The sequence below is a fragment of the Pedobacter sp. WC2501 genome, assembly GCF_052682415.1.
Window position 1 is genome coordinate 6168274 of record NZ_JBQZFI010000001.1, and the last position, 57671, is coordinate 6225944.

The following is a 57671-nucleotide window of genomic DNA, read 5'->3' on the forward strand; positions in this document are numbered from 1 at the left end:
TTTAAATATTCCAGCTGTTCAAAATTTTGTTAAAGGCAAAGCCATAAATTACCTGAAAAACAAGACCAAAACAGAGGTAAGTTTAGAAAGCATTAAAATCGCATTGCCAAAAGATGTAGTTCTAAACAAATTTTACATCGAAGACCGTAAAGGTGATACTTTATTATATGCCGAAAAACTAGCTGTAGATATCAGTTTATTTAAGCTGTTAAAGAACACAGTCGAGATCAATAATATTGAACTAAAAAATGTACGCGCGAATGTGAAGCGCATCACTCCTGACACCACCTTTAACTTTTCTTTCCTGGTGGATGCTTTTGCAAGCGATCAGAAAAAACCAGAAGAGAAAGTAAAAAAAGATACCACTTCTACCCTAAAATTCTCTGTTGATAAAGTTTCTTTTGAAGATATTGGCATTAACTACCGTGATGATGTTGCAGGTAACGATGTGAAATTATATTTAGGCGCATTTAAAACAAAAATTAAAGATTTCGATCTGGCCAACCAGCATTATGTAATTAAAGAGTTAAGCCTAGTGAATACTTCGCTCCGTTATTTACAGCAAAAACCTCTTGTCAAATTGGTTCAGCATATTACCAACAGCGTAGATAGTGCAGAGAAAGAACAGGGTAAATTGCCATTAATCGAGGTACAGAACTTCGTTTTTAACAATGTAAAGGTAAACTACGACGACCAGATTTCGACAACCAAAGCCATTGCCACTGTAAACGACCTGGGCCTGGCAAACCTGAAAGTAGATTTAACCAATAGTAAATATTCAGTTGATGATGCACATTTAAACAAATCGAATATCCTTTTTGCATTTAAACCAGCGCCAAACAACGATTTAAAGAAAGTTAAAGATACTGTAACTCCCCAAAAATCTGCTTTAGGCCTCATTATCAAAAACATCAGTTTAGCTGATAACGATGTACAGTTTGATAATCTGGGTGCAAAACCTGCTCCAAAAGGCATGGACTTTAACCACCTGAAAATTAACCAGCTTAATCTGGGGGCTAGTGATGTAAGTTATAGCGCCGCAGGTATAAAAGCAAATGTTAAAAACGGATCACTAAAAGAGAAAAGCGGCTTTGTTCTGGATGAATTACGTGGCGACGCGATGTATAATGATAAACAGATCAAGCTGAGCAATTTCATCCTGAAAACACCAAATACTTCAATTGAGAATGCAACTGAGTTAAATTTCACCTCGATGGAGGATTTAACCAAACACCCTGAACGCGTAAAACTGAATATTGCCCTTAAAAACACCACCATTGGTTTAAAAGATGTCGGATACTTTAGTAATGCCGTACCGGCCAATTACCGTAACGAAAAAATAAAAATCAATGCCGATGTTAACGGCTATTTAAACAACCTGAATATCACAAAACTGCAGATCAGCGGCTTAAAAAATACCCAGATTGATATCAGTGGAAAAGCAAAAGGTTTGCCTGATATGAAAAAAACCTTTCTCGATTTAAACATTAAAAAACTTCATGTTACCAAAGGTGATATTTTGGTAGCTATACCTAAAAAATCTCTTCCTCCTTCAATTGAACTGCCTAATGTAATCGACGCGAAAGGTAATTTTAAAGGCTCAATGACTGATTTCAATACCAACCTGAACATCAACACCGATATGGGTGGTGCAGTGATAGTTGCAGGCATGAATGGCCCTAAAGGAAAAGAAAGTTACAAGGCAGATATCAGTTTAAACAACTTCAACGTAGGCAGGCTGTTAAAAATGCAGCCAAAACTGGGTCGTGTTTCGGTTAAGGCCAATGTTGCGGGTACAGGCCTTGATCCTAAAAAAATCAATGCGAAGTTTAATGCTAAGGTGTTAAGTGCTTATTATAATAAATATAACTACCGCAATTTAACCCTTGCCGGCAATTATAGCAACCAGAACATCAGCATTAAAAGTAGCATGCCCGATAGCAACGCCAACTTTAATTTAGATGCCAAAGTAAATATGGCAGGCAAATATCCTGCGGTAAAAGCTGATCTGAATTTAAAACAGGTAAACCTTCAGGCTTTAAACTTCAGTCCAACAGTTTTAAGTGCTGCAGGAGTGGTTAAAGTAGATCTGGCCACTGCCGATGCTGATTATTTGAACGGATCGGTTGATGTTACGGGTTTACAACTCGTAAAAGATAAACAAAGAATTAATGTTGATACGATTTCGATCCGTGCAAAATCTACCGCAACAGAAAACGAACTTACACTCAAATCTGAAATACTCTCAGCAAAAATTGACGGAAAATACCAACTGACCAAAGTGGGTAGTGCAATAATTAACGAAATCAATAAATATTATGCTTTTGGAACCGTTACAAAGGTTCCGGATCAGCGTTTGCGATTTTTTGTTCAGGTTTATGATTCTAAACTATTAAAGAATTTTGTGCCTGAATTAACGGTATTTAAACAATCCCAGTTTTACGGATTGATCGATACGCAAAAAGATAGCTTACAGATTAAAGGAAATTTCCCTCAGGTGGTATATGGCGATTTCAAAGTAGATACCACTGTTTTAAACATCAATAATGAGAATAATAAACTAGCCTATAGTTTAACGGTTAAAAGCCTTCAAAGCCCGTCTGTCGCACTATTTAATACGGAAGTAAGCGGTGAGGCTTTAAATAATAATTTAGGCGTTAATATTTTCCTTCGCGACAGGCAACTTAAAGACAAATATGTAATCGGCGGTACTTTCCAATCGATTAATAAGGATTTTAAATTCGCTTTAGATCCTCAAAAATTATTGCTTGATTATCAAAAATGGGTGGTTTCGCAAGATAATTACATTCAATTTGGCGCATCGGGCATATTGGTTAACCAGTTCCAGATCAGTAATAGCGGTCAGTCACTTTCCATTAATAGCAATCCGACGACGCCAAACGCTCCACTGTCAGTTGAATTTAAAGATTTCCAATTGGAAACCCTAACCAAATTTGCAGAAACCGATACCACTTTGGTTGGTGGCCGTTTAAACGGAACCGCAAATGTTAAAGATTTGGCCAGCACGCCAAAATTTGAAGCGAATTTAACCATCGATCAGTTGCGCTATCAGAAAGATCAGTTGGGTACTTTACGTTTAGCGGTAAACAACGACACCAAAAATGCCTTCGAAGTAAATATGGCCTTAACTGGCGTACATGAACTGAGGGTAAATGGATTTTATTATACTGCACCTCAAAGCGCCTTAGATCTGACCGTGAACATCGATAAAATCGAAATGAAAAATATTGAAAGTTTATCTGCAGGTCAGCTTAAAAATGGTACAGGTACCTTAACCGGCGCCCTTACTGTTAAAGGAGCCTTAACTGCACCGAAAATATTAGGCGATTTAACTTTCAATAATGCTGGGATCAGAGTGGCTTATGTAAACTCCTATTTCCGTTTGCCGAATGAGAAAATATCGTTTACCAATGAAGGCATCAGTTTTAACAACTTTACACTAATCGATTCTCTAAATCAAAAAGCAACCATCAACGGAAAAGTTTATACTACCGATTTTAAAAATTATCGATTCGGTTTAGATATCCGGATGAACAATTTCAGGGCAATCAATTCTACCGCAGCCGATAATGATATGATTTATGGGACAGTATTTTTAACAAGCAATATCAAAGTGCGTGGCGATTTGAATCAGCCGGATGTAAACATGAATATTAACGTGAATAAGGGTACAAAATTCTTCTTCGCTTTGCCGTCAAGTGATCCATCGATTATTGATCAAGAAGGCATAGTACAATTTATTGATGCCGATGCACCGCCGTTTAACGGGCAAAAAGCACTTAAAGTCGATAGCATCAGTAAATCTCCTGTTAAGGGATTAAACCTGGTGGCAACAGTTAAAGTAGATCCAGAAGCAGAATTGAATGTTGTTGTAGATCCATCTACCGGTGATAATTTAAAAGTTAGGGGTGATGCAGACTTAAATGTAACGATGGATCCAAGCGGTAAAATCAGCATGACTGGTCGTTATGAAATAGTTGATGGTTCATACAATTTAACGCTGGCTGTTGTAAAAAAAGAATTTAAGCTGGTTAAAGGCAGTACCATTGTCTGGACAGGCGAACCCACTTCTGCAACGGCAAACATTACTGCATTATACGAAGTTAATGCTGCCCCTATCGACCTGTTAAATCAACCAGATTTATACGAAGCAAGAACAAAATTGCCTTTCCAGGTTTATTTGATGATAAAAGGCGAATTATTAAAGCCAACCATTTCATTTAAGCTCGATCTGCCAGAAAATGAACGCGGTGCTTTAAATGGTCAGGTTTATACCAAATTAATTAATGTAAACCGCGATGAAAGCGAATTGAACAAACAGGTTCTTGCTTTACTTGCCTTAAACAGGTTTATTGCAAATAATCCTTTTCAAAGTCTGGCAGGCGGCGGAGGTGGTGTTTCTACCCTTGCACGTTCGAGCGTAAGCAGACTATTAACCGAACAATTGAATAATTTAACTTCCGATTTAATTCAGGGTGTTGATCTTAACTTCGGTGTAAATTCATCTGAAGATTATTCAACCGGTTCGATGCAACAAAAAACAGATCTGGAAGTTGGCCTATCTAAAAAACTGTTAAACGATAGATTAACCGTTAGCGTAGGAAGTTCTTTTGCTTTAGAAGGTCCACAGGCACCAGGGGAAAAATCGACCAATATTGCAGGAAATGTAAATGTTGAATATGCACTCTCTGCCGACGGCAGATACCGTTTAAGGGCTTACCGCAGAAATCAGAACGACATGATTGTACAGGGCCAAATTGTTGAAACAGGCCTGGGCTTTACCCTGGTAGTAGATTACAATAAGTTTAGAGAGATTTTTCAAAAGAAAAGAATAAGAAGAATAAGAAACATTGAACAGAAAGCACAAGATGAGAAAACTAACTAGACCGCTTTTATTTTTATTGGCCTGTTTAGTTTGGGCGGCTTGCAGCAGTACCAAATCCTTAAAACCAGGACAAATTTTGTATACGGGTGCTAAAGTAAAAATCAATCCAGACTCATTTGGGAAAATTGACAATGAAAAACAGGTTAAAACTGACCTGGAAGCCAAAACAAGACCACGCCCCAACAAATCGATCTTGGGTATAAAATTTAAACTTGGCATTTACAACCTTGCCGGCGAACCCAAAAAGCCAAAAGGTTTTAGAAACTGGTTACGCAAACAGGGGGAAGCTCCTGTGTTATTAAGCGAGGTAAAGCTAAAATACAACAATGATGTATTATCCAGTTATCTTATTAGTGAAGGATATCTACAGGCAACCGTTACCGGCGATACCGTTGTAAAAGGGAAAAAAGGTAAGGCCATTTATACTGCAGTTACGGGGCAACGATATAAAATCAACAAGATTAATTTCCCTCCTGATACCGGGGCACTCACAAAAATCATCAATGCCAACAAAGAGAAAACCTTGCTAAAAGTTGGCGATTATTACGATATCGATACTTACAAAAATGAACGGATCAGGATTGATAACGACTTAAAGGAAAGTGGTTATTTCTATTTCAGCCCCGATTATTTAATTATGCAGGTAGATAGTACCATAGGTAAAAACCTGGTTAATGTTTCGGTTAAAGTAAAAGACATTGCTCCTGATGCCGGATTAAAACCTTATACCATTAAAAATATTAATATCTACCCTAATTATTCGTTAAGGAGAGATAGTACATTAAGAAAACTGAAACCGCTTCAGTATAACGATTTCAATATATACGATGACCGGAATACCTTTAAACCAAGACTTTTTGACCGTTTAGTATTCTTTCAAAAAAATGAACTTTATAACCGTAAAGACCATAACCAATCATTAAACCGAATGGTAAATGTAGGTGCCTTTCAGGATGTAAGGGCCGAATTTTTACCTGTCGATAGTTTCAAAAACAATCAGCTAGATTTGAATATCTATTTGACCCCTTTAAAGAAAAATTCACTTACCTTTTCGGTTGTAGGAACCAGTAAATCGAACAATTTCGTTGGTTCGGAGGTAAAAGTAACACAAACCACCAGAAACTTGTTTAGAAATGCAGAACAATTGGATTTGAGTGTTAGTGGTGGTTTTGAAACCCAAACCAAAGGAACTTCTTTAGGCAAAAACTCCTTATCGTTAACTGCTGAAGGAAAACTTACCTTCCCCAGGTTTATTGTTCCTTTTTACAAACCGAATAGCACCAACGTTTTCATCCCGAAAACGATTACCTCGCTTTCTTATCAAATGCTTAACCGTGGTTCTGAATACACCTTACATGCGTTTAAAGGGCAATATGGCTACAACTTTAAAGAAAATCTGTATAAAGAGCATAATTTCAATCCCATATCAATCAGTTATGTTTCTACAAGTTTTCCTGATACAACCGTGGAAAAAAATATATACATACAGAACCCACTCTTAAGAACCACGTTAGAAAGTCAGTTTATTATTGGCAGTAACTATAATTTCACCTATACTAACCAAATGGAAGATAGCCGAAGAAATAACACCTATTTCTTTGGTGGTTTAGAAACCGGAGGTAATGTTTGGGGCCTGTTTACACCAAAGGATGAAAACGGCCAGCGATCTATCTTTAACAAACCGTTAACACAGTTTATCAGGGCAGAAGCTGATTTAAGAGACTATTATAAAATAAATAGAAACTTAATCTGGGCAAACCGGTTAAATTTAGGTTATGGTTATGCCTATGGAAATTCTACCTCATTGCCGTTTGTTAGGCAGTTTTTTGCCGGTGGCAGTAATGACATCAGGGCTTTTCCGGCCAGAACTTTAGGCCCTGGTACTTATAAAGTTCCAGATAATGCAATTTTTGCCGATCAGGGTGGTGATATTAAGTTGATGCTTAACTCAGAGCTGCGATTTAAAATAGTGAGTGTACTTTATGGTGCCTTGTTTGTAGATGCGGGAAATGTCTGGTTGAGGAAAGAAGATCTTGGAGAACCTGGCAAACCGGAAACGGCAAGACTTGGATCTGGCTTCAAGCTGAAAAACACTTTTAACGAGCTGGCCGTGGGTACTGGTGCAGGTTTACGTGTAGATGTCAGCATTTTTGTGATCCGCTTAGATGTAGCCTTCCCGATTCGTAAGCCGTATTTACCTGAAGGACAAAGATGGGTATTAGATGATATTGCCTTTGGAAACAAAGATTGGCGAAAACAGAATATAATTTATAACATTGGGATAGGATATCCGTTTTAATTCTTCAATGAAAGTATTCCATAAGATCAAAAATTTCTTTATTGCGCTTTACCATCTATTTATTGCAGCAGGAAAAGGCTTTGTAGAAGACAGGGTAACTAAATTAAGTGCTTCGCTTGCCTATTACACTATTTTTTCCCTTACACCGCTGATCATTATCCTCCTCTCTGCAGCCACCTTATTTTTGGGCGATAAAAAAAATGAAGAAACGCGGGGAAAATTTTTCGGACAGGTTACCGAATTGGTGGGGAAAGATGCGGCAGGCCAGATTCAGGGTTTTGTAGAACACGCCAATAAAACCGGGCAATCAACCTTTAGTTTAATTGTAGGTATTGTGGTACTGATTATTGGTTCGACAGCTATATTTATCGAAATACAGGATAGCATCAATATGATCTGGAAAGTAAAGGCCGTACCCAAAAAGGGTTGGATAAAAATGCTTACCAACAGATTATTATCATTTTCATTAATCGTTTCGATGGGCTTTTTATTGCTGGTATCCCTGGTGGTAAATAGCGTAGTAGTGGGTTTGGGTTCTAAATTAGCCAGTCTGCTTTCGCGGAGCAATATTAATGAAGTTATTCCGGTTGCAAATGACACCATGGCGCTGATTATTTATATTCTGAACAACGTAATCACACTGGCGGCAGTTACCGCCGTATTTGCTGTTATATTTAAAGTATTACCCGATGTGATCATTCGCTGGAAATCAGCCATAATTGGCGCATTATTTACGGCAGTTCTCTTTAGTTTAGGTAAATACCTGATCGGGATTTATATCGAAAAAGGTAATCCAGGTTCTGCTTTTGGAGCCGCGAGTTCCATCATTGTTATTTTATTATGGATTTATTACACATCTATCATTTTATATTTCGGGGCAGAATTTACCCAGGCTTATGCCGAAAAATATGATAATGGCATCTCCCCTAGTAAATATGCGGTATTTACAAAAATCACCATAATAGAGAAAAAGGTAGATGTATTGCCACCGCAACACCCGGAAGATACGGTAAATGCCCCTAAAGAATAATTACCATTTGAGATCATAGCCGTCATCCTGAACTTGTTTCAGGATCTTTTCAAAAAACAGCCATTGCTACCAGATGCTGTTTTTTTTTAAAAGCTAAATAACTGAACAACAAGTCAATACAAATATCCTTTTCGACCGAAGTAGAGAAATCTTTGAATTATCCCATAAAATATGGCTCGAAAATCTCTCCACTCCGCGTTGCTTCAGTTGAGATGATGACGTTTCTATTTTCTATTTAAACCTACTTTTAAAATTGGATTAGAAAACCCTACCAACGTGCATTTTGTTTTAAATTTTAATAATGTGTATATTTATATAATGACTACAATGACCATACAAGTTCCTGATGCCCTTGAGAAAGAGCATGATGAGACAACGCGCCTTATTGCAGCCAAACTATATGAAGCAGGTAAGCTTACCTTAAGACAAGCCGCTGAAATGTGCCAGATGAAAAAATGGGATTTTGCTGAAATCCTAATCAAGTACAATGTCTATTATCTAGACGAGAGTGCGACTGAAGATCTTGAAACATTCAGAAATGCTCTCAAAGGATAAAATTGTCATTACCGATGCTAGCTGTTTCATTATGCTGGACAAAATAGATAGTATAAATTTACTCCACTCCCTTTACAAGCAGGTAATAACAACTCCCGAGATAGCTGCTGAATTTGGCAAAAGACTACCTGATTGGGTTGATGTAAAAGCGGTATTAAATCGTGACTTGTTATATGACTATGCTGAAACTGTAGATATTGGAGAAGCGAGTGCAATGGCTCTTGCAACAGAAATCCGTGCAGATTTACTTATTATAGATGATGCGAAAGCCAGGAGATTTGCTAAAAAGCTTGAGCTCAATATTACAGGTACAATTGGTGTGATACTTAGCGCAAAACTTAATGGCATTATTCCCGCTGTTAAACCTTACATCATTAAAATACAGGAAACTAATTTCAGGATTTCTGACTGGTTGACTTCACAAATTCTTAAAGACGCCGGAGAATAGTCCTATTGCAATTTCAAGTGAATGGTCTCGAAGTATCGTCATTTCGACCGCAGTGGAGAACCCGAAGGCTCTGCGAAGCAAAATCTTTTAAATTAGATCAATACCTCAGTACAAAGATCTCTCCATTTCGTTGCACTACATCCATAGCTATCGGATCGAGATAACGATTTTTCTATGGAGCCTGTAACGAAGTCAAGCTTTAAAAGCTTGACTTCCTTTTTAGGTAATGTAAACATGGTTCGTGAAGACACCAATGCTATTAACTTAAGCTATTTATATGTTTGGTGAGCTCTGTTTTTCCTCTTTTTAAATGTTACCCTAATAAAGCTTCTGTCTGGTTTTATGGGTATTTTAGAAGATGCTATTAGTTTAATAAGAGATTGAATGATATGCTCTGGGTTTAGCGTATTTAGTATTTGGATAATTACTTTTCTAACAAACCTGAAAGCATTTTGCCAATTGTATTTATATTTTAGTTTTCTTTTTTTGTTCTTGTCGATCTCCTGCTGTGCCTGGATGCCTAATAAAGCTACCAGATTCATCATAAATATATGTGCTTCAAACTCCTGGAATATTCCATCAGGTTTTCGACAACCAAACTGCTCTAGTTTCATCTTTGGTTTTAGTTTTTTAAAGCCTTCTTCTACAGGCCATCTTAGGCCATAAAGCACTTTCATATTCTCTGTGCAGATATCATTCATATCAAATAAGGAAGAAACAAGTATTTCTATCTCTCCAGTTTTCAATTGGATTTTTGTAACCCTAACAACGATTTTTTCAGTATTTAACCCATGTTTTAAACAGGATTTTCTTTCATTTGGGCTTGGATCCCACTCTGTTATAAAATCGTTTTCAGTCTGTTGGGTTATCCGTTTTGCAAAACAGGACTGAGCGGTGCTTATGCGAATGCAGAAATTCTGTTTTACTGCGTAAAGGCTTTTGCAGATATGAAAATATCCAAACCCCCGGTCTAAAATAACTATGGATTTACGGCCTGGGAGTTCTTCAATGCATGCATCAAAAAGTGTTTTTTCTGTTTTCTCCATCTTTGATATCCTTTTAGAAAGAATTGCCCCACTAAAAACATCATAAAACATAAAAATCTGTGCTAAACAACTTTTTACACTACCACCTTTTTCTGAATAGATTCCAAAAAAGTCTTTTATCTGCCTGGAAGGTGGTAACCCAACAGTAGAGCCATCACCGGCAATCAATTGATATCCCCTCCAAAGTTGTGAAGGGTTCTGTTTGTGGTAATCTGCCAGTATTTTGTTCAGATCCTTAAAAAAGGAGATGGATATTTTATATCGAGCCTTAGAAAAAGCTGCACCTGTTACCGCTTTTGAGGATAAACTAGGCAAAATTGTAGAAAGATTATACTCTACAGATTCTTTAAAAAGATTTAATACGATAGATACAACAACAGGGAAGCTTAAACTCCGCTTACGGGTAAAAAAGATTGGTTCTTTAAGGTATTGGGAAAAACTGTTTTTATCCTGAATGAAATCAAATGTTTTTTTTAGGAGCCACTTTATGTTGCTCCAATTTTTGATTCGAAGAAATTATACTCATTTACTTTACTTGTTTAATAGTTAAATATCAACATAATAATTTGATTTTCAAATATTTAAAACACTAAGTTAATAACATTGGTGAAGACACAAACCAGGGATATTTCTAAGCTACCTCTTCAGTAATCACTTTAGGTTCTTCAGTTACTTCATCCTTCTCTACCCTTAGGTTACGGATAATGTGTTGTTGCCTGTCAGGTGTATTTTTACCCATGTAATATTCAAGCAAACTTTTAATCGTTTGATCTTTCAAAATAACAGGGTCTAACCTGATATCTTTCCCGATAAACAAACCAAATTCATCTGGTGAAATCTCTCCCAAACCTTTAAATCGCGTAATTTCGGGTTTATTGCCGAGTTTTTCGATGGCGTTTCTACGTTCTTCGTCACTATAGCAATAAATGGTTTCCTTTTTATTCCTCACCCTGAAAAGTGGCGTTTGTAGAATATAAACATGCCCAGCTTTTACCAGATCAGGGAAAAACTGAAGAAAGAAAGTCATCATTAACAAACGGATGTGCATACCATCTACATCGGCATCAGTCGCAATTACGATATTGTTATAATGTAATCCTTCTAAACCATCTTCGATATTTAAAGCATGCTGCAGCAGGTTAAATTCTTCATTTTCGTAAACTACTTTTTTGGTAAGTTCATAACAGTTAAGCGGCTTACCCTTTAAGCTAAATACAGCCTGGCAATCAACATCACGCGATTTTGTGATTGAACCAGATGCCGAATCTCCCTCAGTAATAAACAAGGTAGTTTCATATCGCTTCTCGTGCGTAGTATTAAAATGCACCTTGCAATCACGCAGTTTTTTATTGTGTAAGGATGCTTTTTTTGCCCTGTCGTTTGCCAGTTTCTTGATACCTGCAATATCTTTACGTTCCCGCTCCGACTGCATAATTCTTTTCAGCAAGGCATCGGCAACGTCGGGGTTTTTATGCAAATAATCATCAAGCTCTTTTTTAACAAAATCGTTAATAAAAGTAGCTACTGATGGACCTTCTGGCCCCATATTCTGCGAACCCAGTTTTGTTTTGGTCTGAGATTCGAAAACCGGCTCCTGTACACGTACAGAAATTGCCGCAATAATCGATGAACGAACATCCGCCGCATCAAACTCTTTTTTAAAAAACTCCCGAACGGTTTTCACCACCGCAGCTCTAAATGCCGCTTGGTGGGTTCCACCCTGCGTAGTGTGTTGTCCGTTTACAAATGAGTGGTAATCTTCGCCATATTGTTGACCGTGGGTCATGGCAATTTCGATATCCGGTCCAATCATGTGGATAATCGGATAACGAATTTCTTCTGGCTTATTAAATTTAGAGAGCAGGTCATACAGGCCTCTCTCTGAAAAATATTTATGGTTATTGAAATTTATAGTTAAACCGGTATTTAAGAACACGTAGTTCCAAACCATGCTCTCTACAAAATCAGGAATGTAATGGTAGTTTCTGAAAATGGTTTCATCCGGATAAAAAGTAATGGCCGTACCATTACGCTGAGTTGTATCAATAACAGGTTGTTCAGTTACAATTTCTCCTTTAGAAAATTCTACCTTTTTCGTTTTCCCATCACGATAAGATTGTACGGTAAAACTGGTAGAAAGTGCATTAACGGCTTTGGTACCTACACCATTTAAACCTACTGATTTTTGGAAGGCATTACTGTCGTATTTACCGCCGGTATTAATTTTGCTTACACAATCGATTACCTTACCCAATGGAATACCACGGCCGTAATCGCGCACATTTACCTTTTGCTCAGAAAGGGTAATTTCGATGGTTTTTCCGGTGCCCATTACAAACTCATCGATAGAATTATCTACAATTTCTTTAAGCAAAACATAAATACCGTCATCCTGGGCAGAACCATCGCCAAGTTTACCAATGTACATCCCCGGACGAAGCCTGATATGCTCTTTCCAGTCTAGTGATCGAATACTGTCGTCGTTATAAATTACTTCTGCCATATACTGTATTTAACTGCTCTTCAATGAAAAACCCTGCATTTTTGGTTTGCAAAGCGATGAAGAATTTGTAGAAATAATCCTGATGATTGAAATAAAAATATTTTCAAATAAGTTTCTTCAGAATTATTATACAATAATAGATTTATTCTGTGATGCTCGCAAAAGAAAATTTCAACAAAAAGATGGAAGAGGTATTAAGTAAGATGGTCGATGGCCAAACAGCAGACAGTACGATTGTTGACCGTTCATGGTTTGAAAAGCAATTATCAATAAACCATTAGGCTATCAACCATGAACCAAAAGGCCATGAGCCATAAACCCGCCTAACCTCTTCCATCCTCCAAACATTCAATTTTCCCTATCTTCATCCGATTATACCATTTTTTTAGAATGTATCAGCATGGCCAGTTCGGCAGCCACAATTTTCATCCTTCGAAAGAGAACAGCACATCTTGATAAAAAATCCATCTATCCTGTTCCTTTATATCCTATATTGCCTATTATTTTTATTGCAGCTTATACTTTCGTGGCCTTTAGCATTTATGCCGACGATCCGAATGCAGCACTTAATGGTTTATATATTTTTGTTAGCTTTCTGGTAGTTTATTTTGTGAGCAGATGGTTTAACAAGAAATAATTGTCCGCGAATCGTCATTCCCAACTTGATTGGGAACCACGGAGTGCTCATGAATGCCTTTGAAACAATGGAAAATCATGAATAATCCTAATGCTATAAGCTTTAAGATTCCCGCCTGCGCGGGAATGACGTCTAATCTTTGAATTTGCCAAAGCAGACCGAAGTACATTAAACCTGATTAGAATGAACATCACGATATAAAATCTAAATACAATGGAAAGCAAGACTGATCTAACCGATTAACACAGAAACCTGCTTTCAAAAAATAAAAATTTAATTATAAAAATTTTAATGAACAAAACACTCTCCTTAAAACAAGAAATTGCTTACGCCGCCGGTATGATTGGTTGGAGCACGATGACAAATATTATCATCGTAATGCTTCCCTTTTTCTATCTGCCCCCAAGCAACGCTGGCTTACCACCTTTGGTACCACAATTGGTTTTATTGGGTGCATTTAATATCCTTTCCATTATTGCTGCTTCAGGAAGATTGGTCGATGCCCTTTACGATCCTTTTATTGCCTCAAAAAGTGATGCCAGCACCAATAAAAATGGTCGCAGGATGCCTTTTATGAAATGGGCGATTATTCCGTCAATGATATTTTGCGCACTGGTATTCTACCCGCTCCAGAAAACAGAAAGCCTGCACAATGCCTGGTGGTTAACCATAACGCTCTGTTTGTTTTTTGTATCGGTTACCACTTATATAATCCCTTATAATGCCCTGCTGGCTGAAGTAACCAACACACCAAGACAAAAAGTTAAATTATCGAGTTATCAGCAGGTCGGTTTTGTAATCGGCATCATTTTATCGGCCTGCACCAACAACTTTGCCGATCTGGTTGAGGCTCATTTTCATGTAGCCAACCGCAGCGAGGCTATCCAGATCGCGATATGGGGTTTGTGTATTTTATCGGGACTGGTGATGTTATTGCCTATTTTTTTTATTAACGAAAAAGAATTCACGGTTGCAAAACCCACCCATGTGCCTTTATGGCCAGCTATTAAGAGTACCTTTAAAAACAGCAATTTTAAATACTACCTGATATCTGATTTCGCTTTTTATACGGCATTGAGCATTATTTCTAGTGGTTTATTATTTTTCTGTACCGTTTTATTAGGGCTGCCAGAATCAGAAGGTGGAAAATTTATGGGTGCCATGGTTTTGGCTTCTCTGCTATTTTACCCGCTGGTTAATTTTGGTTCTGCTAAAATTGGCAAAAAACCTTTTGTATTGCTTGCATTTGGCGTGTTGTGTTTAATCTTTGTAACCATTTTCTTTTTAGGCAAATTACCATTTGGTCCACATACACAGATTTACATCCTGGTACTATCGGCATCGTTTCCATTAGCGGCACTTGGCATTTTACCGACGGCTATTTTGGCCGACATTGCCCAAAGAGATACCTTAGAAACCGGAGAAAACCATGAGGGGATGTTCTTCGCAGTGAAATACCTTTTTGTAAAACTCGGTCAAACCTTAGGCATTGCCATTTTTGCCATGCTCACCATTTACGGCAAAGACCCTGGAAACGATTTCGGATTACGGTTAAATGGAATTGTAGGTTTCGGACTCTGTTTAATTGCGTTATTGTTTTTTAGCAGGTTTAAAGAGGAGAAATAATTTGGCATTGAGCGTTTTGAGTGGGAATCGGAACCATCTAATAACTTAAGTTTCTTAATAAAAATGGTTGCTCTAATTTCCAGTTTTTTTTTTATGGAAAGCAATTTCTGTGCTGCTTCGGTTCCTGTAGCCCCGCCCTTTGCTTAATCCCGATAAAAGAAACGTGTAAATTAAACCATTCTTATCGGGATAACGCTGGCGGTCGGGTTTATTTTACAACTGATAGTGGCAGTTTCATCCGCCTAAATCCATATCAACTCGAGATGCTACAATTGCTTTCCAAAAAACAAGAAGATAACTTAAAGTGCCATCATCCCAACTAAAGTGCAATGAAATGCAGGGATTTGTTGTTTTTGACCACACCGAGAAACTCTAAGGACATCCAAGCTTTGTATGTTCATAAGCTTAAAATACATGGGCAGAGCAATGTTGATGCTCATCGCTCCGCCCATGTATCTCATTTATAACCTAAATCCTAATACCCCGAACTTTGTTTTAAGGTACCGTTACTTCTATCAATCTGATCCTGAGGTAAAGGAAAATAATCATCCCTGGCTTCGATGGTGATACCTTTTAAGTAGTTAAAGTATCCCCCTTCAAAAGCAAAATAACTCTCGAGGGTTTGTTTGGCTATTCCCCAACGTACCAAATCAAAGAAACGGTGACCTTCTAATGCCAATTCCAATCTGCGTTCGAAACGTACCGCATTTCTGGCATAGGTATCATTTGGGAACGACACATACTCACTAACCTTATAAGCCGCAGCTGGCACCCCGTTTATATCTCTGGGCGTTATTTTGGCTGCCCTGGCCCTCACTATGTTTACCAAAGTTAAGGCCCTGGCTAAATCGCCTTTTTCTACCGCACATTCTGCCGCCATCAGATAAACATCGCCTAAACGGATCAGATTCACATTTAATCCGGTTACATTGGTGGTACCTGGTGCAGTTCCACTCGAAATCTGGGCAACATCAATGGTGTTCTTAACCGCGAGAAAAGGGCCGCCGTTGCTGGCATCGCGAATCCAGGTATCACCAGGCATTAAACCCCAATCGCGATATGGAACACCACGTCTACCTATTGTCGATTCAATTCGTGGATCTAAAGGTAAAGTCTTATCTACTGCATAATTTGTTTTATCTGTTCCGGTTAATCCATAATCAGATTTATATGGATTGGTACGATAGCTGCCATCCAATAGCGGTAAACCAAGGGCATTTACCTTAAAGGAGTTGGCCAAATCTATAGTTGGCTGGAAGAAACCGCAACAGTTAATCGGGGCATTACCGTACGGGAAGTTAAGCATATCGCCTACATTACCATTATCACCGCCTGTTCCGTCAGTTCCAACTGAATGTTGAACAGACATAATGGTTTCTGGTCCGTCTTCTTTGGTAATGTCGAAATTATCGGTATAAGGCATATCAACCAAGCTTGGTTTTGCCAAAATTACAGCATTCAACAAATCGTAGGCTTCAGGATATTTTTTTTGATATAAAAATACCTTTCCAAGATAAGCCTGAGCAGCATATTTATCTACCCTGCCTTTTTGATTTTTTGATTTGGTTGTGCTTAAATTGGCAACAGCAAACTGAAGATCATCTACAATATTTGGATAAATATCTTTATCATTCGGAACAAAAGCACCACTATTGGCCTCGGTAACATAAGGTACCATTTTAAATATACGAACCAAAAAGAAATAGTAATGTCCACGTAACAACCTGGCTTCGCCCTGAATTTCTTTTGCACGGGCATCATCAAATTTAATCGATCCCGAACCTGCCTGTAAGCTAGCAAGGACTTTAAGCGTACGGTTACAGCGTTGAATTCCTTCAAAACATCTAGTCCAAATATTCGATAAATTATCATTGGTACTGGTTGGCGAATGCTGTTCAATGGCATTCATGGGCGGCTGATCTCCTGTGCTACTCCCTTTATGGGCATTATCAGATGCAACCTCGCCAAATAACCATTGGCTTGGTGCTGCGCCATAATTACCCCATGTTCCGTCTAAATTACCATTAAGCATACCATAGGCCCCTATTAAAAGTCCTTCAACCCCCTCTTGGCTCATTAACTGTTCCTCGGTGAGTTCGCCCTGCGGTTGCAATGCTAAAAATTCCTTCTTGCAGGAAAAAGTACTGCAAATTAATAAGGAAAGAAGAATATATTTTATATGTTTCATTTTGATAATTTTAATTAAAAACCAACATTAATACCGATTAAAAACTGACGTGGTGAAGGGTAAACACCCTGATCTACTCCTGGAGCAGAGAAGCCATCTACAATTTGACTTATTTCCGGATCCAATCCTGTGTATTTAGTGATGGTAAATACATTGGTTGCACTAACATACACCCTAATCTTACTGATACCAGAATTTGGTCCAAAAGCTTTAGCTGTTGGGATGGAATAGCCAATTTGCAAATTTTTCAACCTAAGAAAACTTCCGTCTTGAATGTAATAACTTGAAGAAGCAAACTCCAGATCTGAAGCCCCGGCATAAGCAGAAGGAATCAGACTTGATGTATTGGTTGGACTCCAGGCATCCAGTAATCTAACACTTTTTGCTCCATCAAAGGAAGGGAAATCTGTAAAATAGCGCGTAGCTTCAAATATATCATTTCCTTGTACACCATATAAGAAAGCTGAAATATCAAAATTCTTGTAAGATGCGTTCAAATTTATCCCATAGGTGAAATCCGGATGTGGACTTCCGATAATTGTCCGATCTTTTGGATCAATAATACCATCACCATTAATATCCTGATAACGTAATCCACCAACCCTGGCGCCCGAATAAGAAGGGTTATTCTGAATATCGGCAGTACTCTGATAAATTCCTGCAGTTTGATATCCATAAAATGAACCCAGCGGCGCACCTTCTTGTAAAATACTGGTTTGCAGGCTCCTATAATTGCCATAAACCTGGTTAAAAATACCTGGTGCCAACCTTACAATTTTATTGTTATTTTTTGAAAAATTTGCACCAATATCAAATTTAAAAGGGCTATCATCGCTTCTTCCATAGTGATAAGCGACGTTAAATTCGATCCCTTTATTACTCATATCGCCAATATTTACAAAAGGCGAACTTCCCATTCCTACAATGCTTGCTGGTAGAGGTACAGGGTAAAGCATATCAGTCGTTTTCTTGTTATACCAATCTACTGATCCGTCAACAGCTCCACCTAATAAAGTAAAATCAAGGCCAATATTTAGGGAGTTTACAGCTTCCCATTTTATATCAGGGTTTTGATAGGCATTTTGTCGCACACCAGTTGTAAGACCATTACCGCCACCAAGGGCATAAGCTGAATTAACAATAGAACTTTGAAATCTGTTGATATATTGATACCCCGGTATCCGTTGGTTTCCGGTTTGTCCGTATCCAACACGAAGTTTCAAATCGCTAATCCATTTGATACTTTTCATAAACTCCTCTTCCGATAACCTCCATGCCGCACTTGCTGCCGGAAAATTACCATACTTATTAGCAGACCCGAAGTTAGATGAACCATCCCTACGGATAGTAAAACTGGCGAGATAACGATCATTAAAGGAATAATCAAGTTTTGCAAACACGGAGAATAGTGATCCTATTGCTCCGGTACTGGTATTGCTGATGTTTGAAGAACCTGTACTCAAATAATAATAATCCGGATTACCCAAAAGAAAGAAATCATTTCTTCCTGCAGTTAATTGTCTGGTTCTGGATCTGATTGCCTCCGTACCAATTAATGCATTTAAACTGTGTTTTTCAGCAAATTTTTTGTTATAATTTAAAGTGTTGGTCCAAGTCCATTCCGTATTATATCCTTGGATTTCGCTTAAATTATTTGAATTATTGCCTTCAGAGAATTCCAAATTTGGATAACGCATAGATAAGCTATTGTAGTTCTCGTAACGTATCCCAAAGTTGGTTTTTAATACCAATCCCGGAATAATATCACCTTCACCGAAGATATTTCCAAAAAAGAAGTTATTTTTATTAACATTATCCTTTGCCCTGAACAGAAATGCAAGTGGGTTCTCTGCATTTCCCAACTGACTACCGCGGCTACCGGCAAAGTTTCCGGCAATGTCGTAAACCGGAATAATTGTTGGGATTCGGTATGCCCATCCTAGAGCACTTCCCTGATCCTGATAACCACCGGCAGTATTCGGATTAACGCCAAATCCGACACCTTCAGAGTAACTATATTGTGCATTTTCTCCGAAACGAACCCTTTTATTAAAAGCAGATATCCCAGTATTGGATCTAAAACTGTAACGTTTAAAACCTGTATATTTAATCGTTCCTTTTTGATTTAAGTATCCAGCACTAACGGAATAGGTTGCATTGTCTGAACCACCCAGTGCACTAATATTATAATTCTGAACCGGTGCAGCTTCGGTAATCTCATCAAACCAATTGGTACCTTCCTTATTTGCTTTTGTAATTTGATAAAACAGATTTGGATCACGGCTATAGTTATACTTGGAAGGATCTGCATCTGCAGCGGTAACATCCTGACCAAGTTTTAAACCTGCCACCAAATATTCAGGCAATACCGGTACTGTGCCCGAACCATAGTTGTCTCCTGCTGCAATAGGCTTTCCGGCATTAGTATACCCATCAAATACATATTGTGCATATTGTTGGGGGTTCATCATTTTTGGAAAACTATCTTTTCTTGGCAACTGTGTGCCATAATAAGAATCAAGCGTAATTTTTGGAGCACCAGTCAAACCTTTTTTAGTGGTAATGATTACCACACCATTATTTGCTCTTGAACCGTAGATAGAGGCTGCAGAAGCATCTTTCAATACTTGCATACTTTCGATATCATTCTGATTAAGCCAGGATAGTTTTCCCTCAAACGGAACGCCATCAATTACGTAGAGCGGGTCGTTATTATTAATGGTACTAAAACCCCGGATTCTGATCTGTGGTGTTGAACCTGGAGCCCCGTCATTTACAATTTGTACTCCTGTTGCTTTTCCTTGCAATGCTTCCACAGCACTTGCGGCCGGCTGGGCCTTTAATAGTTCCATACTCACTACAGCCACAGACCCAGTTAAATCTTTCTTTCGCTGGGAAGAATAACCAGTTACTACAACCTCTGTAAGATTATTATTGTTGGCTTGTAATACAATTGAAATGTTGGTTTGGGTACCCACTGTTACTTCTTTACTGCCATAGCCAATAAAAGAAATAACCAACACATCGGTAGGTTTTACACTTAGCGAGAAGGCACCATTTGCATCAGTAGCAGTACCACCACTGCCATCCTTAATTTTAATTGTGGCGCCAACCACAGGCAATTTATCATCACTAGCAATAACTTTACCAGTAATTTTTGATTGGGCCATTGCACCAAGGGCAAATAGCATCCCCAAACACAAGAGAAGAAAACTCCTCTTGATACAAAATAGATTTTGTTTCATAGGTTTATAATGATTAGGTTAATAATGCATACTCATACTTCTGATACCTGATAAACAGACAACATCAGTTTATTATCTCTGTTCAGAAGGCATATTTAAGTAATTTGCTTTACAGGATTTACCACCGTTAAAAAAACGAAGGAATACAAGAAGAATGGATTTCTTCCGTTAGGGAGTAGCTTTTTTCTCATAAGAAGTTTGGTTAGATAAGTTTATTAGTTGTTTTTATTTATGGTTTACATACTGGTATTTTTAAAATAAAAATAAATTAGTGTAATATATACACTATTAATAAAAATAAATATACGTATAAAAAATAATTATAATACAAATTATATATTTATAAAATACAAACTAAACAGATTACCATATAAGCAAACATGCGTGATGCCGTGATGATTGAGATTTACATTATCAAAAACACATTCTTTATACATTTTTTGTATCTTTGCCGCTGAAGCAGGAATAAGGGCTTGCCATTCTGAATGGCATATTCTCTCCGCAAGTTAGTCCTTCAACAAATGATTGTTCTAGCTTCTTCGATAAATATTACATAGAAAAATACATGTTATTCAAAGAATTAAACCTCATTGAGCCCATTTTAAAGGCCCTTGAGACCGAAGGTTATACACAACCAACACCAATACAGGAGCAATCTATTCCAACAATCTTAAAAGGCAAAGATTTACTAGGCTGCGCACAAACAGGTACCGGAAAAACCGCTGCCTTTGCCATCCCGATGTTGCAGTTACTGCACGAAAAACACGTCAATACCAAAGCAACAAAAAACATAAAGGCTTTAATTTTAACACCTACACGCGAGCTTGCCATTCAGATTGAAGAAAGCTTTAAAGCTTATGGCCGTCACTTAAACTTACGCCATCTGGTAATTTTTGGCGGAGTGAACCAACACTCACAGGTAGAAGCCTTAAGAAAAGGCGTTGATATTTTAGTGGCAACACCTGGTCGCTTATTAGACTTAATGAACCAGGGTTTCATTAGCTTAAATACCATTGAACTTTTCGTACTGGATGAGGCCGACCGTATGCTGGATATGGGCTTTATTCACGACGTGAAAAAAGTAGTAGCTAAATTACCAGCTAAACGTCAGACTTTATTTTTCTCGGCAACCATGCCAGATGAAATCCAGAAGTTGGCGAATACCATTTTATCTAGTCCAACAAAAGTAGAGGTTACCCCTATTTCTTCTACTGCTGAAACGATTGTTCAGTCGGTGTATTTTGTTGATAAACCAGATAAGAAAAAATTATTGATCCATCTTTTAGAAGATAAAAACATCCAAACGGCGCTGGTTTTTACCCGTACCAAACATGGTGCAGACCGTATTGTTAAGGATTTAGCGCATGCCGGAATTAAGGCTGCTGCGATCCACGGTAATAAATCACAAAATGCCAGACAAAGGGCATTAACTGATTTTAAAGACCGTAAAATCCGTGTTTTAGTTGCTACAGACATTGCTGCCCGTGGTATTGATATTGATCAGCTATCACATGTGTTCAATTTCGAATTGCCGAATATTCCTGAATCTTACGTTCACAGAATTGGCCGTACCGGCCGTGCTGGTGCAAACGGTATCGCGATTTCTTTCTGTGATGCAGAAGAAAACGAATACTTATTGGATATTCAGAAACTGATTAAAATTACTTTGCCAGTAGTTGATGAGCACCCTTACCCGTTAAGCTGGGAAAGTATGCTGGCCAAAAACCAGGTTAAACGTAAACCACAAGCCCAATCTAAAGGTGGTGGCGGTGGCGCTAAAAAAAGTGGCGATGGCAATATGAGTGGCAAACCACGTAATGCCAGCAACAACAGGAGGTTTGGTGGAAACAGGAAAAGAGGAGAAAGATAGGCTTTTGAGGTGGAAGATTGATGGGTTAATTTACCTTTAACAACAAAATCCTCAACGATTATATAGCTGAATAAGCATATTATTTACAAAGTAATATCCACTCGATCGTCATTTCGAGCGCAGCCGAGAAATCTGCGAAGTAAATCTCTCCATTTCACTGCGTTTCAGTCGAGATGACGACCTTTCTATTGGGACCTGTCCAAAAAAACAAAAAACCCGGATTACAAAACGTAACCCGGGTTTTTATATTTCTAGCTTAGGCAAGCGCAAGGAAAACCTTCCACCTTATTACCTTCCGCCTTCTAACTCCCTAAACAACTACATTAATAATCTTCCCTTTAACGAAAATGATCTTTTTGGTTGGTTTTCCATCTAAGAATTTCAGGAATTGCTCATCAGCCAATAAAATGCTTTCTACCTCTGGCTGAGCTAAAGTTAAACTCAAATTCAGGTTCATTTTCATTTTACCGTTAATAGAAACCGGATAAGCAAACTCATCTTCTACCAGGTACTCAGGCTTAAATGTTGGGAAAGCAGTATAGGATAAAGTCCCAGCTTCGTTACCCAGTTGTACCCAAAGTTCTTCGCATATATGTGGTGCATAAGGCGAAAGGATAATCACCATATCTTCCAGAATCTGACGGTTTTTGCATTTAAGATCGGTTAACTCATTTACCGCAATCATAAAACTTGATACAGAAGTATTGAATGAGAAACGCTCAATATCATCCTGTACTTTTTTAATGATTTTATGTAGCGATTTCAGCTCCGCTTTTGTAGGTACATTATCGTTTACATGGAAAGTCCAGTCTTCGTTGTGGAACAAACGCCAGAATTTACGCAAGAACTTAAATACACCTTCAATACCATTGGTATTCCAGGGTTTACTCTGCTCCAACGGGCCTAAGAACATTTCGTACATGCGCAAAGTATCGGCTCCATAACGTTCAATCAAATCATCCGGATTAACCACATTGAATTTTGATTTCGACATTTTCTCTACTTCAACACCGCAGATATATTTCCCGCCCTCAAGAATAAATTCTGCATTGGCGTATTCTTCTCTCCAGGCCTTAAACTTAGCGATGTCTAAAGTATCGTTTTCAACAATATTCACATCAACGTGCAATGCAGATGTTTTATATTCTTTTCTTAATCCAGCCGAAACGTAGGTATTGGTAGGTTTTCCGTTCTCATCGTTAATACGATAAACAAAATTACTTCTCCCTTGGATCATCCCCTGATTAATCAGTTTTTTGAAAGGTTCCTCTTCTTTCGCATAACCCAAATCTTTCAAAAATTTATTCCAGAAACGACTGTATAATAAATGGCCCGTTGCATGTTCAGAACCACCGATGTATAAATCAACATCTTTCCAATACTCAATAGCTTCTTTTGAAGCAAAATCGTTATTGTTATTGGCATCCATATAACGGTACCAGTACCAACTGCTTCCTGCCCAACCCGGCATGGTACTCAATTCGTAATGCCCACCCTCTGTAGGCACCCAACCCTCGGCCCTGGCCAATGGTGGCTCACCTGTTTCAGTAGGCAAATATTTATCAATTTCAGGAAGCAATAATGGTAATTCTTCTTCTTTTACCAGATAAGGCAATCCATCTTTAAAACAAACCGGAATTGGTTCACCCCAATAACGCTGGCGACCGAAAATCGCATCGCGTTGACGGAAGTTTACTTTTGCCTTTCCTACTTTTTCTATTTCCAACCAGTTATTTAAAAATGAAACAGCTTCTTTATATTCCATTCCGTTAATAAAACCGGAGTTGATGTATTTTCCTTCTTTTGTAGGATCAGCCTGCACATCAATATCTTTTTGTCCGTCCAAAATCTGGATAATCGGTAAGTTAAAATGTTTAGCGAATAACCAATCTCGCTGATCGCCACTTGGAACCCCCATCACTGCTCCTGTTCCATAACCGGCCAATACATAATCAGCAATCCATAGTTGAACGCGTTCTCCACTTACAGGATTGATTACATACGTCCCTGTAAAAGCACCGGATACCGTTTTAGTATCCGCCATGCGGTCTAATTCTGATTTCTTTTTGGTTAAAGCGATATAATTTGCAATGTCCTCTTTTTGTTCAGGAGTAGTCAATTCGTCCACCCACTCATGCTCCGGCGCCAAAACAAGGTAAGAAACACCAAAAATAGTATCTACACGAGTAGTAAACACTTCAATTTGTTTGTCGCTTCCTTCTACCTGAAACTTAACCGATGCTCCAACACTTTTACCGATCCAGTTGCGTTGCATTTCTTTAATCGGTTCAGGCCAGTCGATGGTATCTAAACCTTGCAAAAGCCGGTCTGAATAGGCTGTAATCCGCATGCTCCACTGCATCATTTTCTTTTGCTCAACCGGGAAACCACCACGCTCAGAAAAACCATCTTTAACTTCATCATTCGCTAAAACGGTTCCTAAAGCCGGACACCAGTTTACGGTACTCTCGCGAAGATAAGTTAAGCGGTATTTTAACAATTCGATCTGTTTCTCTTCGTTGGTAAAAGTTGCCCAGTCGCTTGGCAAAAATTCTTTTGTATCTTCATCAGAAACGGCTTTTACATCAGCTGTACCAGATGCGTTGAATTTTTCGATCAAGGTGGTAATATCTTCTGCCCTATCGTTTTCGATATTGTACCAGGAGTTGAACAACTGCATAAAAATCCATTGTGTCCATTTGTAATATGAAGGCTCGCTAGTGCGCACCTCTCTACTCCAATCGAAAGAAAAACCAATCTGATCCAACTGACGGCGGTAAGTTGCAATGTTTGCTTCAGTAGTAATCGCCGGATGTTGTCCGGTTTGTATGGCGTATTGCTCTGCAGGTAATCCGAACGAATCATATCCCATGGGATGCAATACGTTAAAGCCTTTAAGGCGTTTGTATCTCGAAAAAATATCTGATGCAATGTAACCCAGCGGGTGACCAACGTGCAGACCTGCTCCAGATGGATAAGGAAACATATCTAACACATAATATTTTGGCTTTTCAGAATTGCTTTCGGCTTTAAATGTTTGATGATCTGCCCAGAATTTCTGCCACTTTTGTTCTATTTCTTTGAATTGGTAATCCATTGCAAGTTTTAAATTTTTAAAGGGGCGAAAATACGGAAATTAAGGGGCTTAAAAAAGGAGATTCATGATATTATTTTGCCAACAGAAATGCAGAATAAGAAGAAGTTAAGGGTAAAACCTAGGTACCTTTTGTACAGTCAGATGTCCTCATCTGATTGCTTTAGGCTAAAACAAATCCTATTCGTATAATATTACATAATAAACAATTTTAAACGCTATTACCCAACGCGACCGTCATGCTGAATTCACTTCAGCATCTTTCCAGCAAAATAAACCTGAAGTGAATTGATGATGGCGATCCTAACATTTAGGCTGAATAAATCTACCCTTGAAGTGAGATGTTACCATCTGACTTGCTATAAAAATGACTCTTATTGTATGCGACTCAGTGTCAGTTGGGAACAACAGCCAACTATCAATCCACAAAAAAAATGCGCCATTGATATAAAACCAATGGCGCAGCAAATAATCGGGAATTAAGATCTTATCTTGATAAAGAATATACTTTAGTCACGTTTGTTTTATCAATTTTAGCAGTAAACTCTAATTTGTTTGCAGTAATACTGTTTATTTTACAATAATTAAGCCCATCATTAATACTCATACTAAACTGATCCGAATAAATGATCACATATTCACCGATTGCCCTGTCTCCAGATAAACTTATCTCCACCTGGTCATCATTATTTGATTTATAATCAATATAATCAGTGGTTTTGCCATAATTAACTTCTCCATTAAGTTTTTCATCAGCATAACCTGTTGTCACAATCTTATTTAACGTCCAACGCCCCATAATTTGAGCTTTTAAAGAAGTAGTATCTTTTTTGCATGAAATAATGGTTGAGGTGAGGAGCATTAACAAACTTAGAATCGTAATTTGTCTTTTCATAGTTAAATTTAGTTTTAAGATATCCATAATTAACGCCGTTTTAGCAAATTTCGTACCGCCATTCGAAAAAGAATCAGATTTACTGAGGAATTTAATCTTCAAACTAAAAGCTAATCGTATACGTTAGTAATTCATTTAGCAATCATTAATTGGTGTTTATCAGGTATAATTTATATTTTCGCAGAAACAAAAATGAAATACATGGAAGAATTCGAAGTGAGTGATGCATCTAAGAAAACCAAAACCGTTTATATTTCCACTATAATCAGTATTGCCTTGGTTTTATTAATGCTGGGGCTACTTGGTTTGGTACTTGTACATGCCAAAAACCTATCTAACTATGTAAAAGAAAACATCGTTTTAAACATTATTGTTGATGAAGGTGCAAAAGAAGCAGATGTTTTGGCTTTCCAAAAAGAACTAAATGCAAATCCTGCGGTAAAACAAACCCAATATGTAAATAAAGAGCTTGCAGCCAGAAATTTAACCCAAGATTTAGGCGAAGATTTTGTTAACTTTTTAGGGTACAACCCACTAACATCTACCTTCGATGTGTATTTAAAAGCAGAATATGCAAACAATAAAAGTATAGATGCCTTAAAAACAAGTATTTCTAAAAACCCGGTAGTTAAAGAAGTGGTTTATCAAAGTTCTTTAATAGATATGGTAAACAAAAATATCAATACGATCGGTTTAATTATTTTAGCCTTCGCAGCACTGCTATTAATCATTTCTATTGCCCTGATTAACAATACCATAAGATTAGCAATCTACTCGCAGCGCTTTTTAATTAAAAGTATGCAGCTGGTTGGTGCAACGAAAAATTTTATTCGACGTCCTTTCTTATTATACGCTGCTTTGCACGGCCTGATTGCGGCATTTATTGCCATTATTATTTTATTGGCAACTTTAATTTATGCCCGCAAAGAGGTGCCTGAAATTATTATTTTAAATAACTACCAGGAATTTGGCTTCGTATTTATAGGCCTTTTAATTGTGGGTATTTTTATAACAGGCATTAGTACATGGTTTGCAGTAAGCAGATATTTACGTTTAAAATCTTATCATCTTTATAGATAATGGCAGAAAAAAAAACAGGTCCCGTTGTAAAGGACGTTAAAAGCGAATTGGTTTTTACCAAAAAAAATTATCAATTATTGTTAATCAGCATAGCAATTGTAGCGGTTGGTTTTGTCCTGATGATGGGCACTACTGGTGACATTTACGACTTCAGAAGAACTTTATTGGCTCCGATAGTGGTATTGGCAGGTTTTGCTTTTGGTATTTATGCCATCTTAAAAAAATAAATTTATCCTATTAGGATTATATTAAAACGCTTAATTAATTGATTGAGCGTTTTCTTTATTTACTTTCTTTCCTAAAAATATGAACACTTTTGAAGCCATTGTCCTTGCAATTGTTGAAGGATTAACTGAATTTTTACCTGTATCGAGCACTGGTCACATGATTATTGCATCATCATTTATGGGCATCGCATCCGAACCATTTGTAAAACTCTTCACCATTGTCATCCAATTGGGCGCAATACTTTCGGTTGTTGTACTCTATTTCAAAAGGTTTTTCAAATCGATAAATTTCTACATTAAATTACTGGTTGCCTTTATTCCGGCAGCTGTATTTGGCTTATTATTGAGTAAAAAGATCGACGAACTATTAGAAAGCCCTATGGCTGTTGGTATTTCACTATTAGTTGGCGGTGTTATCCTATTATTTGTTGACAAATGGTTTAATAAACCAACCATTAATGAAGAGGAGGAAGTAACTTATTTAACGGCACTTAAAATTGGTTTCTTCCAGTGTATTGCCATGCTACCAGGAGTATCGCGTTCTGGGGCAACCATTGTGGGTGGTATGAGTCAGAAATTAAGCAGAAAAGTGGCCGCTGAGTTTTCATTTTTCCTTGCGGTACCGACGATGTTTGCTGCAACAGCAAAAAAACTTTACGATTTTTACAAAGAAGGGCATACCATTACCCATGATCAAACTAATCTTCTAATTATCGGTAACGTTATTGCTTTTGTGGTAGCACTATTGGCTATTAAAAATTTTATTGGATACCTGAACAAACACGGTTTCAAAGTTTTTGGTTGGTACAGGATTGCTGCGGGTTTAATTATTATCATCCTGTTATTAAGTGGGCACAACTTACAGATTATATAATTCATGAAATATTTTAACCACAGATAAAAAGGATGCACGCAGATAATAATCATCCATGTTTATCTGTGTACATCTGTGGTTAAAAAAACCTAGGCAAACCACATTGAATCCGTATCTTTGCACAAAAAAGATTTGTGAGTACCGAAAATTCTAAATTCAAAGATTTCAATTTTGCAGAAGGCGAATTGCTTTTAATTAACAAACCATACAAATGGACTTCATTTGATGTGGTGGGCAAAATCCGTAATTCTTTAAAACCACTAAAACTAAAGGTTGGTCATGCCGGCACTTTAGATCCCCTTGCTACAGGTTTGTTGATTATCTGCACAGGTAAGCTAACCAAACAGATCGATACTTTTCAGGCTGAAGAGAAAGAATATACCGGTACCATGATTTTGGGCGCTACTACCCCATCATTTGATATGGAAACAGAGGTTAATCAAACTTTCGAGATCAGCCACATTACTGAAGAAGAAATTTATGCTGCATGCAAACCATTTATAGGAGATATTGAACAATATCCACCTGCACATTCAGCAGTGAAGGTAAACGGCGAACGTTTATACGTAAAAGCAAGATTAGGTGAAGAAGTTGAATTACGTAAACGTTTTGTAAGCGTTCCGGAATTTGAAATTACACGGATCGAATTGCCAGAAATCGATTTCAGGATTGTATGTAGCAAAGGTACTTACATCCGCTCCTTAATATCCGATTTTGGTAAAACTTTAAATAACGGCGCTTATCTTTCTAAACTTACCCGTACCCGAAGCGGAAACTTTTTACTAAAAGATGCATTTGAGGTTTTAGAACTTGTTAATTATATTCGCAGTAAGAAAGAAGAAGCTAAAACTGAAACAGAAGCATGAACCGAATCAAAAACAGGCACACCAGATTTATAAAAGAAATTCTTTTAATTATTGCAGGTGTAACTTCGGCGTGTTTTGGCCTAAAAAGCTTTTTAATGCCGAGCCATTTTATTGACGGTGGTGTCACCGGTATTTCCCTTTTGCTAAGCACCTTAACTGGCTGGAATTTATCATACCTCATTGCCATCATCAATATCCCATTTGTAATTTTAGGCTATAGGCAGATTGGTAAAGGCTTTGCCATCAAAACTGCTATTGCCATTGCTGCGCTTTCACTGGCGCTAATTATCCTACCCTTTCAGCCCATAACACACGATAAATTACTTATTGCATTTTTTGGCGGTTTGTTTTTAGGTGGAGGAATTGGATTGGCCATGCGTGGCGGCTGCGTAATTGATGGTACAGAAGTTTTAGCACTTTACATCAGTAAAAACAGCATTTTAACTGTTGGAAATATCATCCTGATTTTAAATATCATTATTTTTGCCTTCGCAGCTTATTTCTTAAACATCGAAACTGCACTTTATGCCATTCTAACGTACTTATCGGCATCCAGCACTATCGATTTCATTGTAAATGGCATAGAACAATACACCGGTGTGACCATTATTTCAGAACATCAGGAAGCTATAAAAGGGTTTATCATCAACGAAATGAAACGTGGTGTAACCATCTATAAAGGCGAAGGCGGCTATGGAGAAAAGAAAGATATCGATATTATTTTTACCGTTGTGACCAAACTAGAAATGAGCAAATTACAAACTGCTATTCGCCAGATTGATCAGGATGCATTTGTGATACAACAACAAATTGCCGATTTAAAAGGCGGGGTAGTGAAACGCCATGCTTTACATTAATAAATAACAGGAATTTGGGCATGCCCCTAAGCTACGCAAAGGGTCGGGCTGTATGCTAAATCCCCGAGAAATTCCGATAGTTATCGGGGCGGGGATACCGCTTCCATCCCTCATGCAAAACCCACACCAATAAAATAGATTTTACCATTGAAAATATACCATAACCTTTCGGATTTTAAAAAATTAGATAATGCCATTGTAACCATTGGCACTTTTGATGGCGTGCATTTCGGACACCAAAAAATCATTAAACAACTGGTAGAAAAAGCAAAATCCGATAAAGGAGAAAGTGTAATATTAACTTTTTTTCCACACCCGAGAATGATTATTGATCCTGAAAACCAGGACCTAAAAATGATTAATACCATTAATGAAAAAGCAGAAATTTTAAAAGGTTTGGGGGTAGATCATTTAATCATCACACCTTTTACCAGAGATTTCTCCAATCAGCTGCCTGAAGATTATATAAAAAACATCCTGGTGAACAACATTGGCACCAAACATATTATTATTGGTTACGACCACCGCTTCGGAAAAGACCGTTCGGGCAACCTAACCGATTTGAAAGCTGCTGGCCTACACTACGGCTTTACTGTGGAGGAAATTATGGAGCAGGATATCCATGACGTTGCGGTAAGCTCAACTAAAATCCGCCAGGCACTTTTGGTTGGAGATGTAAGTTTAGCTAATGATTACCTCGGCTACCCTTTTTCTATTTTTGGAAGGGTAATTAAAGGCGATAAAATAGGCAGAACAATCGGTTTTCCAACGGCCAATATCTTCGTAGAAGAAATATATAAACTGATTCCAGGTGATGGCATTTATGCTGTTACTGTAGAAATGAGTGCCGAATTTAAAGAAGAAGGTTCAGAATCGACAAACAGACTTCAGACTACGGAGTCCGGACTCCGGACTTATAAAGGTATGGCCTACATCGGGCAGCGCCCAACCATTAACGGGATGACCAGAAATATTGAGGTTAATATTTTCGATTTTAACCAGGAAATTTATGGTCAGGACATCAAGATGAATTTCTTGAAATTCTTGCGTCATGATGTAAAGTTTACAGGGTTAGAAGCACTGACTGTTCAATTACAAAAAGACAAAGAGGCGACGCTAGATTATTTTAACAGGTAAATTTATTTTTAGCACATCCTACGCGATCGTCACCCTGAATTTATTTCAGGGTCTAATGGATGCTGACCACGTAGTAGCTACAAGACAATTGAAAACACTATTTTTACTTGTAAAATAAATTCAGCAAGACGCAACTATTAAATGAAATTTAAGGTTAGTAATAGAAGTTTAAAAGAGCCTTTTGGTATTTTTTAATCAGATTTTCCTTTCAAAAAAGCCTCATTTTCGTTATATTAGCGGCAATGAGGCTTTTTTACATCATTTTCTTTCTATCTATCTCCATTAATTTTGCGGTCTTCTCATCGCAGGGAAAAAGAAACGATGTACCAGCCAAAAACTTAAAAATAAGTTTCATAACCGATAAAAAAATTAATAAACATAATTCCGGTTTCAATCAGGACAATGAAAATTTGCAAAAAGATTTCATCAACTCTTCTATTGTAAAAATATCTTTTGCCGCTTTTATACTTCTTTCTTTTTTGATATTTCTTTTTTTTAAGAACAAAACGATCACCGCTAAAGTTGTAATTAGAAGATTAAAATATAACTATTGGTGCCTTTTTAAAATGCTCTACCCAAAACATGTTTATTGGTAAGTAATTTCATTTTTTGAATCACATTAACGTGGAACTTTCAGTAAAATGCCAGGTAGCGAACAATGCCTGGGAATAAATTATTTAATTCATATTACCCATTTTTATAGATGCATTTACCCGATTTAATAGCCGATTTAGGATTAATCCTTGCAGCAGCAGGAATAACCACCCTGATATTTAAAAAAATTAAACAGCCACTGGTTCTAGGTTACATACTGGCAGGCCTACTGGTTGGTTCACATTTAGATTTTTTTCCTTCAGTTACCGATACCAAGAGTATTAACATTTGGGGGGAAATAGGCGTAATTTTCCTTTTGTTCAGCCTTGGTTTAGAATTCAGTTTTAAAAAACTAGTTAAAGTTGGCGGTTCCGCTTCCATCACTGCAATTGTAAAAGTCCTTTTTATCATTCTGGCGGGTTACTTAGTTGGTAAAGCAATGGGCTGGAAAGATATGGATAGCCTGTTTTTAGGTGGGATCTTATCCATATCCTCAACCATGATTACCATAAAAGCCTTTGAAGAACTTGGTTTAAAGCATAAAAAGTTTGCTGGCCTGGTTTTCGGGGTTTTAATTGTTGAAGATCTGGTTGCCATCTTATTATTAGTATTGTTTTCTACTTTAGCGGTAAGTCAGCAATCGGCAGGTACAGAAATGCTGTATTCTATTTTAAAACTGGCTTTCTTCTTAGTACTTTGGTTCTTAGGCGGAATTTTCTTAATTCCTTCATTTCTTAAAGCAACCAAAAAATTGATGAATGATGAAACCATGCTGGTGGTATCTTTAGGCTTGTGTTTGGTGATGGTATTATTGGCCGATAAGGTTGGGTTCTCTCCTGCTTTAGGTGCGTTTATAATGGGTTCCATCTTAGCCGAAACTACACAGGCAGAAAGAATAGAACACTTAACCAAATCGGTAAAAGATTTATTTGCCGCGGTTTTCTTTGTTTCGGTTGGTATGCTGATTGATCCTGCTATGCTGGTTAGGTACTGGGTTCCAATTTTAGTGGCCACCGTGGTTATTATCTTTGGGAAAATTATATTTACCATTTTAGGTGCGTTATTGTCTGGCCAGCCACTAAAAACTTCGGTACAATCGGGTATGAGTTTAGCACAAATTGGGGAGTTTTCATTCATCATTGCCTCATTAGGATTAACCCTTAAAGTAACCAGCGATTTCCTTTACCCAATCGCTGTGGCAGCGGCAGCTATTACAACCTTTACCACACCATACCTGATTAAACTATCTGAACCTTTTTACCAATATTTAAACCGTGTTTTACCAAAAAAATGGCTTGATGGTATAGAAAGATACAGCTCCAGTACTGAAGGGATTACCACGTTAAGCGATTGGAAAGTTTTATTAAGGTCTTATATTTTTAATACGATTATCCATTCAGTGATCATCATAGCCATCATATTTCTGGCTTACCGATATGTTCAGCCTTTTATTGTAAGCAATATTTCCAATAGTTTAACCTCAATTATTATCAGCGTAGTCGTTTCCTTTATTTTAATGTCGCCGTTTTTATGGGCTTTATCAATCAGAAGAATCCAACGAACAGCATATTCTCACCTTTGGCTGAATAAAAAATACACCCGTGGTCCGTTAATTGCCATCGAATTTTTCAGAATAGCCTTAGGGATCTTCTTTGTAGGATTTTTAATGTATGAATTCTTTGATACTTGGATTGCAGCTGTAATTGCATTAGGTCTAATCATCTTAGGCATGGTTATCTTCTCCAGGAAACTGCAGTCTTTTTATGATAAACTGGAAAGACGTTTCATGTTAAATTTAAATGCCCGTGAGAATCAAAAACCTGACATTTTACCTTGGGATACCCACCTAACAGAACTTACTGTTTCACCTGAATCGGAAGTGGTAGGAAAAACGCTTACCGAATTAATGATCAGGGAAAAATATGGGGTAAATATTGCCTTAATCGAACGCGGAAGAAACAATATCCCAACACCAGGTAGAGACGAGCGGCTTTATCCTAACGATAAACTGTTGTTGATTGGTGCTGATGATCAATTGGCTGCTGTTAAGGCACTTTTAGAAGTTGATGCTCCGGAAACAGCCGAAGAAAATAATTTTCCGAATAAAGAAATGACCTTGCAAAAGGTTGTTGTTCATGCCGAATCGCCTGTTTATGGCATGAGTATCAGAAATGCAGGGATCCGCGAAAAAGCACAGGCTTTAATTGTTGGTATAGAAAGGGGTACTGATCGGATATTAAATCCTTCATCCGACTTTGTATTCGACAACGGCGATGTAATTTGGATTGTCGGGAACAATAAGAAGATAAAAGAGGTTATTTAGTTAGTCCGAAGTCCTTAGTCGGGAGTCCGGAGTTTAGATGCATAAATAGTCTACGGGTTTTTACTTTCGGACCTCTGACTTCTGACTTCCGACCAAAAAGCATATCTTCGTGTATAACCTAACCTATGAAAGTCGATAGAGAAAAGAGTGAATTTCTTGATGATATGATCGAGCAGTGGCAAAGCGATGGCTTAATTAATGATGAAACAGGCGATAAACTCCGTAAAAGTTATGAAGCCAAAAACTTCGATTGGTTACGCCTGGCACAATATGCTTTTTGGGTAGCCTTAGCTTGTGGTTTTATTGCCCTTGGATCACTTCTTATTGATAATTCCATCTTAAACTATTTAAAAAGGGTTTACAATACACCTAATATCGTTATTGCTATTGTTTCTGGCGGACTGGCGGGATGGCTTTATATCCTGGGGTTCAGGAGAAAGAAGAAGCTGGCGCATTTAAAGTTTAGCAATGAGGCGATTGTGTTTTCTGCCATTTTACTCACAGCAAATGCAGTTGCTTATTTCGGAAAGGCGCTGGACAATGGATCTGGCAATTTCTCTATCCTGATTTTAATATCTGTTTTTATTTATGGTGCTTTAGGTTATATCTTCAATTCGCGTTTGATCTGGATTTTTGCTTTAATATCTTTAGGTGCCTGGTTTGGCACAGAAACGGGGTATTTAAGCCGTTGGAATTATTACTTTCTTGGTATGAATTACCCTTTACGTTTCGTGGTTTTCGGAGCAGCATTAACCGCAGCATCGTTCATTATGAAAGCTTTTCCTAAAACGCAAAATTTCTTTCAGGTCACCTATATCGCAGGGATGGTTTACTTGTTTGTATCACTTTGGGCTTTATCGGTGTTCGGCAATTTCGCCAGCTTAGAAGAATGGTATACCGTGAGGCAGTTAAGTTTGTTTTATTGGGCCTTAATTTCGGCTGCAATATGTGTAATAAGCACTTTATCTGGCTTAAAATACCACGATGATATCGCAAGGGAATTCGGCATTACTTTTCTTTTTATTAACCTCTATACACGCTATTTTGAATATTTTTGGGACAGTTGGCATAAAGCCTTATTCTTCTCTGTGCTAGCGGCCTCTTTTTGGCTAATTGGAAGAAAAGCAGAAAAGATATGGAATGTAGAGTTTTTGAAATAGCATCCTGAGATTAATTAAAATACACTAATCGTCATCTCGACCGTAGTGGAGAGATCTATGAATTGAAAAAGTCAGACGCTGTCTGACGAATTTGAAAATCTCAAAATTTCAGATCTACTTCGAAAATTTAAAATGAATTAATTCAAATGAAAATATATCAGCAAGCCTTAGCACTCAGAGAACGTAGAAGGGGTTTCCATATCATTACCGATGAGGTTGAGGATGCCCTGCCCCAAATTGATGAGATTAACATTGGTATTTGTCAGGTTTTTATACAGCACACCTCAGCTTCACTAACGATTAACGAAAATGCTGATCCTACGGTCAGAATGGATTTTGAAATGTTCTTTAATAAAACTGTTAAAGAAAATGATCCGGATTACGAACATGACTACGAGGGATCAGACGATATGCCAGCCCATTTAAAATCGGCACTTTTGGGTAGTTCTGTAACTATCCCAATAAGAAATGGCAAATTAGCACTTGGTACCTGGCAGGGAATTTACCTTTGCGAACACCGCAACCATGGTGGACAAAGAAGATTGATCATTACCGCCTGGGGAGAATAAATTAATCTTTTTTCACTTCTTCTTTGATTTCAGGGTGATTATCCTGAATAGATTTACCCTCAGTTTCTACTTCAATTTCTTTCGTGGTAACCGCATAATGCGAAGGGTAAATCTCAGATCCAAAAGCAACTGCGTAAGCCTTGGTGAACTCAGCCCCAAAATATAAAATAATAGAAGAATAATAAGTCCATAAAAGCACCACAACCAATGAGCCCGTTGCACCATAAGTACTTCCCACATTGCTTTGCCCAATATAAATTGAGATGGCAAATTTACCGATCATAAAAAGGACAGCAGTTACTATTGCTCCTGCAATTACATCACGCCATTTTATAATTGCATCGGGTAATACCTTAAATATTACGCCAAATATTAATGAAATAACAGCAAGGGTAACCAGTTGATTAATGATATAAAATACAATAACCGATACTTCGGCAAACCTGGCCTGTAAACGACTGTTAAAAGCATCTAAGACTGAGGTTACAGCAAGCGAAACCAAAAGTACAAAGCCCAAACTGATAATTACCGAAAAAGACAAGAACCTGTTCTGTAACATCTTTACCCAGCCCCTTTTAGGTTTTGGTTTTAAGCCCCAAATGGTATTAATAGAATCCTGGATATCCCCAAAAACGGTAGTTGCCCCGAGCAATAGTGTGAAAATACCAATAATTAAAGCGATAGTGCTTTTTCCGTCCAAATAAGCATTTTTAATCAGCTGCTGCAGGGAAGTAGCCGATTCTCTTCCTAAAAAGCCTTCAAGCTGGGCATAAACCTGTCCTTCGGCTATTTCTCTCCCTAAAAATATACCGCACAAAGAAATAATAACCACAAGCAATGGCGCCATAGAAAACACCGTATAATAGGCTAATGAGCCACTAAGTTTCGTTACCTTATGATTATTAAATCCAGTGAACGATGCTTTTAAAATGCCCCATATTCCTTTTAAAGTGATTTTCCGCTTTTCCATAAACAAACTATTTAAGATGAGATGTCCTAAACTTAAACCGCTTATTTTTTGAATTGTTTGTGATTAATGAACAAAGACATGATGTAAAGAAACTAAATGCACAAAAAAAAGCTCCTGATTTTGATCGGAGCTTTATTCTTTTTCGATAAGTGATTTTATACTATTTGGCTTTAATCCATAACGCAATATCGTTAACCAAAGTTTCGGATACGCTTACCGCTGCCTGGTATTGTGCCATCGTTCCCTTTTCGGTTTGAGAACTTAGCAGGTGATTTAAATCAGGATAAAATTTAAGAACCACGTTTTTCTTTTTACTCAAAGCAGCATTCCATAAATCAAAATCTACTTTACCTACCTGAAAATCATTACCACCTTGCAATACGTAGACTTTAGGCTTCGAAAGACTTTTAGCTACAGCAACCTGATTGTAGGCATTTAAATCTGCCCAATATTTAGCAGGCAAACCTAAAATTACAGAATCAGGTTTTATGGTAGTCCCCAACTGCGAAATTCTGCTTTTATTAATTTCCACATCAGCATCTGCCAATTGTTTTTTAAAGGCAGCTGTTGTATCATTAGCCTGATCGAACATGTACTTATTCTGATCAACAATAATATCGGTTAATTTTCTGGCAGGTGCTGCTGCTAAAACAATTCCTGCTAAATCAGGTGTAAGTGTGGCTATTCTAGGTGCCAACATTCCGCCTAAACTATGACCGAATACGTAAACCGCTTTAGGATTAGCGCCAACAACTGTTTTTGCAAGTGCAATAGCTGCAGTTGCATCATCCAGTACCTCTTCTTTTACGGTAAAAGCTTTGCCAAATTCGTTCGGATAAATTAAAGTTCGTTTTACGTATCTAACTGAAGCAATGCCTTTGGAGGCTAAACCGCCAGCCAAATCTCTAAAAGGCTTATTAACACCAACAGTTTCATCCATATCAGCAGGTCCGGAACCGTGCACAAAAACTACTACAGGAAAATTTCTGGCATTTTTTGGGGTGGTAATAATGGCTGCCAATTGTTTTCCTGCCGGCCCAATATATACTGATTTTTCCTGGTATAAACTGGTATCAACATAAGTTGGTTTTAAATAAGAAGATGTTTTCCGCGAAGGTGCCAGAAAGATTCCGACAATTTTCTGTTGTTTATTAAAACCTAAAATAAAGTTCTGATCACCGTTAGCAAATTTACCTTCAACCGTTACAGCGAAAAACTCTCCCTGGGCTTTACTTTGAACGGCATCTAACGATTCTGCCTTTCCATATTTCGTTCCAATATCCCCCCAAAGTTTCTTTAAGTTTTCTTCTGTTAATTTCGTTTTCAAAGTATCATCAAAGAAAGCGTGGGCATCTTTAAACTTCTCTTCCTGCAACAGTTTAAAAAAGTCGTTTGCACCGTTGAACAGCTGGATCACATTTTGAGAAAATGCAGTAGTTGTAAATAATAAAGCAATTATAAATAAAAGGCTTTTTTTCATCCGTGTTTTGTTTTTATGGTAATGAGATTTCATGATTTTTATCCTTTTACGGATCAAAAAAATCATAATGGTTTCATGTATTGTGTTTGGTTGTTTACAATACCCAAAGTTAACAATATTTGGTTCTGAAAAGCTGCCAACTAAACTAGCCGTTTAGTTTTAACTAATTTTAACATTTGATGCCAGTTTCTTCCATAACATATACGGGATAAACATAATGATCAAAGCAATAAGTGGCGGGATTAAAAGCGAAATACCATCGCCTACAAGTGCCCTTGAGGCAAAGGCACCAATAAAATTAATGGCAAAACCTGCATAGGCCCATTCTTTAATGGTTTTAAATTTATTTTGAAGGATAGATGACGCCCCAAGCAATTTTGCAATACCTACAATGATGAGCAGATAAGTGGGGTAGCCAAGATGTTTAAGTACTTCTTTGCCTGCTTCCTGTTGAGTAATTCCTCCAATGCCGTCCATAATCATCATTAATGCAAAAATAATGGTGGCAATCCAATACCACGTTTTTAGCTTCTTCATATATACCTGTTTTTATCGTAATTTATTAACCAGTTATTCCCAAAGCGATCTGTTAAATCACCAAAAATTGTTCCCCAAAATGTTGATTGTATTGGATGCGAAGCCTTCCCTCCTGCTGATAGTTTATCGTAAAAAGCCTGGGCTTCTTGTTCCGAATTACAGTTGAGCATCATAGATACGGAGTTTCCTTTAACTAGCCCCCTTTCTTCAACCATATCTGTTGCCATAATCACCAAATCATCTTTAGTTAAAACAGCATGCATAATACTCCGTTTCATACTATTCGGCATCTTATCTACAATAACCGATTCTCCAATGGTTTCAAACGTCAGTTCTCCCCCCAAACATTTCTGATAAAAAGTCATTGCTTCCCGGCAGTTACCGTTAAAAGTGAGATATGAATTTATGCTAGCCATTTGTTCCTATTTTTTGATGCGCACAACAGTCGTTCCTTCCATTAAACATTTTGGCATCAATCCTTAACAATGCAAACATACAGGGAGATTACTGTAAGCCGAACACGCAGAAACGACAATTGCGGGGGTTGTTTACGACAATTAGCCTCGTTATATTTGAATAATGAAACATGTATCTATCTTAATTCCAGAGACTGCCGTGATTGAAGCCATTGCAGATCCCCGCTATCTATTTACCGCTGTTAACGAATTTTTACAGGCATCGGGCAAATTGCCGCTTTTCAAAGTTGAACTTGTAGGAATGACGAATGAGGTAAGGCTGAATAATAGTCTTTTCTCTGTGCATGCCGATAAACTTTTGCATGAGGTTGAACATACAGACCTTATTTTTGTGCCGGCCATTAGCGGAAATATAGGTTATGCAATGGAAGCAAACCAGGATTTATTGCCATGGATTATAAAGCAGCACGCTAAAGGTGCAGAAGTGGCCTCGCTCTGCATGGGTGCTTTTTTATTGGCTGCAACCGGTTTATTAAATGGACGGAAATGTTCTACGCATTGGCTGTTTGCCAATCAGTTTAGGGAAATGTTTCCTGAAGTTGAGCTGGTAGATGGCAGTATTATCACTGATGCTCAGGGTTTATACTCCAGCGGTGGTGCAAACTCCTACTGGAATTTACTTTTATATTTAGTTGAAAAACATACAGATAGAGATACCGCCATTTTAGCGGCCAAATACTTTGCCATAGATATCGACCGCGAAAGTCAGCTGGCTTTTATGATGTTTCAGGGGCAAAAGGGCCATGAAGATGCTAAAATTAAAAAAGCACAGGAATTTATTGATGGCAATTACCAGGAACGGATTACGGTAGATCAACTGGCTGATATGCTGGCATTGGGACGAAGAAGTTTTGAGCGGAGATTTAAAAGTGCGACTAAAAACACAGTGATCGAGTACATTCAGAGGGTTAAAATTGAGGCTGCAAAGCGAAGTTTCGAATCAAGCAGAAAAAATATAACAGAGGTAATGTTTGATGTAGGTTATACCGATACCAAATCGTTTAGAGATGTTTTCAAGAAAATTACTGGTTTAACACCGATTGAGTACCGGAATAAATACCATAAAGCCGTACTTGTTTTGCAGGTTTAACTGCATCTTCAGAAAAAAAATAAAAAAATTTAAGTTGTACACAATATATTCTATTTACAGCGTTTATGTATGTGAGAGCGTTAATTTAGATGACGGGGATACTGCCTAAGGGTGGAATCCCCGTTTCTTTTTTGGCAAAAATGCAAAGGGCATGGAGCAAAGCCCATAGCGATCGAAGCTCCGTGCCCTATGCTACTAAGCAAAAAAAGAGACATTGTTAAAAAATGTCTCTTTTTAAGGTATATGATGGAGTTAAGAATTTTAGCTTTCTTTATCAGTAAAATCAACTGGTTTCTTTTCAAAATACTGATCGAAGTTTTGTGTTTTTTTAGGTTTCAAAATTACATAAAGTCCTAATCCGATTAATGCCATTGGAATACTAATCCTAAACAGATCAAAATCAAATATGTTTATCGCTCTAAAAGTGAATAAGCCACCAATAATCGTCAATGCCAACCAGCTGCTTCCCTTAAAATCTTTACGATAACCCATCCACAATCCGATACCTAACATAATGGTGTGCCATCTCAAGATCCAGTATGGAACATCTATTCCCGAGTTTCTTAATAAGAATACCGAACCGATAGCGATAATTAAAATGCCTAGACCAAATTGTTTATCTGCGTGATTTTTTTTGATTAAATTTTCCATGACCGTTTGTTTTTATGATTCAAATGTATCAGGAATAGCAATGCTGGAGAATGGCTTTTCCCTTAGTTGTGTTTTTTTATCGGTGAGTGAAATAAAACTATCGGTAAAAATTTATGGTTATTTAAGAAAAGAAGAAATTATCGGTGAAATTGTTGATTAGTCCGGAGTCGGCAGTCCGAAGTCCAGAGTCGATTAATCGATTTGAAGAACTGATCATATTAATACAACAAAAGTGGCTGAATAAAAGATTGCTTCACACAACTCGCATCCCCACGCCTTCGGTTCGCAATGACGAATTTAGCTGTTTATGAATACCCTATTTATACTATTAACCGATCAAACAAATGAACCATAACCAGTTTCAATTTACAGTTAACCGTTTTATACGATTTAACAGTTAACCCTATTCAAAAATAATAATATCTGCCCCTTCGCTCATAATTACTTTTGAAGTAATGTTAATGAATAAGCCATGTGCCAATAATCCATTAATTTGATTGAGGTTAAAAGCTAATTTTGCAGGGTCATCAATAAGACCAAAATCGGCATCGATAATCAGGTTACCATTGTCCGTAATAAATGTTTGGCTTTCTACAGTTCTCAATATACCCTTTCCACCAAGTTTATTAATTTGATCGAATACATATTGATAGGCCAATGGAACTACCTCAACAGGAACGGTAAAAGCACCTAATTTTTTAACTTTTTTAGAAGCGTCGGTAATGATGATGGCATTTTCACTAAGTGAAGCAATTATCTTCTCTCTAAACAGTGCCCCGCCTCCGCCTTTAATCAAATTTAGTGATTCTGTAAATTCGTCGGCTCCATCTATACTGATATCAATTTTGCTTAAGCGCCCAAGGTCAAGAATTTCGATCCCTAGCGACTCAGCGAGCTCCTGTGTCCGAATGGAACTTGCAGCAGCCTTTATCTTAAGCCCTTCTTTTACACGTTTACCTAACTCTTTAATGGCAAAGGTGGTGGTAGATCCCGTACCCAGGCCTACTACATCGCCATCTTTAACAAATTTCACTGCTGCCTGGGCGGCCGCCAGTTTTTCTGCATCTTGTTGAGTTTTATCTATAGTAGCCATAAAGTAAAAATAGGTTTAAATGATAAACATCGCAAAAAATGAAAAAAAATATTACTACTAATGCAATAAATCGTTTTTATAGCGTTTATGTATATGAGAGCGTTAATTTAGATGATGGGGATTCTGCAATAGTGGAATCCCCATTTCTTTTATGAGCATTTGTCATCCTGAGCGTAGTCGAAGGATCTTTTCATTTAATAACCCCTGAAATATTAAGGGTGACGAACTATCGCATAGATTTCTCTATTCCATACACTTCAGTCGAGGGCTTACGGTGATTGAATTGTTTTCACAAATCAAGGCAAAAAAAAATTTACTGCTAATGCAATAAATCGTTTTTACAGCGTTTATGTATATGAGAGCGTTAATTTAGATGATGGGGATTCTGCAATAGTGGAATCCCCATTTCTTTTTCTAAACATTTTGTCATCCTGAGCGTAGTCGAAGGATCTTTTCATTTAATAGACCCTGAAATAAATTAAGGGTGACGCTTCAATTAAAAATTTCTGCTCATCTACCCCCCACACATCAACACACTTGATTTTCTTATAAAACAAAAAACGGCTGGTATTTCTACCAACCGTTTCCTAACAATCAACTTATTTATTTAAAGAGTTTATCCAGGCTGCAATTTTTAAAGCTTCGGCTTTGGTTACCTGCGGCATTGGAGGCATTTCTGTTGAATAACCCGGCCAGTTTTGTGGTTGTGGATTGTGGATCAACTGAAATATTTTTTCCGGTGAATATTTACGTTTTGCAATTTCTACGAAGGGTGGGCCTATCTGCCTGTTAGTTTGATTATGGCAGGCCAGGCAAGTGTTTTTAGTTAACAAGCCCTCAACCTCTTTAAAAGTAGGTGCCTTAGCAGCAGCCACAGGCTTAGCCGGAGTAGGCGTTCCTTTTGCTTCAGGAGCTTTTCCAGTTGTTGCCTTTGGTGCAGCTGTTTTCTTAGCAGGAACATTTATAGGTGTTGCCGAATTTTTGGTACTTACTTCATTGGCAGAAAGTTTATTCCCATCAGGAATCTGGTTCAAGGTATAATAAGCTACCGGATGAACTAAAGAATAAAAACCATCTTGAGATCTTAAACCATCTAACGTTAAGGTATGGATATAATATTGGCGAAGGTTTTTCACAATAATTCTGGCTTTTAAACCATCTGCTGAAACTTTAACCCCAGAGATTTTTAATTTTTCGGTGTTTACCGGAGGCGATCCATACACAGGGTGATATTTGTAAATAAAGCTTTCTGCGTCATACGAAGCTAAATCTTCGGCCGATTTACGATCAACCGGCATAGTAAACTCCACTTCAAAACCATCCGGCATTGCCCTGACAGCTTTCATTTCGAAAGGGGTTTTGTTGTTGTACACCAATCTTTCTAAACCTTCGTTGGCATCACCTGCCGAGCCCCAACCACGGTTGGTTTCTCCAACAAATAGCGAACCATCAGTGCCCCACTCTAACCTCAATACTCCTGAACGGAAACCTTTACGGAAAAGGAAAGCGGCGCCTTGTTCTTCACCTTTCACCGTCTCCATAAAAATTCTTGAAATAATACTCATTCCCTGATCACCAACTAAAATCTGATCAGCAAATGGCCCAAATGTATTGGCAGGAATTTTAACTGGTTCTGCTGATGAAATACCCAAAATACCATAAGGTAACCAAACTGATGGCAAACGCAATTCCGGGAATACTTTCTTCATTTCGAATAAGGTTTTAAACGTTTCGTTTACCCTATTCTCTGGTTTAATGTATCTTCCTTGTTCATTTTTGGTTCTACGCTCGTCTATTTGAGAATAAAAGAAATCTGACTGAAGTTTAACAGGAGAATTAGGCAGATTTGTCCACCTTAAACTGGCCGGGTGCCCCATAAAATCTCCTTTGTTTACTTTCCATAAACCACCAGAACCTACCCAGTCGCCCTGGTTTTCGGTATAATAAAACTGACCGTCAATACTACCAATACCCGCCGGTGAACGGAAACCAGCAGCATAAGGACTCATTTTACCATCTTCGGTAATGTTCATCGCCCAACCACGCATGGGTACACGACTTTCAGCACGCCACCATTCTTCATCGCCAAAGGCTACGTTTGCGGTAACCATAAAAGTACCATCAGGCATTATTTTCGGACCAAAACTATATTCGTGGTAGTGACCGCTTAAAGGCCATGCATAAATGGTTTCGTATACATCGGCTTTGCCATCCTGATCTTTATCGATCAATTTGGTCAACTCGCCGCGCTGCGCTACGTAGATTGCACCATTTTTATAGGCAATGCCCAAAATTTCGTGCAAACCATAGGCAAATCTGCGCCAGTAAGGCTTGGCACTTGTAGGGTTTTCTACGATGTACACTTCTCCCCTACGGGTAGATACCCCTAAATCGCCATTTGGTAAGGTAACCAGTCCACCAACTTCTAAAATGGGACCTTCAGGTACGCGTACTTTATTTATCTTGAAAAAATCTTCTTCTTTCGGTGTTTCTTGTGCAAAAACTGTAGTAAAGCTAAAACTTAATGCCAGTATTGCTAATTTTTTAAATGTATTTCTCATTGTTATTCTAATTAAAACAAAATGGTATAATTCAACTTACTTCCAATGGCTGCAATAATTTCCCATTTGCCATCAATATTTCTAATAACCGGTTTTGCAGCCCCTTCACCAAGCCGTATGTAATACGCTTTATCATCAATTAAATACAAACCCTTGCCAGCTTCTTCAATGTTTGAAGCAGTAGCCAAAAGGAAATACAAATCTTTTGATGGTTTATCAATAGTAATCTCTCTCGTTAAACCTTGTCCATTTTCCATCACTTTAACGGCATCAGTAACATTTGTTCCATTAATGATGTACTTAAACTCCGGACGATCCTGTTTATCCATTACATAACCCTTGGTTCTGAAACCAGTACCAATAGTGTCAGTAATCCATTTATCCTGATCGCTGGCTAATTTTGCAACGGCTAAAATTGGCTTTTTAGTAAAACGGGTAACACTGCCTAAAGCACGTGAAGTACCATTTCCACGACCATCCCACATTGGCGTAGCATCGATAAAATCACCATGCCATCCCTGTAATAATGTACCATTATCCAAATCGTAGCTATAGGCAACTTTCTCTGGCCCACCTACCGAAATAGCGTGCACCGAGCGTACTCCAGGGGCTACATCTACAAAACTTCTGATCATATTGTTGCTAGCTGCTTCAATATAAATTGGGTCTGCACCATCGTTTTGGTTTGGTTTTGGAATTTCGGATAGTTCAGTGATTTGAATATTTCTGAATGCTACCGAACCATGATCGCCTTGCAAACGTAAAGGTCCTTTTGCTTTTTCAGCTCCTGCAGCTCCTCTGGTTGTACCAAATAACTCAACATTTTCGTGGATCAGCACACCATTTAGTTCTGCGCTGATGATTTTAGCATTTTGCGTTTTTTTTCCTGATGCATCAAATTTTGGTGCCTGGAAGATAATTTTAATGTGCTGCCATAAACCTGGCGCTTTACTTGCATTCTGACGGGGAGCAACACCACCAAATCCTTTCTCGGCTTCGGGTTTACTATCATCCCAGCGTTGGTAAATACCACCATTGTTTGATGATGTGGCATTTTTCAATCCCCATGCATCGTCAATCTGGATTTCATAATTACCTTGAAGATAGATGCCAGAATTTGTTCCTTTTGCAGTTAAATAATCTAATTCTACGGCTACATCGCCATATTCGTTTGCGGTGTATAAATCAGATCCTGCTTTTTTCGCGGTTGATTGATTAACTAAAATGCCTCCACCTTTGGTTGTTTTTAAAACGTTTTCAGCATTTAGGTCGGCTACTACATTTTGTGCAAGCGACCAAGAATTTGAAGGATTTTTAAAGGCTGAAAGATCTTTGAGATCAATACGCTGGCCGAAGGCCAACAGGGTTCCGAAAAGCCAGCAAATGGCTGTAAAACCCGTCTTTGAGATGTTCATATATTTGGTTTGTTAGTTTTAGCCCTATCGAGGCCAGTTATTGCTTTAAAAATGAGACTGTATCATAAAGTGTAAACTAACTCTGTCCTTCGACAGGCTCTCCGTAGGAGTCCTTTGGACAGGATACAACCCTATTTTATGATACAGTCTTTATTTTTTCTATTTTTCTGTTGATAATGAATAAGGAAAATCAACTGGATTTGAACCTCTGGTTTTATTCGGCATTGCGGTCATATTGAAATTTAATACTGCACCTTTTTGCAAACCACTGTGGCTGATCCAATTTTTAGAATATGGTTTACCATTCATTTGTAAAGACTGAACATAACGATTGTTATCGCTATTGGCTGCTGCATTAATTACAACCGTTTTACCATTTTCTAAAGTAATGGTTACCTTTTTAAACAAAGGAGCGCCTAAAACATACTGATCAACCGCTGGCGTTACCGGATAGAAGCCCATTGCCGAGAAAACATACCAGGCAGAAGTTTGTCCGTTATCTTCGTCACCGCAATATCCATCCGGAGTAGCTTTATACATCCTGTTCATGGTTTCTCTTACCCAATACTGCGTTTTATAAGGCGCTCCACCGTAGTTGTACAGGTAAATCATGTGCTGAATAGGTTGGTTACCATGTGCGTACTGACCCATGTTTGCAATCTGCATTTCGCGGATTTCGTGAATTACACCGCCATAAGCACTCTCATCAAATACCGGAGGCATCGAGAACACAGAATCTAATTTGGTTACGAATTTACTATGGCCACCCATTAATTTGGCCAAACCATCTATATCCTGAAAAACAGACCAGGTATAGTGCCAGCTGTTGCCTTCGGTAAATGCACCGCCCCATTTAAATGGGCTGAACGGGCTTTGAAAAGTTCCATCCTGATTTTTGCCACGCATTAAACCTGAAGCCGGATCGAAAAGATTCTTGTAGTTCATGGCTCTTTTCTTATAGATATCAATTTCTGATGCGGGTTTACCCATAGCTCTTCCCAGTTGATAAATGGTAAAATCGTCATAAGAATATTCCAGGGTTTTAGCGGCATTTTCATTCTTTTTAACGTCGAAAGGTACATAACCCAATTCATTGTAATATTTAACTCCATCGCGACCAACGGCTTCCATCGGGCCTTCGTTGTTTGCACCATGTTTTAATGCCTGCCATAACGTTTCGATGTCGTAACCACGCATGCCTTTAATATAAGCATCAGAAACTACTGAAGCAGAGTTATTACCTACCATAATGTTTGCATAACCCGGACTGCTCCACTCTGGCAACCAACCACCTTCTTTGTAATCGTTAATCAAGCCTTGTTGCATTTCCTTGTTAATTGAAGGATAAACCAGGTTTAAGAAAGGATATAATGCCCTAAAAGTATCCCAGAAACCTGTACCAGCGAACATATAACCTGGTAAAACCTGGCCATTGTAAGGACTCCAGTGAACAATCTGGTTTTGTGCATCAATTTCATATAATTTATTGGGGAAGAACAAAGTGCGGTACATTGCAGAATAAAATGTACGGGTTTGATCAATCGTACCACCTTCAACCGCAATTTTACTTAAGGTTTTGTTCCAGGTTGCTCTACCTTTTGCTTTAGTGGCATCGAAACCATCGTTAGCCAATTCTCTTTTTAGGTTTAAATCGGCCTGCTCAAAACTAATAAATGAAGAGGCCACTTTTGCAAGTACCTGCTCGCCTTTTTGTGTGGCAAAACCAATAACAGCACCGGCATGATCGACGGTTAACTCTAAATCTTTATCGTTAAGTTTTTTATCATCCCAGGTTTTAGCCAATTTGAAATCTTTGTTGAAATAGATTACGAAGTAGTTTTTGAAATTTTTAGGCAGTGGACCACGGGCATATTTAGTGGTATAACCGATAATTTTTCTTTCTGCAGGAATAATTTTGATATAAGAACCTTTGTTCTGCGCATCCACTACCACATAAGCACTATCCGTTTTAGGGAAAGTAAATCTGAACTGGGCGGCTCTTTCTGTTGGGGTAATTTCGGTAGTTACATCAGCATCTGCCAAATAAACACTGTAATAATATGGTTTAGAAACCTCTGCTTTATGGCTGAACCAACTTGCACGGTCATCATCAGTAAATCTTAATTTGCCAGTAACAGGCATGATAGAAAAAGCGCCGTAATCGTTCATCCAGGGCGAAGGCTGATGTGTTTGTTTAAACCCACGGATTTTGTCGGCATCGTAAACATAGGCCCATCCATCTCCGTTTTTACCGGTTTGTGGCGACCACATGTTCATTCCCCATGGCAATCCGATTGCCGGGTAGGTATTTCCATTGGATAGATCTGGTTTCGAAGCTGTTCCCATCAATGGGTTAATCCAATCTACCGGATCTGTGATTTTGCCAATTGTTTGCGCGAAACTGGTTGATGCCGCGACACTCAATAAGGCGATAAATAATCTTTTCATTTGTTGTGTTTGTGTTTTTTATATGCTTGTATTTATTTTCCTAAACTTGAGAATTTTTAACATAATCTGCCCAAAGTGCATCTAAATCTTTACCTGTTAATTTTGTCCAGATATCTTTGGTATAGGTATGGTCTCTTAAAGAAGCATCAACGGTTTTAATAATCCCTGGTTTTATGCTTTTTTCCATCCAGGCAAAAAAACCTGCTGTAATGCGGTAACTGTTTGTATAGCTATGATCTGGTTTCAGCGCAGGAAGTGACCATTTAGCGCCTGCATTGTCTACACCAAATTTATAGCGGGCATAATCTGCAATACCTTCTGTTAACCAACCCGGCCCAACGCTCCGGCCATAATCCTGCACAATGTGCATCACTTCGTGGGTAACCACGTCAATATCTTCGGGATGTTTAATCATCCACATGGAACTGAAGGTTACTTTTCCATCAGCAGTTGCGGCAACACCATCATAAGCAGTATCAACAAAAAACTTTACCACTTTTACGGTTGATGGATTGTATTCTTTTGCCAGTTTTGGATAAACATCAAAAAAGGTTTTAATTAAGCGCTTTTTCAATTGTGGATCCAGCGCCGCAAAATTGCTTTCGAACGATAAGGTATAACCGTTCTTTTTGGTAATTTCCTGTGCTTTTAATTGCAATGAAAATGCGGAAACAAGCATTACAAAAATCGAAAGAATAGCTGTTTTTTTCATTTATCTGTGTTATTATTATTTTGGTTAGCGTGTTTAGTTCTGCAAAATAAATATAATATGTAAAACGTTTTAGTAAATGATCAAAAATTTTACTTTAGTGATGATTATTTTTACAAACGCGTACTAGAGGAGGCAATTTTTTATTCGCACATACCTTGTAAAACTTGGCTTCTTTGTAAATTTTCTTTTAAGCGGTCGTCGTTTCGGGCGGCGTGCAATGCAGTCGAGAACCACGGAGTGCTCAGCAAAGCTAAATCTTTCTATGTAGATCTCTCCATTCCACTGCGTTCCAGTCGAGATGACGATCGTTTCGTTAAGTAGTCATCCTAAGCGGAGTCGAAGGATCTCCATTCTTCTGCTTTTCATCCGATAGCTATTGAGATGACGACCGTTCTATGCAAACTTTTGGTAATGTTCCTCCTAAAGAGAAGTCAAGTTTTATGGCAAGTGTGCTATTTAAAACTTGACTTCTCTATAATTACTTTTTGCTGCTATAAGTAAGGCTTACTTTTTGAGGTTCTTTACTATAATCTTCCCAAAGCTGATCTAGTGTTTTTCCGGTTAAGGAAGTCCACGATTGTTCGCTGTACTGGTGTGCCCTTAGTTGCTGATCTAACGCAGCAATTAAACCAGGTTTTACATTCTGCTCCAACCAGGCAAAAAAGCGCGCGGTAATCCGGTAACTATTGGTGTAATTCTGTTTTTCATTGTAGGCTGGTAAACTCCATTTCGAACCTACATTATCTACGCTATATTTATAGCGTACATAATCGGCGATTCCTTCAGTTAACCAAACCGGGCCGGCACTATAGCCATAACCCTGCACAATATGCATAGTTTCGTGTGTTACCACATCAATATCGGTTGGGTGTGCTTTCATGTAACCAGCACTAAATAAAATTCTATTTCCGCTTGCTTCTGCAACTGCTTTGTACGCTGTATCTACCACAAATAATACATCATGTGTAGATTTATCGTTAAATGTTTTAACCAAAGTTGGATAGATTTCAAAATAAGTAGCAATTAACTTCTTCCTTACCATTGGATCTAAATTCGGGTCTTTGCTGATAAATGTTAATTCATAACCTTTGTGTTTTTCTTTACTGTAAGAAACCCAGTTTTTTGAAAGTGCGGTAAATAGTTCCTTTTGGATTTTCTTTTGCGATTTATTTTTAACCCATTGACTGTTTACTTTAATTTCTCCGGCTTTAGCTTGTATTGTTGGTGTTTCTTCCGTTACTAAATCTAACACTACATTTCTTTTGGTACGGTATCCATCTGCCTGGGCAAATTTTGGGTAAACCTGAAAAAAAGCAGCCTTAAGCCTGGCATTTACAACGGAATTAGTTGCACTATCTTTATCGTTAATGGTAACTTTGTACTCTCTTTCTCTATTTTGAGCGAAAGCATTAGCACTTATAAAAGATATAAACGCGAATATTAACAACTTCTTAATCATGATTTTTTTTGTGAGTTTTGAAAAGCAGAAATGATCTTGCTGCTGACAAAATCATTTCTTTTGGTTTATATAGTGTAATTTAATAAGTGATGGCTGGAAAATCGGTTTTAGCCTTGGCCAGCATGGGGCTCCAGTCTGCTCCTTTTTCGTCCTTCGGTCCAAAAGCCGTTAATGCCAGTGGTGCCAAATCTGCTTTCGCTGCACCGCTCCAAAAGTGAATAAATTCACCAAAATTCATTTTCCTGATATATTGTTGATAGCTTTTACCTTGTACAATGAGTTGTTGCTTAGGAAATTGTTGAGACAATAAGGTAAAGAAGCCATTTAAAACCTTTGCTTTACCATAGTTATCATAAATTGGAAGAAACCAATTCCTGAACCATTGTGTTCCTGCCTTAGGATAACTGTCAGTAACAGCCATCATTTTATTGTACCAACGTTGTGCATCGGCGGTTCTGTTTAAGCCTAAATACACATCGTATTGATAAATCTCCATCCACTTACTATCATGCCAGATATCGAAAGCCGGCGATTCTTTTACCCCTTTTGATGCTCCTTCTACAATGTGACCAATTTCGTGGGTAGACAAATCAATATCATTATCAATGCCGGTAGTCCAGGCATCGAAACTGCTGGCACCACAATCGGTTACGTTTCTATAATCGTGCCCTGCATCCAGATAAGTACCCGGATGACCTCCGCTATATTTACCTGCATGATAAATTACAAATAAGCGGCTATCATCTCCAAACTTGCCGTAAGTTTTTTTGGTATAATTCCAGGCTTCTGCCATGTATGTTTTTGGCCAGGCAATAGTTGGTTTAACATCGCCATCGTAATAAACCACTACGCTGGTATCATAATAAACCCGGTTTAACAATTGCACATGCTCAAACCAATGCTCCTTCCATGTTTTTGGTGGTGCATCTGGTGGATCTACACTTTCTATAAACGGCGGTGCTGGCTTTACGGTCTCAACTGGTGCTTTTTTACTGTTGCAAGCTAACACAGCAAATAGTACAATTGCCGATAACGATAAAATATTTTTCATAGCACTAGTATTAATGTTTAAAAAAAGCACCGGGTGAAACACCCGGTGCTATATGTATTTTACCAGCCTGTATTTTGTACAATTACAGGAACTTTTTGAATTTCGCCATTTGGTATAGGCCATAAATAGTGTTTCTTTTGGAAAACCCTGTTTTCGGTAACCACTGGTGTAAAAAATCCTGGTGCATTTTGGGTAATATTTAAACCCTTGATCTGCTTGTCGGTAGTTTCTGCAATTTTCCACTCCCTGGTATAGAAATAGCGGTCTAGTTCGAAAGCCAATTCAACACGTCTTTCCCTGCGGATCGCATCTCTCATATCGGTTGGTACAGGTAATGCACCAGCGCCACTTCCGTAAGGCGCTATACCTGCTCTAACACGGATCTTGTTTAAATAAATCAAGATATCAGGATCTGAAGGATTCGACTCCTGCAATGCCTCTATATAATCTAAATAGATCTCTGCTAATCTGATCATGGTAAAGATAGGTCTGCCCTCTGTCCAACCTGCAACAGTTAAGTGCTTTCTTGAGGTATAGCCTGTTTTAGTATAATCGTTGTTGGCAATAGCATTTTTGCCGGCATTACCGTTAAATTCAAAACTTGTGATAATATTTGATGATGGATTAATCCACTTACGGCCGCTATAGGTAATATTTGCATAAAAACGAGGCTCGCGGTTAACATACATATTGCTGATTGTCCTTGGTCCGTCCTGATCATTCGGATCTGGCGCCTGATAGGCCGAAGTACCACTCGCAGTGTAAGTCGGATCATTTTCAATTGGTAACCCATTTGCTGTAAAATAAGCATCTACTAACTGTTGTGAAGGAGATAGAAAAGATCCGCCTTTATCGCCATCAGAAGCACCGTTGTGATTTGGTGCCAATGAATATTGATAAAGCGTAACATCACCTCCCCTGCCAAAAATAATTTCTGAGTTCCAACCGTTTAAAAATACATCTCTTGTAGCAATGAAAGCCCTGTTAAAAGCATTATCCGGCAAACCGGCAGGAGTAGCAGCAACATTATAAAGTGCATAATTTGCATAACGGGAGTTGGTTAAAAATGCTTTTGCAGCAGTTGCCACTTTTGTCCATTTTGCAACATCAGCAGTTTGGCTGATTAATTGTTTACCATCCTGATTTTTAAGGCTGGCATAATCGGTGTTTCCATTAAATAACGGACGTGCAGCGGTTAATAATGCTTTTATTTTGTAGGCATCAGCAACTGAAGCAGTAATATGTCCATAATCCTGGCTCGCTTGTGGTGTTGCAGGTAAACGCGAGCTTGCTGCCTCTAATTCGCTTACAATATAATCGATACATTCATCCATTGAATTACGTGGCTTGCTGATTTCCGGTAGCGGAGCATCAGATGCGATTGGATCATTGCCCAATAGAATTACAGGGCCATACTGCCTCACTAAATAATAGTAATAAATAGCCCTTAAAGCCCTGGCTTCGCTGTAGTAACGGTTAACAATGTCAATTCCACCAATGTTACAATCAGTACACCTGTTAATATTCGCCATAAAAGAACTGGCAGATTGTATTCCCTGATAAAACTTTTGCCAGTGGTAGTTTACCGCGCCACTGGTTGCATCCCATGCACCCGAATTTACGTTCTCGCTAAAGTTTGGCAAGGTGTAATCCGCCTCATCAGAAGCAGCTGTCCACGGACCAATGTTTCCACCTGTTGACGGTGACCGGTCCTGATCCTGATCCGGAAGTGTAGAATAAACGTTTGCCAATGCCTGATCAACAGTAGACTTTTTTTCGTACATCTGATCGAAGGTTAGCCTATCATCAGGTACTTGGTTTAAAAATTTCTTACAGCCATAATTACCAACAATCAGTAATGTGCCAACTGTATATATCAATATTTTTTTCATTCTTTTTATTTTAAAAATTAGCGGTAAGACCTAAAGAATAATTAGAGGTTAGTGGGTACCTTGTACCGTTATTCGTACCAAGTTCAGGATCCCAAAGCTTAAATTTGCTAATGGTGAAAACATTATAACCTGTTGCATAGACCCTTAAGCGTTTAACACCAATGGATTTTATACCTTCTTTAAGTGTGTAACCTAAATCTGCATTTTTTAACCTCAGGAAGCTGATGTCGCGTTTCCACCAGGTACTCGTTTGATAGTTATTGTTATTTGTACCTCCATAAGATAAACGGGGATAAACTGCATCCTGACGAGGATTTGTTGGTGTCCAGCGATCTGCAGCTACGGCGAGCATATTACCTAAACCACCCGAATTGGCAAATGAAGGAATGTTTAAAATAACATCAGCATTGTCCTGTCCCTGGAAGAACAAACCAAAATCGAAGTTTTTGTAAGTTAACGAGAACCCGAAACCATAGGTTGTGCTTGGAATATCTCCCCTACCGATTATCGTCTGGTCGAATGAATCAATTTTACCGTCACCATTTAAATCTTTATACTTGATATCTCCAGGCATTAGCGTACCAAATTGTGTTGGACTCGCATTGATCTCTGCCTGGCTGTCGAATAACTTTTCGGCGATATAACCAACACGTGTTGCAGCTAAAACATTATAACCGCGTTGCTCCATCCAAGGGTAAGGTTTCGGTGCCTGATCGTTCTCGATTACTTTATCTTTATTGTAAGTAAAGTTAGCTCTTAAATTAAGCGACCAATCTTTACCGAATTGTGTATCATATTGGATGGTTCCATCAATACCTTTATTATCAACGATACCTAAGTTACCAATTGGTGTATTGGCCAAACCGATATAATTGGGTACCGTACCTCTACTGATAAATTGGTTCTTTCTTCTTTCTTTATAAAAATCGACGATTAACGATAAGTTATTATTCAACGTTTTTATTTCAAATCCTAAATCCTGTTTACGGGTTTCAGCCCAGGTTACATCTACACCATAAGCCGTCACGCCTAAACCGTTTGTTCCAAGATTTCCATTTTGGCCAAAAGAATAATCACCCGCATCACCAACTTTAGTTAAATAGTAGAAACGTTGCCCTTCGTTATCTGCATAACTATTGCCACTACCTCCACTACCCACAATACCGTCAGAATAACGGAATTTAACCATTTGAATAGCATTTTTAAGCGGTTCGAAAAATTTCTCACTCGAAAGCAACCATCCCAGACCAACAGCTGGAAAAAATCCATACCGTTTATTTGGCGCAAAGTTTTCTGAACCATTATAGCCCATGTTAAATTCAAAGAAATACTTATTATCATAAGCATAGGTAGCGCGACTTACTAAACCTTGTAAGCGGTAAGGAAGTGAAAGTGTTAGGTTAGGTGCAGAAGCTTTGGTGTTATCATTTTGATTATACAACAATAAGCCGCTTACAGCATGTTTACCAAAGGTGCGGTTATAATTAACGGCTCCTTCAAAGTACATTTTCTTATCGCCACCATTATCATAGTTGTAATTTAAAAAGTCTTGTCCCTGTAAAATTAAACCATATTTATAACCTGAATTCGGATCTCCGGGAGTAAGGTAAGGGTCGCTAGGGTTAATTCTGTACAAACTCTCTCTTTTAGTTCTGTTAATTCCATTGGTATTATTTACATCAAAAGAAAACATGGTGGTAACCGATAAACCAGGTGTTATTTCTTTTAAATCCTGTGTTAAACGGATATTTGAATACAACTGGTTGGTGTAACTGGTTCTATATCCATTTCTTGTAATATCACCATAAGGATTACGCTGATCGGCTTGCGGGCTGATACCTGGTAAACTGCCATTTGGATAAAGTACCGGAAAAGAGGTAGGGTTAATTAAAAAGGCCTGACTGAAAATGTCCTGTGCAAGCAAGTTACTTGGGTAATTATTTTGCCCCAAAATACCCTTGATCCCTAAATCCAACTTGGTGGTACCGGTAATATCCCAGTTTAAGTTTGCACTAACATTATAGCGGCCATAGTTTTGTTTAACCGCAGAATTTACAGCTTCATCAGTTTTAAATAAACCATCTTCGCCATAATAACCTAATGATACATAATATTTTGCATTGCTTACCCCACCAGATAAATTGGCTGTTGCTGATCTGTTTCTACCAAAATCGTTATAAATGGCATCAAACCAGTTTACATTCGGGTAAAGGATTGGGTCGGTTCCGGCAGCAGTTTTTTGAACCGCATCTATTGAGTATGCCGGCGTAAATGCACCTGCAGCACCTCCTCTCAAATAATCAGAGTATTTGGCCTCATTAGCTAAGTTCATGTAATCTACGCCATCAATCAATTGCGGTCTTTTGGTGAAACGGCTTATCCCTTCGTAATATTCTACGTTAATTCTAGGTGAGCCGGTTTTACCTTGTTTGGTGTTGATTAAGATTACACCGTTTGCACCGCGGATACCATATACTGCTGTTGCAGCTGCATCTTTTAGTACGGTGAAGTTTTCTACATCGTAAACACTGATATCGTTTAAGTTACGGTTAGGAACACCATCAATAATCACAAGTGGGCTTCTATCGCCAGATGATAATGAAGATATACCGCGGATGAAAATATCTGATCCGGTGGCACCTGGCTCACCATTTCTTGATACATTAATTACACCCGGGATACGACCTGCCAATAATTGACTCATACTGGAAACCGGTTGTTTCAAATCTGCAACGTTTACCGATGACTGTGCACCTACTAAACTTTCCTTTTTCTGCACACCGAAACCTACAATGGCAACTTCCTGTAAATCAGAACCTGTTGTTTCCTTTAAACGGATATCCAGCGTGGTTTGCGTGCCAACTGTTATTTCTTTTGTATCATAACCAACATAAGTTATAATTAAGACTGTATTTTGATCAGGAACGGTAATGCTAAATGCTCCATTTACATCTGCAGCAGCACTGGTAGAACTACCTTTTACTTTAACACCTGCGCCTGGTAATGGTGCACCAGTCTCATCTTTAATGATACCACGTATCACAATATCAGCCTTAGCTTGATTAACTGAAACCGAACTGTTTATATTAATCGCTGAAGCATGAGCTGTTGCGTAAAAACTACTGCTTAAAGCTAAAGTAAAAGCGATAGCCTTAAAAGCACAATCTTTAAGCCTGAGCCTGCCTCCAGTTAAATTTGTATTTTTTTTCATCATAAAATTCATTTGTTGTTAACAGATTACTGTTATAGGTCTATTGATCAGTTGAAATAGATTTATTGCCTAACCGGTTGAATAAATCTTTGTGTATCTTATTTACAGAAGTTGGATTGAAAGCTACTGTTGCTCCTCTGGCACTTCGATTACACGCCATTCCGACAACTGGAATAATGAACTGCTACCAATTGCTGTAATGCTCAACCTGTAATACTTATACAAAACTTTGTTTTTGAAACTATAGGTTTTCATCATGTTACGGCCTGAAAAGGTTTCATCATTTCTGGTATCCAGATCTACCCAATTGGTGCCATCCAAAGAACCGCTTAATTTCCAGTTTTTCGGATCTCTGCCCGGAGCATCGTTACCTGATGTTAAGGTGTAAGACGCAACCTGTTGGGGAGCAGGAAAAGATAACTGCAAATAAAAGTTGCTTTGATAAGGGTTGATCAGGAATTTTGTGGCTGGATCGTTATCAACCACCTTTGCAGATCCTTCTGCACCTGCTGATCCTCCAGAACTCTCAATGTTAACTGAAAGTGTTGCTTTAGCGGTAACATCGACCTTCGCCTTCCAGGTAAAAAGATCTACTG

The 57671-nt window shown here is 38.1% G+C and carries 39 protein-coding genes (2 of these 39 only partly in view); 18 read left to right on the plus strand and 21 right to left on the minus strand.

From position 1 onward, the window contains the following. The 5 genes from ACUN24_RS25755 to ACUN24_RS25775 all read left to right on the plus strand — a co-directional run. Nucleotides 1–4906, plus strand: partial view of a translocation/assembly module TamB domain-containing protein gene (locus tag ACUN24_RS25755; protein WP_445565072.1) — the 3' portion only. Its footprint begins 125 nt before the window's first position; only the last 4906 of its 5031 coding nucleotides appear in the window; its start codon lies off the left edge, out of view; the stop codon is at nucleotides 4904–4906. Beyond that, nucleotides 4890–7205, plus strand: coding sequence for a translocation and assembly module lipoprotein TamL (gene tamL, locus ACUN24_RS25760; protein ID WP_445565073.1), 2316 nt, complete (start codon nucleotides 4890–4892; stop codon nucleotides 7203–7205). Before ACUN24_RS25755 ends, tamL begins: the two co-directional genes overlap by 17 nt. Nucleotides 7206–7212: 7 nt before the next feature. Further along, on the plus strand, nucleotides 7213–8235 hold the full coding sequence (locus tag ACUN24_RS25765; protein WP_193420490.1) for a YihY/virulence factor BrkB family protein: 1023 nt from the start codon (nucleotides 7213–7215) through the stop codon (nucleotides 8233–8235). Nucleotides 8236–8562: 327 nt separating this feature from the next. After that, nucleotides 8563–8790: a UPF0175 family protein gene (locus tag ACUN24_RS25770; RefSeq protein ID WP_445565074.1), complete on the plus strand. Its 228-nt coding sequence runs from the start codon at nucleotides 8563–8565 to the stop codon at nucleotides 8788–8790. After that, nucleotides 8759–9238 (plus strand): DUF3368 domain-containing protein, encoded by a 480-nt coding sequence (locus tag ACUN24_RS25775; RefSeq protein WP_445565075.1) that lies wholly within the window; start codon nucleotides 8759–8761, stop codon nucleotides 9236–9238. The genes ACUN24_RS25770 and ACUN24_RS25775 overlap by 32 nt, the downstream gene beginning before the upstream one ends. 269 nt (nucleotides 9239–9507) lie before the next feature. Here the strand turns inward: ACUN24_RS25775 and ACUN24_RS25780 are convergent, their stop codons facing one another. Continuing rightward, nucleotides 9508–10791, minus strand: a complete 1284-nt coding sequence (locus ACUN24_RS25780; protein ID WP_445565126.1) for an IS4 family transposase — start codon at nucleotides 10789–10791, stop codon at nucleotides 9508–9510. 124 nt (nucleotides 10792–10915) lie between these two features. Continuing rightward, nucleotides 10916–12787, minus strand: a complete 1872-nt coding sequence (locus ACUN24_RS25785) for a DNA topoisomerase IV subunit B (RefSeq protein WP_445565076.1) — start codon at nucleotides 12785–12787, stop codon at nucleotides 10916–10918. A gap of 400 nt (nucleotides 12788–13187) precedes the next feature. Here ACUN24_RS25785 and ACUN24_RS25790 point away from each other — a divergent pair, with 400 nt between their 5' ends. Next, nucleotides 13188–13424 (plus strand): hypothetical protein, encoded by a 237-nt coding sequence (locus ACUN24_RS25790; RefSeq protein WP_445565077.1) that lies wholly within the window; start codon nucleotides 13188–13190, stop codon nucleotides 13422–13424. A 291-nt stretch (nucleotides 13425–13715) separates the two neighbouring features. Next, nucleotides 13716–15050: an MFS transporter gene (locus ACUN24_RS25795; RefSeq protein WP_445565078.1), complete on the plus strand. Its 1335-nt coding sequence runs from the start codon at nucleotides 13716–13718 to the stop codon at nucleotides 15048–15050. A gap of 475 nt (nucleotides 15051–15525) precedes the next feature. Here ACUN24_RS25795 and ACUN24_RS25800 read toward each other — a convergent pair whose 3' ends face one another. Further along, nucleotides 15526–17238, minus strand: a complete 1713-nt coding sequence (locus ACUN24_RS25800) for a RagB/SusD family nutrient uptake outer membrane protein (RefSeq protein WP_445565079.1) — start codon at nucleotides 17236–17238, stop codon at nucleotides 15526–15528. A 14-nt stretch (nucleotides 17239–17252) separates the two neighbouring features. Further along, nucleotides 17253–20483: a SusC/RagA family TonB-linked outer membrane protein gene (locus ACUN24_RS25805; protein ID WP_445565080.1), complete on the minus strand. Its 3231-nt coding sequence runs from the start codon at nucleotides 20481–20483 to the stop codon at nucleotides 17253–17255. Between the two features lie 565 nt (nucleotides 20484–21048). Between ACUN24_RS25805 and ACUN24_RS25810 the strand changes: the two genes are divergently transcribed. Next, on the plus strand, nucleotides 21049–22353 hold the full coding sequence (locus tag ACUN24_RS25810; RefSeq protein ID WP_445565081.1) for a DEAD/DEAH box helicase: 1305 nt from the start codon (nucleotides 21049–21051) through the stop codon (nucleotides 22351–22353). A gap of 310 nt (nucleotides 22354–22663) precedes the next feature. Here the strand turns inward: ACUN24_RS25810 and leuS are convergent, their stop codons facing one another. Both leuS and ACUN24_RS25820 read right to left on the minus strand, forming a co-directional pair. Next, the gene (leuS, locus tag ACUN24_RS25815; protein WP_445565082.1) at nucleotides 22664–25450 is read right to left on the minus strand and encodes a leucine--tRNA ligase; all 2787 of its coding nucleotides are present in this window, start codon (nucleotides 25448–25450) and stop codon (nucleotides 22664–22666) included. A gap of 484 nt (nucleotides 25451–25934) precedes the next feature. Further along, nucleotides 25935–26342 carry a hypothetical protein gene (locus ACUN24_RS25820; RefSeq protein ID WP_445565083.1) on the minus strand — a complete coding sequence of 136 codons (408 nt, stop codon included), beginning with the start codon at nucleotides 26340–26342 and terminating at the stop codon, nucleotides 25935–25937. A gap of 201 nt (nucleotides 26343–26543) precedes the next feature. On the opposite strand from ACUN24_RS25820, the gene ACUN24_RS25825 reads away from it, so the two are divergent. The 9 genes from ACUN24_RS25825 (at nucleotide 26544) to ACUN24_RS25865 (ending at nucleotide 36029) form a co-directional block, all read left to right on the plus strand. After that, entirely contained in the window at nucleotides 26544–27422 is an 879-nt protein-coding gene (locus tag ACUN24_RS25825) for a cell division protein FtsX (protein WP_090499014.1), read from the plus strand. Next, nucleotides 27422–27649, plus strand: a complete 228-nt coding sequence (locus ACUN24_RS25830; protein ID WP_445565084.1) for a DUF3098 domain-containing protein — start codon at nucleotides 27422–27424, stop codon at nucleotides 27647–27649. Before ACUN24_RS25825 ends, ACUN24_RS25830 begins: the two co-directional genes overlap by 1 nt. 79 nt (nucleotides 27650–27728) lie before the next feature. Then, nucleotides 27729–28523 (plus strand): undecaprenyl-diphosphate phosphatase, encoded by a 795-nt coding sequence (locus ACUN24_RS25835; RefSeq protein WP_445565085.1) that lies wholly within the window; start codon nucleotides 27729–27731, stop codon nucleotides 28521–28523. A 134-nt stretch (nucleotides 28524–28657) separates the two neighbouring features. Next, on the plus strand, nucleotides 28658–29389 hold the full coding sequence (truB, locus tag ACUN24_RS25840; protein ID WP_445565086.1) for a tRNA pseudouridine(55) synthase TruB: 732 nt from the start codon (nucleotides 28658–28660) through the stop codon (nucleotides 29387–29389). Next, entirely contained in the window at nucleotides 29386–30246 is an 861-nt protein-coding gene (locus ACUN24_RS25845) for a YitT family protein (protein WP_132398729.1), read from the plus strand. The genes truB and ACUN24_RS25845 overlap by 4 nt, the downstream gene beginning before the upstream one ends. Nucleotides 30247–30393: 147 nt before the next feature. Further along, nucleotides 30394–31383 carry a bifunctional riboflavin kinase/FAD synthetase gene (locus ACUN24_RS25850; RefSeq protein WP_445565087.1) on the plus strand — a complete coding sequence of 330 codons (990 nt, stop codon included), beginning with the start codon at nucleotides 30394–30396 and terminating at the stop codon, nucleotides 31381–31383. 703 nt (nucleotides 31384–32086) lie between these two features. Beyond that, complete coding sequence (locus tag ACUN24_RS25855) at nucleotides 32087–34300, plus strand: cation:proton antiporter domain-containing protein (RefSeq protein ID WP_445565088.1); 2214 nt, start codon at nucleotides 32087–32089, stop codon at nucleotides 34298–34300. A gap of 125 nt (nucleotides 34301–34425) precedes the next feature. Next, nucleotides 34426–35460 carry a DUF2157 domain-containing protein gene (locus tag ACUN24_RS25860; protein WP_445565089.1) on the plus strand — a complete coding sequence of 345 codons (1035 nt, stop codon included), beginning with the start codon at nucleotides 34426–34428 and terminating at the stop codon, nucleotides 35458–35460. A gap of 146 nt (nucleotides 35461–35606) precedes the next feature. Continuing rightward, complete coding sequence (locus ACUN24_RS25865; RefSeq protein WP_445565090.1) at nucleotides 35607–36029, plus strand: secondary thiamine-phosphate synthase enzyme YjbQ; 423 nt, start codon at nucleotides 35607–35609, stop codon at nucleotides 36027–36029. 1 nt (nucleotide 36030) lies between these two features. Here ACUN24_RS25865 and ACUN24_RS25870 read toward each other — a convergent pair whose 3' ends face one another. The 4 genes from ACUN24_RS25870 to ACUN24_RS25885 form a co-directional block, all read right to left on the minus strand. Further along, complete coding sequence (locus ACUN24_RS25870) at nucleotides 36031–36999, minus strand: YihY/virulence factor BrkB family protein (protein ID WP_445565091.1); 969 nt, start codon at nucleotides 36997–36999, stop codon at nucleotides 36031–36033. A 160-nt stretch (nucleotides 37000–37159) separates the two neighbouring features. Continuing rightward, complete coding sequence (locus ACUN24_RS25875) at nucleotides 37160–38479, minus strand: alpha/beta hydrolase (RefSeq protein WP_445565092.1); 1320 nt, start codon at nucleotides 38477–38479, stop codon at nucleotides 37160–37162. Nucleotides 38480–38638: 159 nt separating this feature from the next. Then, nucleotides 38639–39016: a DoxX family protein gene (locus ACUN24_RS25880; RefSeq protein WP_445565093.1), complete on the minus strand. Its 378-nt coding sequence runs from the start codon at nucleotides 39014–39016 to the stop codon at nucleotides 38639–38641. Then, nucleotides 39013–39432, minus strand: a complete 420-nt coding sequence (locus tag ACUN24_RS25885) for a VOC family protein (protein WP_445565094.1) — start codon at nucleotides 39430–39432, stop codon at nucleotides 39013–39015. The genes ACUN24_RS25880 and ACUN24_RS25885 overlap by 4 nt, the downstream gene beginning before the upstream one ends. Nucleotides 39433–39595: 163 nt before the next feature. Here ACUN24_RS25885 and ACUN24_RS25890 point away from each other — a divergent pair, with 163 nt between their 5' ends. Next, complete coding sequence (locus tag ACUN24_RS25890; protein ID WP_445565095.1) at nucleotides 39596–40582, plus strand: GlxA family transcriptional regulator; 987 nt, start codon at nucleotides 39596–39598, stop codon at nucleotides 40580–40582. Between the two features lie 261 nt (nucleotides 40583–40843). On the opposite strand, the gene ACUN24_RS25895 is transcribed toward ACUN24_RS25890, so the two are convergent. From ACUN24_RS25895 to ACUN24_RS25945, 11 genes are all read right to left on the minus strand, one after another. Then, nucleotides 40844–41233 carry a LiaF transmembrane domain-containing protein gene (locus ACUN24_RS25895; protein ID WP_445565096.1) on the minus strand — a complete coding sequence of 130 codons (390 nt, stop codon included), beginning with the start codon at nucleotides 41231–41233 and terminating at the stop codon, nucleotides 40844–40846. Between the two features lie 403 nt (nucleotides 41234–41636). Further along, entirely contained in the window at nucleotides 41637–42326 is a 690-nt protein-coding gene (gene rpiA, locus ACUN24_RS25900) for a ribose-5-phosphate isomerase RpiA (protein WP_445565097.1), read from the minus strand. Between the two features lie 599 nt (nucleotides 42327–42925). Next, nucleotides 42926–44887: a hypothetical protein gene (locus ACUN24_RS25905; RefSeq protein ID WP_445565098.1), complete on the minus strand. Its 1962-nt coding sequence runs from the start codon at nucleotides 44885–44887 to the stop codon at nucleotides 42926–42928. An 11-nt stretch (nucleotides 44888–44898) separates the two neighbouring features. Continuing rightward, on the minus strand, nucleotides 44899–46302 hold the full coding sequence (locus ACUN24_RS25910) for a 3-keto-disaccharide hydrolase (RefSeq protein ID WP_445565099.1): 1404 nt from the start codon (nucleotides 46300–46302) through the stop codon (nucleotides 44899–44901). Nucleotides 46303–46461: 159 nt separating this feature from the next. Next, nucleotides 46462–48750: a GH92 family glycosyl hydrolase gene (locus tag ACUN24_RS25915; protein WP_445565100.1), complete on the minus strand. Its 2289-nt coding sequence runs from the start codon at nucleotides 48748–48750 to the stop codon at nucleotides 46462–46464. A 40-nt stretch (nucleotides 48751–48790) separates the two neighbouring features. After that, nucleotides 48791–49462 carry a basic secretory protein-like protein gene (locus tag ACUN24_RS25920; protein ID WP_445565101.1) on the minus strand — a complete coding sequence of 224 codons (672 nt, stop codon included), beginning with the start codon at nucleotides 49460–49462 and terminating at the stop codon, nucleotides 48791–48793. A gap of 478 nt (nucleotides 49463–49940) precedes the next feature. Beyond that, the gene (locus tag ACUN24_RS25925) at nucleotides 49941–50921 is read right to left on the minus strand and encodes a basic secretory protein-like protein (RefSeq protein WP_445565102.1); all 981 of its coding nucleotides are present in this window, start codon (nucleotides 50919–50921) and stop codon (nucleotides 49941–49943) included. A gap of 79 nt (nucleotides 50922–51000) precedes the next feature. Continuing rightward, nucleotides 51001–51972, minus strand: coding sequence for a hypothetical protein (locus tag ACUN24_RS25930; protein WP_445565103.1), 972 nt, complete (start codon nucleotides 51970–51972; stop codon nucleotides 51001–51003). A 59-nt stretch (nucleotides 51973–52031) separates the two neighbouring features. Next, nucleotides 52032–53864, minus strand: a complete 1833-nt coding sequence (locus tag ACUN24_RS25935) for a RagB/SusD family nutrient uptake outer membrane protein (protein ID WP_445565104.1) — start codon at nucleotides 53862–53864, stop codon at nucleotides 52032–52034. Between the two features lie 10 nt (nucleotides 53865–53874). Continuing rightward, on the minus strand, nucleotides 53875–57078 hold the full coding sequence (locus tag ACUN24_RS25940; protein ID WP_445565105.1) for a SusC/RagA family TonB-linked outer membrane protein: 3204 nt from the start codon (nucleotides 57076–57078) through the stop codon (nucleotides 53875–53877). A gap of 120 nt (nucleotides 57079–57198) precedes the next feature. Continuing rightward, nucleotides 57199–57671, minus strand: partial view of a discoidin domain-containing protein gene (locus ACUN24_RS25945; protein WP_445565106.1) — the 3' portion only. It continues 88 nt past the right edge of the window; the window shows 473 of its 561 coding nt (coding positions 89–561); its start codon lies beyond the right edge, outside the window; it ends in the stop codon at nucleotides 57199–57201.

Excerpts from the sequence above, each read along its gene's own strand:
- tamL (WP_445565073.1), top strand. The coding sequence starts at position 4,890 with ATGAGAAAACTAACTAGACCGCTTTTATTTTTATTGGCCTGTTTAGTT.
- ACUN24_RS25765 (WP_193420490.1), top strand. The coding sequence starts at position 7,213 with ATGAAAGTATTCCATAAGATCAAAAATTTCTTTATTGCGCTTTACCAT.
- ACUN24_RS25770 (WP_445565074.1), top strand. The coding sequence starts at position 8,563 with ATGACCATACAAGTTCCTGATGCCCTTGAGAAAGAGCATGATGAGACA.
- ACUN24_RS25785 (WP_445565076.1), bottom strand. The coding sequence starts at position 12,787 with ATGGCAGAAGTAATTTATAACGACGACAGTATTCGATCACTAGACTGG.
- ACUN24_RS25790 (WP_445565077.1), top strand. The coding sequence starts at position 13,188 with ATGGCCAGTTCGGCAGCCACAATTTTCATCCTTCGAAAGAGAACAGCA.
- ACUN24_RS25795 (WP_445565078.1), top strand. The coding sequence starts at position 13,716 with ATGAACAAAACACTCTCCTTAAAACAAGAAATTGCTTACGCCGCCGGT.
- ACUN24_RS25800 (WP_445565079.1), bottom strand. The coding sequence starts at position 17,238 with ATGAAACATATAAAATATATTCTTCTTTCCTTATTAATTTGCAGTACT.
- ACUN24_RS25805 (WP_445565080.1), bottom strand. The coding sequence starts at position 20,483 with ATGAAACAAAATCTATTTTGTATCAAGAGGAGTTTTCTTCTCTTGTGT.
- ACUN24_RS25810 (WP_445565081.1), top strand. The coding sequence starts at position 21,049 with ATGTTATTCAAAGAATTAAACCTCATTGAGCCCATTTTAAAGGCCCTT.
- leuS (WP_445565082.1), bottom strand. The coding sequence starts at position 25,450 with ATGGATTACCAATTCAAAGAAATAGAACAAAAGTGGCAGAAATTCTGG.
- ACUN24_RS25820 (WP_445565083.1), bottom strand. The coding sequence starts at position 26,342 with ATGAAAAGACAAATTACGATTCTAAGTTTGTTAATGCTCCTCACCTCA.
- ACUN24_RS25825 (WP_090499014.1), top strand. The coding sequence starts at position 26,544 with ATGGAAGAATTCGAAGTGAGTGATGCATCTAAGAAAACCAAAACCGTT.
- ACUN24_RS25830 (WP_445565084.1), top strand. The coding sequence starts at position 27,422 with ATGGCAGAAAAAAAAACAGGTCCCGTTGTAAAGGACGTTAAAAGCGAA.
- ACUN24_RS25835 (WP_445565085.1), top strand. The coding sequence starts at position 27,729 with ATGAACACTTTTGAAGCCATTGTCCTTGCAATTGTTGAAGGATTAACT.
- ACUN24_RS25845 (WP_132398729.1), top strand. The coding sequence starts at position 29,386 with ATGAACCGAATCAAAAACAGGCACACCAGATTTATAAAAGAAATTCTT.
- ACUN24_RS25855 (WP_445565088.1), top strand. The coding sequence starts at position 32,087 with ATGCATTTACCCGATTTAATAGCCGATTTAGGATTAATCCTTGCAGCA.
- ACUN24_RS25860 (WP_445565089.1), top strand. The coding sequence starts at position 34,426 with ATGAAAGTCGATAGAGAAAAGAGTGAATTTCTTGATGATATGATCGAG.
- ACUN24_RS25865 (WP_445565090.1), top strand. The coding sequence starts at position 35,607 with ATGAAAATATATCAGCAAGCCTTAGCACTCAGAGAACGTAGAAGGGGT.
- ACUN24_RS25870 (WP_445565091.1), bottom strand. The coding sequence starts at position 36,999 with ATGGAAAAGCGGAAAATCACTTTAAAAGGAATATGGGGCATTTTAAAA.
- ACUN24_RS25875 (WP_445565092.1), bottom strand. The coding sequence starts at position 38,479 with ATGAAAAAAAGCCTTTTATTTATAATTGCTTTATTATTTACAACTACT.
- ACUN24_RS25880 (WP_445565093.1), bottom strand. The coding sequence starts at position 39,016 with ATGAAGAAGCTAAAAACGTGGTATTGGATTGCCACCATTATTTTTGCA.
- ACUN24_RS25885 (WP_445565094.1), bottom strand. The coding sequence starts at position 39,432 with ATGGCTAGCATAAATTCATATCTCACTTTTAACGGTAACTGCCGGGAA.
- ACUN24_RS25890 (WP_445565095.1), top strand. The coding sequence starts at position 39,596 with ATGAAACATGTATCTATCTTAATTCCAGAGACTGCCGTGATTGAAGCC.
- ACUN24_RS25895 (WP_445565096.1), bottom strand. The coding sequence starts at position 41,233 with ATGGAAAATTTAATCAAAAAAAATCACGCAGATAAACAATTTGGTCTA.
- rpiA (WP_445565097.1), bottom strand. The coding sequence starts at position 42,326 with ATGGCTACTATAGATAAAACTCAACAAGATGCAGAAAAACTGGCGGCC.
- ACUN24_RS25905 (WP_445565098.1), bottom strand. The coding sequence starts at position 44,887 with ATGAGAAATACATTTAAAAAATTAGCAATACTGGCATTAAGTTTTAGC.
- ACUN24_RS25910 (WP_445565099.1), bottom strand. The coding sequence starts at position 46,302 with ATGAACATCTCAAAGACGGGTTTTACAGCCATTTGCTGGCTTTTCGGA.
- ACUN24_RS25915 (WP_445565100.1), bottom strand. The coding sequence starts at position 48,750 with ATGAAAAGATTATTTATCGCCTTATTGAGTGTCGCGGCATCAACCAGT.
- ACUN24_RS25920 (WP_445565101.1), bottom strand. The coding sequence starts at position 49,462 with ATGAAAAAAACAGCTATTCTTTCGATTTTTGTAATGCTTGTTTCCGCA.
- ACUN24_RS25925 (WP_445565102.1), bottom strand. The coding sequence starts at position 50,921 with ATGATTAAGAAGTTGTTAATATTCGCGTTTATATCTTTTATAAGTGCT.
- ACUN24_RS25930 (WP_445565103.1), bottom strand. The coding sequence starts at position 51,972 with ATGAAAAATATTTTATCGTTATCGGCAATTGTACTATTTGCTGTGTTA.
- ACUN24_RS25935 (WP_445565104.1), bottom strand. The coding sequence starts at position 53,864 with ATGAAAAAAATATTGATATATACAGTTGGCACATTACTGATTGTTGGT.
- ACUN24_RS25940 (WP_445565105.1), bottom strand. The coding sequence starts at position 57,078 with ATGATGAAAAAAAATACAAATTTAACTGGAGGCAGGCTCAGGCTTAAA.